This is a genomic window from Sphingorhabdus sp. (genome assembly GCF_044338195.1).
Lineage (GTDB): Bacteria > Pseudomonadota > Alphaproteobacteria > Sphingomonadales > Sphingomonadaceae > Sphingorhabdus_B.
Genome location: NZ_JBIIMC010000018.1, coordinates 1 through 42,716 on the forward strand (window position 1 = coordinate 1; position 42,716 = coordinate 42,716).

The following is a 42,716-nucleotide window of genomic DNA, read 5'->3' on the forward strand; positions in this document are numbered from 1 at the left end:
CAACGCATCCGAATAAGAAAAGCCTGCAACATGGCCGTGCGGTTTACCCATCGAGGCCCAAAGATTTGGACCAATCCCATTTGCGCCACCTGGCGCAATGGTGTGGCAAGCCGCACATTTTTTGAAAACCGCTTCGCCCTTGGCGATATCTGCAGTGGCCAGCAATGTCGCAATCGGCACAGCCGCAGCGCCACCAGCTTCGCCGCCAGCTTCCGCTGCAACTGCAAAGCCTTCTTTTTCAGGCGCTTCAGCGTGGAAGTACATGCCCGATACGATGCTTAGTCCGAGCGCGACGATGCCGCCTGCCAAAACCCAGCCTGCAATTGTGTTACTACGATCATCCATTGGTTATCAGCCCTGAAATGCGGTTTCAAGCCGGCGTCGGTCTGACGGCCGGATTCTCAAGCCCCTCTAATAGTGTCAGTAAGGCCGTGCAAGTGCCCAATTCCAGACTTGCCGGATAAGTTTGGCTATCCTATCGCGGTGGCCATATGAACAGTTACCCCGCACCCGCACTCGCTCTTGTCAGAACCATGGCTTTAGCGGCGAATGAACAGCCTGCAAAAGCGATTGCCTTTCAAGGCGCGCCCGGCGCAAACTCCCATCTTGCCGCTTTGGAATTTGACGCGGATTGCCTGCCCCTGCCCTGTTTCTCGTTCGAAGACGCCATTGACGCCGTCAAAGACGGGTCTGCGGCCAGGGCGATTATTCCAATTGAGAATTCACTGCACGGCCGCGTGGCGGACATCCATTTTCTTCTGCCGGAATCGGGCCTGAGCATCATCGCAGAACATTTCATGCCGATCCGCCACTGCCTGATGGCGAAATCCGCCGATGCGGAATTGAAAACAGCCATGAGCCACCCGCAAGCACTTGGCCAATGCCGCCATTATCTACGTTCGCACGGCATCATTCCGGTCGCTTATGCAGATACGGCAGCTGCGGCGGCATTCGTTGCGGCCAATGATGACACGTCGGCTGCCGCCATAGCGCCGCCAATCGCCGCTGAGCTGTATGGCTTGGTCCCGATCAACGACGGTGTTCAGGATGATGCGAGCAATACGACGCGATTTGTCGTGTTATCGCGTGAACCCGTTAGCAACACCGGAGTGATGGGCACATTGATGACAACTCTCATCTTTGAGGTGAAGAACATACCTGCAGCTTTATACAAGGCGATGGGCGGTTTTGCGACAAATGGCGTCAATATGACGAAGCTGGAAAGCTATCAAAACGGCGCAAGCTTTGCCGCGACCGAATTTTTTGCGGATATCGAAGGCGCGCCGGGTGACGCAGCGTTTGACCGCGCGCTGGATGAGCTGCGCTTTCATTGCAACTCAGTCCGCCTGCTCGGTACATATGTGCAAACCCGCCATCGCGGATGAACGCGCCTAACTACCCAGCCCGACGTTGCCGTCACTTTTGAGCAACAAGAAGAAGAAGACGACAAAAGCTGAAGGCACAGGGCGGCGGTGCCTTAATGCGCCGCGCCCCAGCTTGGGCCCGTCCCGATTTCGATACCGAGGGGGACAGTGAGTTTAACCAAAGGTTCGGCAGCTCCCGCCATGATCGCGCGGATGACGTCGCTTGCCGCGGCGACATCCGCCTCGGGCAGTTCAAAGACGAGTTCGTCATGCACCTGCAACAACATCTTCACATGGCCTAAGCCAGCGGCTTTCAACGCCGGCCCCATTTGCACCATCGCGCGTTTGATGATGTCAGCGCTTGTCCCCTGAATCGGCGCATTTATTGCAGCGCGTTCACTGCCCTGCCGTTCTGCCTGATTGGGGGACGTGATACGCGGAAACCATGTTTTCCGTCCGAACAATGTCGTCGAGTGTCCGCATTCGCGGACCGCCGCCATGGTTTCCTGAATATAATTCGAAATGCCCGGAAAGCGTTGGAAATATGCGTCGATAAGCGCCTGCGCTTCTTCGGCGGTCGATTCCAAGCGCTTTGAAAGACCCCATCGGGAAATGCCGTACAGAATGGAAAAGTTGATGGTCTTGGCACGGCCACGTGTGTCGCGGTTTACTTCGCCGAACAGTTCCAATGCGGTGCGCGCATGAATGTCTTCGCCCTTTTCAAAGGCATCGCGCAAGGGCTCCACATCCGCAAAATGCGCCGCAAGCCGAAGCTCGATCTGGCTATAGTCAGCCGACAGGATCACATTGCCGGGTTCGGCAACAAACGCATCCCGGATTTGCCGACCGGTTTCGGTACGAATGGGAATATTTTGCAAGTTCGGATCGGTCGATGACAGCCGCCCGGTTTGCGCGCCAACGAGGCTATAGCTTGTGTGCACACGGCCTGTTTTGGGATCAATCTGCTGCTGCAGGCTGTCGGTATAGGTTGATTTCAGCTTCGCAAGTTGCCGCCAATCCAGCACCTTGCGTGCGATGTCGATGCCCTGCCCCGCCAGATCTTCCAGCACGGTCACGTCTGTCGAATATTGCCCCGACTTGCCCTTTTTGCCGCCCTTATATCCCATTTTTCCAAACAGGATTTCGCCAAGCTGCTGCGGGCTGCCGATCGTAAACGGCTGTCCGGCGAGGCCGTGAATTTCCTTTTCGAGCAGTTCCATTTGCGCGGCGAATTCGGATGATAATCGCGCCAGCACCGTCCGGTCGACTTTGATGCCTAAGCATTCCATCTGGGATAGGACGGGCACAAGCGGGCGATCCACCAGTTCATAGACGCTGGTCGCCTTTTCAGGGCTCATCCGTAACTTTAGGTGATGCCACAACCGCAAGGTCACATCGGCATCTTCCGCCGCATAGCAGGTCGCATCAGACAGCGGGACGGCGGCAAAACCAATCTGGCTTTTGCCCGTTCCCGTGACGCTTTTGTAAGAGATGCATTCATGCCCCAAATGCGTTTTGGCGAGTTCATCCATGCCATGCAACTGACGGCCTGCATCCAAGGCAAAGCTCATGACCATCGTGTCATCATAGGGCGTTATGCGCACATCATGCCGCGCCAATACCGACATGTCATATTTCAGATTCTGGCCAATTTTCAGCACGCTTGGATCGCTGAGCAATGGACGCAACCGTTCCAAAGCGACGTTCAGCTCGATCTGAACAGGCTTTTCCGCGAACATATCTGTGCCGCCATGTGCCAGCGGGACATAACATGCCTCCCCCGGCGCGACCGCTAGGCTGAAGCCCACAAGATTGGCACTCGCCGCTTGTAAGCTGTCTGTTTCAGTGTCGAAACCCAATGTTCCAGTTTCACGGGCGCGGGATATCCAATGGTCCAGCCGAGCAACATCGGTCACACATTCATATGTCGACACATCAATTTTGGGCATGGCGGGCGGCAAAGCGGCGGTGCCCGCTGTGGGCGCGGATACAGGGGCGTCACGCTTGCTTGCGGCCTTCGGGTTGCCGGCAATCGCCTTATTGGCAGCAGCGGTATTTGCGACATGCCCGATACGCTTCAAAAGCGAGTTGAACCCATGATGCTCCAAAAATGCGGCGAGCGGCTCTTCGGGGATTGTCCCCAATGTCATGTCTTCAATCGCGATGGGCAATGGGCAATCTTCTTTCAAAGTCACCAGCACTTTCGAAAGACGCGCCTTGTCCGCATGCTCAATCAAATTATCGCGCATTTTGGACGGCTTCATGGAAGGGGCGGCGGCCAAGACGCTTTCGAGGTCACCAAATTCCTGAATAAGCTTCGTCGCTGTCTTTGGACCGACGCCGGGGACGCCCGGCACATTGTCGACGCTATCGCCCATCAGCGCCAGCACATCGCCAACCCGTTCGGGCTCGACACCGAATTTTTCGTATACTTCCTCAGCGCGAATGCGTTCGTTTTTCATCGTGTCGAACATATCGATGGATGGTTCTACCAACTGCATCAGGTCCTTGTCGCTGCTGACGATGGTCACATGCCAACCGGCTGCGGAGGCAGCGCGCGCATAGCTTGCGATCATGTCGTCGGCCTCGACATCATCCTCTTCGACCAGCGGCAAAGAAAACGCCCGTGTCGCATCCCGGATCATGGGGAATTGTGGTCTTAAATCCTCAGGCGGGTCGGGCCTATGCGCCTTATATTGGTCATAGATACGGTTGCGGAATGACTGGCTCGATTTATCGAGGACAACAGCCATATGTGTTGGACCATCCGCTTGGTTTAGGTCGTCCGCCAGTTTCCACAGCATGGTCGTATAGCCATATACCGCGCCAACCGGTTCGCCATGTTTGTTGGTGAGCGGCGGTAGCCGGTGATAGGCCCGGAAAATATAGGCGGAGCCATCGACGAGATAGAGATGCTTTTGGTCTGACATGGCGAAGCGATAGCAGCCCGTTTTGGCCAAGTCTTTTCCTAATTTGCAGCGACGCTATTGGCACCCATATTGCAGGCGATTGCGGTGAAACTATGCGCGCGACTTGCGCCACAAAAGAAGACCGCTGGCGATAATGATCGCGGACCCGGCAAGCGATGTCATGTCTGGCCAATCGCCAAAAACCAATATGCCGAGCGCGAGGGCCATCAACAATTGGACATAAGTCATCGGCGCGATGTCCGCGGCCGAAGCACGGGTTGTTGCCATAAAGATGAGCCAGTGCGCGAAGCTTGCACTGACCGCCACGACGGCACAGCGCGCGACGATGGTCCAGTCCGGCATGCCTATATGCAATGTTGGAAAGCCCGAAAAATGACCCAAAATCGCTGCGGTCAGGATGAATGGCACCGCAAGCGACGCGACCAGAAATTGCATCAAAATCGGTGTCCCTGCCCCAGCGACGGCGCGATTGCCAATCATCAAAAGCGCCATCGACATAGCCGCTGCAAGGGGTAACAAAGCAACCCAACCCAATTCGGCAACATTGGGCCGCATGATGAGAAGAACGCCGCCGAAGGCAATGAATGTGGCCGTCCATTTGGTCACATTCGTCCGTTCGTGTAGAAAAATGGCGCTCAAGACCGCCGTGATCATCGGGCTTGTAAAACCAATTGCCGTAGCCTCAGCCAATGGCATGACGAAGATCGACAAAAAGAAGCAGATGGTGGCCATGGCCACTGCAAATCCGCGCAGGATCTGAACTTTGGGCATGGGCAAAGCAAATCCCTGCCTGCCTTCCTTAAGGTACAACAACGTGCCCAAGCCGACCGCACCGATCGAATAGCGCAGCGCCGCCACGGCCGTACCCGGCCATGCACCGGCAATCGATTTGATGACCGCATCGCCCAAGGACAAAAGAGCAAAGCCGCAAACGGCATATAAAAGACCCGAACGGGCCGACGATGCGTGCACTGGATTTCCCTCGATTACCGCGTTCTCTTAAAAGTGTTTGCGGGGAATGCAAAGCGGCAGAAATTTGTGTCGGGCAACCCAAGAAAAGCAAACTGTTACCGATTTATTTACCATTTGTCGGTAGCCAAAAATCCATAGTCCATAGAATATCGGAGCGGGATAGCGTGAGCGCATTTGGGAAAAAACCGGGCTTGTCTTTAGGGCGCTCATCATTTGGCGTGGCGCGCCCCATGACCGGCGGTGGGCCCTCGATTGCGCAACAGCCAGAAAACCCGCAAACGACGGGCGGTGGCGAACAATTTCCACCCATTGAATCGATAAACTTGCCCAGCGGCAGTAACGGCAGTCCACAGTCCGCCATGCAGGAAGCGATGTCGCGCTTGTCAGACCGCGCAAACAACGCGGCACCCGTCGATGAAGGTCCCCAAGGCTTTGAAGCTTCGGTGCACAAAATAAAAGAACAGGTTCTCCCGCGTCTTTTGGAGCGTGTGGACCCCGAAGCGGCGGCATCGCTGAATAAAGAAGAGCTGACCGAAGAGTTCCGCCCGATCATTCTGGAAGTGCTCGCGGAACTCAAGCTGACGCTTAACCGCCGCGAACAATTTGCTTTGGAAAAAGTGCTCGTCGACGAACTGCTCGGCTTCGGTCCGCTTGAAGAGTTGCTCAGCGATCCGGACATTACCGATATCATGGTCAATGGCCCGTTGCAGACCTATATCGAAAAAAAGGGAAAGCTGCAGATTGCGCCGATCCAGTTTCGTGACGAAGAGCATTTGTTCCAAATCGCGCAGCGCATTGTGAACCAAGTCGGTCGCCGCGTCGACCAAACCACACCTTTGGCCGATGCCCGATTGAAAGACGGTAGCCGCGTGAACGTCATTGTTCCACCGCTGTCGCTGCGCGGCACCGCCATTTCCATTCGTAAATTTTCCGAAAAACCAATCACAATCGACATGTTGAAGGGCTTTGGGTCGATGAGCGAACCCATGGCAACGGCATTGAAGATTGCTGGGGCCAGCCGCATGAATATCGTCATTTCAGGCGGTACGGGTTCCGGCAAAACGACAATGCTGAACGCTTTGTCCAAAATGATTGACCCCGGCGAGCGCGTTTTGACGATTGAAGATGCCGCCGAACTTCGGCTGCAACAGCCGCACTGGCTCCCACTTGAAACGCGCCCTCCGAACTTGGAAGGCGATGGCGCTATCACGATCGGTGACCTTGTGAAGAACGCGCTGCGTATGCGCCCCGACCGCATCATCTTGGGCGAAATTCGTGGCGCGGAGTGTTTCGATCTCCTCGCCGCAATGAACACAGGTCATGATGGATCCATGTGTACGCTCCACGCCAACAACCCGCGCGAGTGCTTGGGTCGTATGGAAAATATGATCATGATGGGCGACATCAAAATACCCAAGGAAGCCATTTCCCGGCAAATTGCGGAATCGGTCGACCTAATCGTTCAGGTGAAGCGTTTGCGTGACGGTTCACGCCGTACCACCCAAATTACGGAAGTCATCGGGATGGAAGGCGACGTCATTGTGACGCAGGACCTGTTCAAATTTGAATATCGCGACGAAGATTCTGACGGCAAAATCCACGGTGAGTGGGTCCCGGGCGGCGTTCGTCCTTATACGCTGGAAAAGGCACGGCAGTTCGGATTTGACCAGCCGTTCCTTGAGGCGTGCCTCGGGTAGTGTCAGGACCTAAAGCCCTTTAATCGCCAGCGCGGCTGCCAATACCGTAATCAGCACGGAAAACACGGTAATTCCGGTCCATGGCATTATACCGACTTGGTCGAGCTTAGTGCGTTTATGGCGTCGTCGGTCCGCAACGCTGCTAATCAGCACCAGCAATGCCGACGCCGCAGACAATCCTGCCCAAAAATGGTCTTGCCAATGCATCAGGTCAAGCTGCTCATTCCAGAAGGCTCTCGGTCATTCTATTCACAAAATCTAGGCTCAGCGATTGCGCGGCGGTTTTGATCCACGGGAATTTGCTGGCGAACTTCCGCAATTTTATCGAGATTCAAATCAACAATAGCGAGCCCGGGCGTGCTTCCCATATCAAGGATAACCTCGCCCCAAGGATCGACCACAAGTGAATGGCCGTACGTCTCACGGCCATCTTCATGTGCCCCGCATTGCGCTGCTGCAATCACGAAACATTCGCTTTCAATCGCCCGTGCCCGCAGCAACGCGTGCCAGTGCGCCGCGCCTGTGGGCACTGTAAATGCCGATGGCAGCGTGATGATATCGACGCCAGCTTTTGCATAGGCGCTGAACAAGTCTGGAAAACGCATATCGTAGCAAACCGCCAGCCCCATTCGTCCCAATGGCGTGCCCACGATTACGGGGGTGTCGCCGCCGACATAGGCCGAAGACTCGCGCCAGCTTTCACCCGTTTTCAAATCCACATCAAACAAATGGATTTTGTCATACCGCGCGATAATTTCGCCATCGGCCGAGATGACGATGCTGCGGTTTGCGAGCCGTGGCCCGGCACCATGCACCACCGGAATAGAGCCCAAGTGAACCCAAATGTTATTGCGAGATGCAACTTCAGCGATGTGTTCGATCGATTCGGTCTTTGCCTCTTCACATATGTGCAAGCGCGCTTCGTCGCGCCTTCGGTTGATCATTATCGACATTTCGGGCGCAAAATACATGACGGCCCCGCCCTGCGCAGCCGTTTCGATCGCCCCGACCATGTCCGAAACGTTCGCCGCTGGTAAAACACCGCTCGTCATCTGGTGCACCGCTATACGCAAGGCATACCGCCGGTTCCGCGTCCAACCGCAGCATGATTTTGTAGAAACATGGCCATGCAAAATGGTTCGCAGTATTGAATGAAAAATGCAACAGTCCGGAAAATAGAGGCACGTTAGAAAACGGCACGGATTCCGGACGTGTCCGCAATCATGATAACGGGAAATGCGACCATGGAACAAAAACTCAACGTCTTGGTAACCGGAGGCGCCGGCTACATCGGCAGCCACGCCGTGCTCGCGTTAATCGACGCTGGTCATCACCCGGTTGTTATCGATAATCTTGTGACTGGCTTTCGTTGGGCCGTGGCTGAAGACGCCGGATTCTACCAGGGTGACATCAGCGATTCAGAACTCGTCGAAAGCATCATTCACGATGAACATATCGACGCGATCATGCACTTTGCGGGGTCGGTGGTTGTGCCCGAATCTGTTGAGAACCCGCTCAAATATTACAACAACAACACTGCAAAAAGCCGCAGTTTGATTGAGACCGCCATTTCATCCGGCGTGAAACACATGATTTTTTCGTCGACCGCGGCGACATATGGCATTCCCGAAACCAGCCCGGTGCGTGAAGATATGGCGACACAGCCCATCAATCCGTACGGAACATCGAAATTGATGACTGAACTGATGCTGCGCGATGTCGCGGCGGCGCATGATTTCAACTATTGCGCGCTGCGTTACTTTAACGTCGCGGGTGCCGATCCGCTTGCGCGCACGGGACAGTCAACCGTTGGCGCAACGCATTTGCTAAAAATTGCGGTTGAGGCTGCCCTCGGAAAACGGGACAGCGTCAGCATTTTTGGCACTGACTATGCGACCGAAGACGGTACGGGCGTGCGCGATTACATCCATGTTAGCGACCTTGCTGCGGCGCATGTCACCGCGCTTGAAGCACTTATCGCCGCCCCCGAACGGAGCCACACGCTCAATTGCGGATACGGCCATGGCTATTCGGTCATGCAGGTTCTCGACGCTGTCGACCGCGTGACCAACAAGAGATTGGACCGCAAAATGGAAGGTCGGCGCGCCGGAGATCCCGACTCGCTGATTTCTGACAATCGGGCAATCAAGGACCGCTTTGGTTGGGAACCGCGCTACGACAATCTGGACCAAATCGTCCAGCACGCGCTCGCATGGGAACGCCGCCTGACAGATATTCAAGGCGGCTAAGCCCTCTCTTGCGCTTTAGTGTCAATCGACCCATATCCAAAATATGGAAAATCACTCTCACGGAAATCCGTCCACTTGGTACGGCACCACCATATTGTCTGTGCGTAAAAACGGCAAAGTCGTCATCGCTGGTGATGGCCAAGTCTCCATGGGCCAAACGGTCATGAAGCCCAATGCCAAGAAGGTCCGCCAGCTGCATGACGGCTCGGTCATAGGTGGCTTTGCCGGCGCGACCGCAGATGCATTTACGCTGTTCGAGCGGCTTGAGCGCAAATTGGAGCAGCATCGCGGCCAATTGATGCGCGCTGCGGTCGAATTGGCCAAAGATTGGCGCACCGATAAATATTTACGCAATTTGGAAGCGATGATGATTGTTGCGGACAAAGACGTGACATTGATCCTCACGGGCAATGGCGATGTGCTTGAACCCAATGATGGCATCGCAGCGATTGGGTCTGGTGCAAATTTCGCCTTGTCAGCGGCACGGGCGCTCGCGGATTATGAGGCAGATGCCGAAAAAATGGCGCGTCATGCCATGAAAATCGCGGCTGAAATTTGTGTTTATACCAACGACCAACTGACCGTTGAGACGTTGGACAGCGCGGCATAACGCGGCAGCGACTTGAACGGCACCAGCAACTTCCCATCTAGGCAGTAATGAAAAACGCTCTGACACCCAAAGCCATTGTGGCTGCTCTCGACGAACATATTATTGGCCAGGCCGACGCAAAACGTGCCGTGGCGGTTGCACTGCGCAATCGCTGGCGTCGCCAACGCCTCGGTGCGGATTTACGCGATGAGGTGACGCCCAAAAACATCCTGATGATTGGCCCCACCGGTTGCGGCAAGACCGAGATATCGCGCCGCCTCGCCAAGCTTGCGGATGCGCCGTTTATCAAGGTCGAAGCGACCAAATTCACGGAAGTTGGCTATGTCGGTCGAGACGTTGAGCAGATCGCCCGCGACTTGGCTGAAGAGGCTGTGCGTCTTGAGAAAGAACGCCGCCGCGAACATGTGCGTGAGGCCGCCGAAGCCGCCGCGATGGAACGCATTCTGAAGCCGTTGGCGGGTGACACCGCAAGCGAAGCCACGCGCGAAGCATTTCGCCAACGTATTCGTGATCGCCACATGGATGATGTCGAAATCGAGATTGAAGTATCGGACAGTCCAACCACGCCCATGGAAATTCCCGGCATGGGCGGCAATGTCGGCATGATCAACCTTGGCGAAATGATGGGCAAAGCCTTTGGCAAAGACAATCTGAAACGCCGCAAAATGAAGGTCCCCGACGCTTGGACCAAGCTTGTCGAGGAAGAATCTGAAAAGCGCCTTGACCAAGACGACGTCAACCGCGCAGCTTTGGCCGATGCGGAAGCCAATGGCATCGTGTTCCTCGATGAGATCGACAAGATTGCCGTGTCAGACGTGCGCGGTGGATCCGTGAGCCGTGAAGGCGTCCAGCGCGATCTGCTGCCGCTGATCGAAGGCACCACGGTTGCTACCAAATATGGTCCCATGAAAACCGACCATGTGCTGTTCATCGCATCAGGCGCGTTCCACATTTCAAAGCCAAGCGACATGCTGCCTGAACTGCAGGGTCGCTTGCCCATCCGTGTCGAACTGCGCGCATTGGAGCATGCCGATTTTGTCCGTATCCTCTCGGAAACCCGCGCCAATTTGCCGCAGCAATACACTGCGTTACTGGCGACTGAAGAAGTCACGCTCGAATTTAGCGACGATGCGATTGATGCCATCGCGCGCATTGCGGTCGACGTAAATTCAACCGTTGAAAATATCGGCGCGCGGCGGTTGCAAACGGTTATGGAAAAGCTGCTGGAAGATATCAGCTTCGATGCCGAAGACCGCAAAGGTGACGTAATCCTGATCGACGCGGACTATGTGCACAAGCAGCTATCGGGCATCGCAAAAGACACCGACCTGTCGAAATATGTGCTTTGACGCTTTCTGCCTAAGCGGATTGTAAGGACAACAGGGGTGTCAGCGCGCGCTTGCAGCGTCTGCATTTTCGGGCTGTGGCGCGACCACAAGCTTCCACGCCTTGTCCTTAACGAAATAGCGTTTCGCCAGTGATTGCAAGATCTCGGGCGTCACGCTGTTATAATCGCTGTAAAGCGTACCCAATGCCGCAAAGCGTTCAGGATGATATGTCGATCCCTTGAGCTGGTTGAGCCAAAATGCGTTACTCGACGCCGCACGCTCAATGGCTTGCTTTGTCGGCTCAACCGCACGCTGAAGTTCATCGGCGCTCACCGGATGGGCTATCAAATCCGCCGCGACCGAATCCGCGAATGCAAAAAAGCGGTCCACGTCGGTTGGTTTGACCTGTGTATAGGCCATCAAATATCCACCGCTGTTGAAATCAACGGGCCAATTGGCCGCCATGTCGGGACTGTAGCTCGCTGCCTGCTCCGCACGGAATTTCTCGAACAACCGATCACGGAAAATGGCTGCCAACGTTTCCAGCTGCCGTCCTTCGCTGATGCCAGCAATTCCACCGCCCGTGGGCCATGCCATCACCGCTGCGGCCTGATCACGCGCACCGCGATGCGTCAGCCTTATGGGGTTCGCGGTCGGTGCGGGAAACCGGACATTGCGCGCGGCTGCCGCTACGGGCATAGGTACGCGCGGCGATAACGCACCGAAGCTTTTTTCCAAGGCAGCGACAGCCGCTGCCTTGTCAAAGTCCCCAAAGAGCAGAACCTCAACGGGTCCCTGCGCCAGCAATGGCTTCCAATATGCTTCGAACTTCGCGGCATCGACTTTCGCAACGTCCGCCGGTGCCGCGGCTTTCCAGCGCGGATCATTGTTGCGCAGCAGATATTCCAAATCACGCTGCAACACGGAGGTCGCCGACATTTCGAAACTCGCATAACCCGACGTCGCGAGCGCCTTTGCCCGTTCAACCGGCGCCGGGTCCCAACCGGGATGCTCGATCTTTGTCGCGATTAAGGTCAGCTGATCCGCAAGGTCATCAGGCCGCGTATTTGCGCCAAACTGAAACGCATCATCATCAATGGAGAAGTTGAGTTCAATGCGCCGCCCATTGACCATCTGGTCAATTTCTGTGCGCTTAAGTTTGCCAATGCCATTTTCCGGCAAAACAATCGGCCCTGCCCACAGCAAGCTGCCATTGTCAGGGGTAACGGCTTGGTAGCCGCGACCAAAGCGGACGAGCACGCGAATCTGACCGCTTTCGGCCTTGTTCGGGTCCAGCAAAGCCCGCACGCCGTTCGACAATTCAAGCCGGGTCATCTGCAACTGTGAGTTTGTCTCTTCGCTCACCAACTTGCCGGATGCGCCCAGCTTCGGCAACGCCGCAAAGCCAAGGGTGTTTTCGGATAAACGCGCCGTCGTATTCGCCGACACGACGGCGTTCAATGCAGCGAGCGCGCGATTGTCTGCGTCCGCAATCGGCGCAGGTGAAGACAGCATCAGTCGTGTTGCGTTCGCCATGAAAAGCTTTTGCGTCGACGCCAGCAGCCGTTGTGGCGTGAACTTGTCCTTCATGCCTTCATAGACCTGAACAACCGTTTTGGGCGCGGCGACCGTTTCCCGAATATCCACGGCATTGACGATATCGTCCGCTTGCTTGGCGGCGGCTTCAAACGGATAGCTGTCGAGCATTGTGCGCAACGCATTTCCGAAAAGCGTTTTCTCACGCTCGATATCCGCAACCGATGGTGGCGTGGCAATGGCATCGGCGATGATTGCGCGGACATCACGCGTTGCCGCTTCCCATTTGTCGCCAACGGGGGTGACGGACACCAAAGTCGTATCCGCTGTGCGCGAAATATCTTCCTGCGCGATTTCGGCGAACAGATAATTGCCGCCACTGCGCGCCTGCACCTCAAGCCTGCGGTTGATGATCTGAAGCGCAAGGGCGTCAATCAACAACTGCTCATTATACGCAATAGTGTCATCCACCTTCCGCCAGGGGCGCAGATACGCGATGCTGACGGTGGTGGGCAATGTTGGTTCAATCAGCACGCGCGTTGGTGTGCCCTGCGGCGTTGGGTCGCCAAAGGCAGGCTCAGGCGCGCGGGCGCCCTTCCCTCTCCAGTCGTTGAAATATTTCTGCACCAAATTGGCGAGCTGCACGGGCTCCATATCGCCGGCCATCACGACGACAGCATTTTCGGGCCGATACCAGCGGTCATGAAAGGCGCTCAAACGCAAGGCGTCTGCCGCCTGCAATGTTTCAGGCGTGCCAATCGTCGACCGGTTTGCCAGTCGCTGCCCCTGAAACGCGTGCTGACGCAGGGCATCGCTATAGACCATTTGCGCGCCGCTATTTTCGCGCAGCTCCGCAAGGACAATGGCACGTTCGGCATTTAAGGCACTGGGCGAGATACGCGGGTTGCGGATCATGCCCGAAATGATTTTGACGGACTCGTCCAGTTTTTCGGGCGTCGCATTGGGCAGGTCGAGCTTGTAGACCGTCTGCGTCGGGGTTGTTTGCGCATTGCTGTCGCTGCCAAAGGTGACTCCGAACCTTTGCCAAATACGCTTTGCCTCACCATCGGGCACAAAGGTTGATCCACGGAAGGACAAATGCTCGATCAGATGGGCAAAGCCTTGCTCGTCATTATTTTCATGCAACGCGCCCGCATCGATCCGCACACGAATGGACACCTGCCCCGCAGGCACATCATTTTTCTTCACCGCATAGCGCAGCCCATTGGGCAGCACACCAAAGGTCCAAGTGTCATCCACCGGTACGTCGCTGCCTTCATACAGCCATGGAACTTTGGCCGCCTTTGCGGCGACCGTTGCGGCGGGCGCAACATTTTGTGCGTAAGCAGAGGTGGACAGCAGCAGGGCTGCGAAAGCGAGCGATTGAGTGAATTTGCGCATTACAATCCTCATAACGGAACGAAGGCTTGACTGCACATGAACGTCCGAAAAAAAGCGGCTACTTCGTTTCAATCACGGTGTCGTCATCCTGAACTTATTTCAGGATAACATGCCACCGTTGTTTGTTATCCCGAAACAAGTTCGGGATGACGAAATATTTTTCCCGGCATGGTGACTAAATTCCACCATCGACGGTATCATAACCTAAACCACGCAAACCAAGTTTCAGCGCCTCGATGCATTCAGCAAGCTTATCCGCGTCGGTTGTGCGGACAACGAAATTCGCCCCGACCTTGCCTTCGCGGAAAAAGGGGTAGCTGCCGATCTGGCAACCTTCATGATGCTTTTCGGTATCACCCAGCAACTTGGCAACCTCGCTTTCGGCCACCCAGCAGCCGATTTGTTGGGACAACAAGGGTGCACCACCCTCCAATGTACCGGTCAGGGCATCCAGCATACCGGCGGTGATATGCGGCACGCCAGCCATGATGAAGATGTTGCCATGGCGAATGCCGGGCGCACCCGACATCTTGTTGGGGATAAGATCAGCACCATCGGGCACACGCGCCATACGCAGACGGCCCGGGTTAATGCCACCACGCGTTTCATAATAGGCATGCAGGACGGCACTTGCCTCTGGATGAATGACAACATCGACGCCGAGCGCGGCTGCGATCGCGTCAACGGTAATGTCATCATGCGTCGGGCCAATGCCGCCGGTGGTGAACAGATAGTCATTGCGCGCGCGCAAGAGGTTCACCGCCTCAATGATGGCATCCATATCATCGGCCACCACACGCACTTCGCGCAAGCGAATGCCTTGAATATTGAGCCAAAGGGCAATCTGCGCGACGTTTTTGTCTTGTGTTCGGCCAGAGAGGATCTCGTCGCCGATGATTACGAGCGCTGCGGTGTATATGCGGGAATCTGTCATGAAGACGCGATAGCATAATTCACCCCCTCGCAAAGTGCGGATTATTGCCTTATGTCGCTTCCATGGAACAATATGTAAGCGTTACGCCCGAAGAGGCGATGCAAGCCCGCGACGGGGTCATCAAATTGCACGGGGCAGAAGGCTTTGAAGGCATGCGCAAGGCGGGCCGCTTGGCCGCCGAAATCCTCGATGCCTTAGTGCCGCATGTCGTGCCGGGCGTCAGCACTGAGGAACTCGACGATATCGTACGCGAGATGACCATACGCGGCGGCGCGGTGCCGGCAACCTTGGGCTATCGCGGGTACACGCACAGCTGCTGCATTTCGATCAACCATGTCATCTGCCACGGCATTCCATCGGACAAGAAATTGAAGGATGGCGACATCGTCAACATCGACGTCACGCCGCAATTAAATGGCTGGCACGGCGACACCAGCCGCATGTTCCTCGTCGGCGACGTGCCGGTAAAGGCAAAACGCTTGGTCGATGTGACCTATGAATGCCTGATGCTCGGCATCGAAGCCGCCAAGCCCGGCAACCGTGTCGGCGACATTGGCCACGCGATCCAGACCCACGCCGAAAAGCACCGCTATGGCGTCGTCCGCGATTTCTGCGGCCATGGCCTTGGCCAATTGTTCCACGATGCCCCCGAAATCGTCCATGTCGGCCGCCCCGGCACTGGGCCAGAGCTGCGTCCCGGCATGATCTTCACGATTGAGCCAATGATCAACATTGGCAAAGCCGCAGGCAAAGTCCTCGACGATGGCTGGACGGCCGTCACGCGTGACCGTTCATTGAGCGCACAGTTCGAACATAGCATCGGCATCACCGAAGACGGCTGCGAGATATTTACGAGCAGTCCGAAGGGGTGGCACCAGCCGCCTTATTGAGGTCTCTACCACGTCATGCTGAACGCGTTTCAGCATCTTACTTTTTGCGCGTGGTCAGGCTTACAACCGCAACCCAATCGTCTCGTCCAATCCGGCCATGATGTTCAGGTTCTGCACCGCTGCGCCGCTTGCGCCTTTGCCGAGATTGTCGAGCAATGCCAGCAAGCGGACTTGCGCGCCGTCGGGTGAGCCGAGAACGTAGAGATCAAGCCTGTCGGATGGTTCTTGGTTAGCGCGGATCAGCAGTTCCGCTGGCGGCGCGTCTTCGTGCACTTTCACGACGGGCGATTTGGTATAATGCTGCGACAAGGCCGCGCGCATTTCGTCGGGATCATCGCTGCCGGGCATGACCGAGATGGGCAGCGGTATTTCGACCACCATGCCACGGAACGCGCGCACCACGGCAGGCGAGAATATCGGCGCGAGGCCGAGCCCTGCATGTTGCTGCATTTCGGCGACATGCTTGTGATTCAGATCAAGACCATAAGTGCGAAAGCCGATGTCCGCGCCGTCGCCGCCTTCAAACCGTTCAATCAATGCTTTCCCGCCGCCCGAATAGCCCGACACCGCGTTGACGCTGTAGGGCCAGTCTGCGGGGATTAATCCGGCCGCAACCAGGGGTGCGATCAGCCCCAAAAAGCCGGTGGGGTAGCAACCGGGGTTGCTGACAAGGCGGGCATTGGCAATGCGTTCATGCTGACCGGTACGATATTCAGGAAAGCCATAGGCCCAGTTCGGGTTCACACGATGCGCGGTCGATGCATCGATGATGCGCGTATGGCCTGACGTCGTCATTGCCACCGCCTCTTTTGCTGCATCGTCGGGCAAGCACAGGATGACGAAGTCCGCGTCGTTCAATGCCTCGCGTTTTGCAGCGGGGTCTTTGCGTTTGTCATCATCGAGCGTGATGAGCGTGAATTCCGCGCGGCCAGCGAGCCGGTCCGCGATTTCAAGACCAGTGGTGCCCGATGCACCGTCGATGAAGATACTCTTTGTCATTTTAACTCACCCGCTCAAATAGACCGAAGCCCTGAGCAGCGGGCGCGCAGCGACCGCGCCCGTCGAAGGGTGCTTATCGGCGGCAGCGCAAACCTTGAAGCGCCCTTCGACAGACGCAATTGCTTCGCAACTGCTGCTCAGGGCTACGGTACGGGCCAAGACCAACGTCATGGTCAAAACATCACCCGCTTGCGCGCAACAATCGCTTCATCATACTCGGTAAAGCGAGCCGCCGCATCTGCCAGCGGTTCAATGCTCACTGCCATCGCGGTGCCATTGGCGTGGATGATGTTTTCGGCATCGGCCATGATACCAACATGACCGGGGAAGAATACCAGATCACCACGCTGCAACGCGTCGCCGTCGGCCAGCTCTTCGCCAAAGTCTGCCTGCTGCATATCGGCATCGCGTGGCGGCATGTGCCCTTTTAGTCCGAACACCAACTGCACAAGGCCCGAACAATCAATGGCGTTTCCACTGCGCCCACCCCAGCTGTAGGGCGTGCCAATCAACTGTTCTGCCAAATCCGCGGGTGATGCCGCAACGCGTCCGATTTCAGACAAATGGGCCAGCGGCACAAAACCGTTTTCGCACGCCAGATAGTTGCCGCATTCGCTTGGGCTGCCACAAAGCAATTGCGCACCCATGGGGTAGCGCGCCAGCACAGGCGCCTTTGTCGATGGTGCGGAAACCAGCAATGTCGCAGGTGCGCTGACGATATGCGTGGCGTCAAAATCATCGCCAAGCTCGGCAAAGCGGACATAACCCAGATAATTGTCGTGCAGGCAATAACCCCATGCCCATTCGCCCGCGACATCAAGCACGGCGAACGCCTCACCGTGCATTAACGCGCTAACGGGCATGGATGTAGCGTGCGCCTCGGCATGAATTTCGGTAACCGGCGCAATGCCCGTGCGCAGCATCGGCACCGCGTAATGCGGCGCGAACAGCTTTCCAGCCAGACTGATGTCGGCAAGGTCCCCGCGAATGGGCGTTGTGCGCTTGTCTCCGACAAGGCTGTGCCCACTCAATGTATATATGGGCCGCTTCCCCGCCCCCATCTGTCCGTCTGCCAACTAATTACGCCCCCGAAAATGTAACATGTTCGGCACCCTAACGTGCCGGATATTTGTCCGCCAGATAGCCGAAGACAGCGCGCAATCCAAGGGCTTCGCCGCCCTTTGGCCTGCCAGGCTTATTCGTGGGTCGCCATGCAAAGGTATCCAGATGCACCCAAGGCACATCATCAGGAACGAATTTCTGCATAAAGAGCGCCGCCGTTACTGCGCCTGCAAAAGCGCCGCCGCTGTTTGTCATGTCCGCGATATCGCTATCCAACAATTCCATATAAGGTGCCCATAATGGCATCCGCCACAGCGGGTCAGCCTGCGCCTTTGATGCTGCAATCAACGCGTCTGCTGTGTCATCATCATTGCTGAACATCGCTGGCAAATCAGGCCCCAAGGCAACGCGCGCCGCGCCGGTCAGCGTCGCAAAATCGATGATAAGTTCCGGCGCATCCTCAACCGCTTTGGTCAACGCGTCGGCAAGCACAAGGCGTCCTTCCGCATCGGTGTTGTCGATTTCAACCGTAATGCCCTTGCGGCTTTTAACGATGTCGCCGGGCCGCATAGCATTGCCCGATATGCTGTTTTCGGCAGCAGCGACGAGCATATGCAAGCGCACGGGTAAATGCGCAGCCATGATAAGCTCGGCCAGCGCAAGCGCATGGGCAGCGCCGCCCATATCCTTTTTCATCAGCCGCATGCCGCTCGCCGGTTTCATATCAAGACCACCGCTGTCGAACGTTATGCCTTTGCCCACAATCGCGATGCGTGGGTGGCGCGGGTCGCCCCATTCCACCTCAATCAGCCGCGGTGCATGTTCGCGCGCCGCTGCCTTGCCGACAGCATGGATGAGCGGATAGCCTGATTCCAACGCTTCGCCTGCTGTCACTGCCACGTCGGCCTTATGCGCCTTGGCGATGCGCTTAGCCTCAGCCTCAAGCGCATCGGGACCAAGGTCACCCGCCGGACGGTTGACGAGATCCCGAACCAGCGCCGTGGCGCGCGCCTGAAGCACGATATTATGGATTTTACCAGGTTCACGCACGAGCAACACGCGTGCGCCGGTTACTTTCGGTTCGCTCAGATATTCATGGTATCGATACTGACCAAGCACCCATCCAAGCATCGCTTCGCCAGCGTCGGCATCCAACAAGCGATAGCTTCCCTCGGGCAAAATGTCAGATAGCTTGGCCAGGTTCCAAAGCCCAAGCGCGGCGGCATCCGCCACACCGGCGACGACAGCCCATTCCCCCGGCTTGTCGCCAGGAAGTATCGCGGTATCGTTTACGCTACCTTCAAACTTCTGTGCTTTTACGGCCGTGCGGACAGGGTCGGGTTGCGCAGCAAGCCATGCAGCAAAGTCATTTTTATCGACTATGTGGATTGGAGTGGCCGGTTGGCCGTTGTCAGGTTGGATTAGATCGTCATAACGCATGAAGGATGCGATAGCGGCAATAGGCCAAGAACGGGAGATAATTCAGAAATGTCACGTATTTTTCTTTTGTTCTGGATGTCGATCGCAGCATTTGGCTTATCCGCATGCAACCGATCAACCGACGCACGTCCGCCGCTGCCCGAGGAAATTGCCGCAGTAGTGAAGCCTTTTTATGCGGCTGTGCGGCGCGGAGACCAAAAGGCGGCGGAGAAATATGTCGCACCGGGCTTCATTGACGACAGCCGCGTGCAGTTTACCGAAATGTCGCGAATTTTGAAGGATGCGCCACGACTTGCTCCGGCCATTCAACAACGTCAAGGGTCCGGGGCTTATCTGACGTTCGCTGGCCAGCATGGGAAAATGTGGGTTACGTCCGAAGTACGCGTGGTCCGGTACCGTAACAAGCCGATGATCGAATATTGGGATGTCACGACCACCGACAAAGCGCCCGAATTGGTTACGCACACGCAGGATATGAAACGCTACACAATCTACGCGCTTATGACGGTTGCCTTTGCTGCACTGGCCGGGCTTGCTTCACTTATTTGGGTGGTTCGCAACCGCACGCATATCATCGCGCCAGAGTCCGCCATCGAAACCCGCCGCGTTGCCGCGACGGTTCGCCATACGGAGCCCTGAGGCGGGCCCCACCATCTGGACAATTATTCGGCGGCTATGAGTGTTTCCGCATTCTCGCTATGCGATGCTGCGAAATGCGGTGCCGAAAAGACCATGACGCCGTCATCAACTGGATCTTGGGTCAGGATTTTCTTTTCAGCCGCATAATTTTGCAGCACCCGCCAAGGATGGCGGTCCCCATTCTTGGGCAGCGTGTCAAAACTGCGGGCGAAATAGCCTGAGCTAAAGTCCGTCACAAACGGCAACTTGGGCATATCCGGATCATCGAGATGCGGGGTTGCCACAAGCGCGTTTTTGTCATCCATTTTCCAAAGCAAACGACACACATAATCCGCAACGATATCGGTCTTCAGCGTCCAAGACGCGTTGATATACCCAAACACGCTGGCAAAGTTCGGAATGTCGTTGAACATCACGCCCTTGTAATTGAAATGCTCACCAAAATTGACCGCTTCGCCGTCCACGCTGATCGCTGTCTTGCCCATCGTGACAAGGTTCAGACCGGTCGCAGTGATTACGATATCGGATTCAATATGCTTGCCGGACTTCAGCTGAATGCCCGTTTTGGTGAAATGGTCGATATGGTCGGTCACGACCTCGGCCTTACCCTCGGTTATGGCGGTGAACATGTCGCTGTCTGGAATAAGACACAGGCGCTGCTCCCATGGGCCGTATTTGGGCACGAAATGGGTATCTACATCCACGGAGGCTGGCAGTGCTTCGCGGGCCATGTTGACCAGCTTTTCGCCCAGCTTCGCTGGGTTGCGGCGGGCATACCAATAAGTGAACCGCTGCATGTTAATGTTGCGCCAGCGCGTCAGTGCATAAGCGATTTTTTCCGGCAAGATTTTGCGAACAAATTTGGAGAATGGGTCGATGGCAGGACGCGACACCATATAGGTCGGCGAACGCTGAAGCATCGTCACCTGCGCGCCTTGCTGCGCCATCACGGGCACAATCGTCACCGCGGTCGCACCCGAACCGATAACCGTTACCTTCTTGCCGCTATAGTCGAGCCCTTCGGGCCAATGCTGCGGATGAACAATCTGGCCGTCAAAGTCCGCTTCGCCGGGAAAATCAGGCTTATAGCCCTGATCATAGTCATAATAACCTGCGCACATGAACAGGAAGCGCGCAGCAAAGTGCCGTTCCTCGCCACCGTCCACAGCCTTGGCCGTTACATGCCAGCGCGCATCGGGGCTGGACCAATTTGCCGAGACAACCTTGTGCCCAAAATGGATATGCGGCGCGATGCCATATTCATCAGCCGTTTCGTGCACATATTCATGGATCGATGGGCCATCAGCGATCGTTTTTTCATGCAGCCATGGTTTGAAGCGGTAGCCCAAGGTGTGCATGTCCGAGTCCGACCGGATACCGGGGTAACGGAAAAGATCCCAAGTGCCGCCCATGTCAGCGCGTTGTTCGACAATGGCATAGCTTTTATTGGGGCACTGCATGGTCAGATGCGCCGCCGCACCAATGCCGGATAAACCAGCGCCCACAATCAATACATCTACAACCGTTTCAGCCTGGGCCATGTCACTCTCCGCTCTATCCGAAAAATCTTACTGACATCGTTGCAAATTGCAACCGGCTTTCGCGCGCGCGTAAATGGCGCTAGGGCGTGGCGATATCAAAACGGGGATTGAATGATGGCAGACGGAACCGACGACGAATATGTCTACGACGAGGCATTTGGCGAATGGATTAGCGCGGCGGAGGCCAATGCCAAATCCGAACAGGACGGCGCAGTTGAGGTCCGCGATGCGGTCGGCAATATTCTGGCGGACGGCGATCAGGTCACGTTGATCAAGGACCTGACGGTAAAGGGCGCTGGCCAAACATTGAAGCGCGGAACGCTTATCAAATCCATCCGCTTGACGGGCGATGCGCAGGAGATCGACTGCCGGTTTGACGGGATCAAGGGACTCGTGCTGCGCGCGGAGTTTGTCCGGAAACGCTGATGGTTCGGATCGGCGGTCCGCGATGTGGATGTCCGGCACATTTTGGAATTAACAGCCAAGCTTATTGAAATAATGCCTGCCAATGCCCAACTGCGTTTTGCGGGCCGGGCCCCTCTGGTCGTCACCTGACGGCGATGTCGGACCGCTTTAAACCAATAAAGAGGAGACCCGATATGAACCCAGCCGTTGGAATGCCATGCCCTGTTTGCAAGGTCGCGCTTGTCATGAGTGACCGTCAGGGCGTCGAAATCGACTATTGCCCACAATGCCGCGGCGTTTGGCTTGATCGTGGCGAATTGGACAAGATCATCGAACGCAGCGTTGCTGCCGAGATGCCTGCACCGCAAGCTGCCCCACAACCCGTTCCACCGCAAGCGCCAGCCGGATTTGCACCGCCAGGCTATGGCCACCAGCAACCGGGCTTTGGCCATGGCTATCCGTATCAAAAGCGGAGGAAGTCATTTCTGGAAGAGCTGTTCGATTAACCTGCAATCGCAGCGCACAAAAAAAGGGCCGCCATTTGGCAGCCCTTTTTTTTAAACCTAAGCGCTGATTAATCAGCAGCTGAAAGATTTACAGCCGAAGCTTTACCGTTGCGGCCAATTTCGACTTCGAAATTTACGCGCTGCTCTTTGTCGAGCGAGTGCATGCCAGCAGCTTGAACAGCCGAGATGTGCACGAAGCTGTCATCGCCACCACCATCGGGTGCAATAAAGCCATAGCCTTTATCGGCATTGAAGAATTTTACGGTGCCAGTAGGCATAATATGTTCCTTTCACGAAACAGGTGACCACCGGGCAACAGCGCCAAGTGGGTAGCCAAGTCGTGTTGGGAAAAACGTTGCACGCTCCGCTTATTTCATCAGATACGCGCCTCAAATTCCGTCGCGGTCGACGATAGCGTGTTTGGCTTATACGCCTAATTTACGGCATTAGCAAATAACAAGGTCGAATCCTGATTTTCCCCTGCTTCACAGCCATTTTCGCAAGGTTCAGCCCCCGCCTCCGCGCCGCCCGCTTTAACCCAAAAGCCGTTTGCGGTTGGCGGTCACATGCTTGGCATAATGATCGATACTGCCGCTGACCATGCTTTCGGGGGTAAGCCCGTGCTTTCCGGTCATCAGGTCCGCGCCAAGCGCCAAGTTCGCCGCGACCTTCTCGCTCACCATCCGCTCCGCCTCGCGCACCGCATTTGGCCCGCCAAGCGCCAGACTGCCCAAGCGCGCGGCAATCACCATGTTGGATTCCGCCGCAAGCGCGAAGGCATCCATGGAAATGTCAAACCAGCTGGGATTTTTCGGCTTTGTCATGATGGTTCAACTTTTGCGGGCGATGAACGCGCAGCATAACGCGGATCGGGGGTTATGCCAGCCATTCCTTAACCGGCAATCCGCGAAAGGCGCGTGCGGTTGCGGGTGATCCATTCGGCCTTGTCATCATCCTGAAAATCGACCTGCTTTACCGTTTCGATGCTGTCGCCATCGCGCGTGGTCGTCAGGCGCAGTATTGCGGGGCGGTCATCATCCTTCCCCAACGCGTCTTCAACCATCGTCCAATGCGTCACATCAGCCGGAGCCCCGTCAAACCGCACCGCATAGGTAAATATCTCAACGCTGCGTCCCTTGCGAAATGTACCGGTGGCCACCGTCCCCGCCGCCGGATCCAAAAGCTCGACTGAGGTAATCCGCACATTCCCGACCTTTGGACCATCGTCAAAATCAGACTTGCGGATCATGGTCACGCCGTCGCCCTGATCCTCAATCTGCGTCTTGACCGGAATGCCGAACCATTTGTTCGCGCCATAATCCAGATATTCCAGCTTCCCCGACCATGTCCCCGTCATCGCGGCGCGCGCGGCGGCGATATCCACGGACGCAGGCTGGGCAAAGGCGGGGGCTGCTGCAGCAGCGGCGAGGATAAGAAGCGAGGCAATGACGCGCATGATATGTAAATCCTTATTTGGTTGATGGCCATAATGACGAACATCTATGCCCTTGGCATGCACAGCCATAGGGCAATATTGCACGCCAAAAGCGACAAAAGCGACCGCATATCGCATTATTTATGTCTCCCTTGTCGCTTTAACCGCGCGCGCCTGCGCCGAAAGCGCCGCAGACAGCCGCGTCTTAGGCAATAACGCCGCGTTCAGAACTTTGCGGTCGGGCGCATTCACGACCTCAACCGTGCCGCCGCGCATCACGCGCACCGTGGTGACGCCGTTAATCGCCTGATCCAGCGCGGTGTGAAATTGCAGGTCCGCGCCGCATGCAATCGCAATATCCCATGCCTCGGCAAAGCCAGCCGCCCCTGCCCGTTCGCGCAAGCGATAGGCCGATGCCCGCCCCATGCCCACCGCCCGCGCCGCCGGGCCAACCGCACCCATGACCGACAAGGCAGTGATAAAGCGCCGCTGCCGCTCCGCGCTCCACCCATCGGCCCGGCGGCGCTGCATCGGCACGGGGGTAAAGGCCAACAGATCATCAAAATCCGCATCGGAACCAGCGTCGGGGTTTGGGGCGGGGTTTTGGGGGGCGTTTGGATTGGGAGAAGATGCACGTGTCATGTCCGCGACTGAAACATAAAGCGGGCATTGTAGGAAAGTTGTTTTTTTGGAGAGCAAAACGGGGACATGCCATTGCGTGTCCCCGGCGAGGCGCGGTCAGTGTTTGGGGCCAAAGCTAGGGCTAGTCGAACGCAGGAGCGTAGCGAAGCCGGCCTTGGGGTTCTGGCCCAAACAAGCTTTGGGCGCGAAAATAAGGCGCATCACTTGGAATCAATGGCTCTAGTCCCGGAATATTGCGGAAGCCGAAACGCTCATAGTAAACAGGATTGCCCACCACTGCGACACCGGCAACCCCGCGCGTTATCAACGCGCTAATCCCTGCTTGAATCAATGCCGATCCGACACCTTTGAGTTGATAATCTGGCAAGACAGATACTGGCGCCATTTGAAGCCAGCCGTAATCCAATCCATCAATTGTTGTTGGGCTAAAACCAACATGACCAATAATCTGATTGGTGCCCGTGACCGCGACCAAAGAGAGGTACAAATCGCCCGCCGAGCGGAGCCTATCTACCAACTCTGCCTCCGTGCCATCACTAAACCACATCGGCTTGAACGCTACATCAACCAGTTCACGGATGTCGGCCACATCGCGGGCTTCTTCCTGTCGAATAGATATGTTTAATGAGCCACTCATCCTAACTGTCGCTTTTTTCGTACAAAGGCGAATGCCCGCTCAATGGGGATGATATTGTCCACCGAGACCTCCATTACGTTTTGGCCGCCGTCTTTTTCAGCAGCTCGATTGGATATCTAATTGAATAGCCGTTAGTTTTCTAGACGCCTTCTGCTTTCACAATCTGCTGCCGTTCGAACGCGACGGGTGACAGCATCCCGTTCCCAGCGTGCTTGCGCAACGGATTATAGAACACAACCCCAAAAGCGCGGTTAATATTTGGGGTTTGTCTTAGGTGTCGCGGTAATTTGTGAGGGTCTGAATATACGAACGGCTCGTATACGAGCCGCTCGTACTTGGACCACTCAATGATGAACGCTACCTTCTCACTAGGTTTCGGTGACAGTGCGCCCAACTCCTATTCAGTGCACTGTCACCGTAAATCTTTGTTTTTCAGAGATTGGAAAAGTCGAACGATGGGAACAGAAATGAAGCATCCGAACGTCATTATTCTTTCGATTATTGCTATCGGAATAGCCATTTTGGCATTTGTTCAAATATCGGGCTTTCTAAATGCGGCTGCTCCAACAGCTAAAGTCGAGACCAGCTACGAAGAGATAGTTGTAATTCTACTTACTACGGTGACAGTCCTTTTTACCGTAGCCGCACTTGTCATTGGTATTTTGGCATTCATGGGGCCTCGTGCAATACGCCGAGAAGCCACGAAATATGCCGAAAAAGCTGTGCTGAAGAGCATAGAAGAAGCGATGAAGCCGGGTGGTAAGGCCACCACGTTGCTTGAAAATGGGTTCCCTCCAAACGAGGGCCCAGTGAAAGATTGGATGGAGTTGCGGGTGGAGCGGCAGGTCATTTCGGTTCTGCCGTTAATCCTTGATCGTGTCGCAGTGAAATCAAGTGTAGGCCCCGTTGATCCGAAAGCGTCAGAGGATGAGGGGCAAGTAGATTGATGCCTGTTGATATTCCCCATGATGATCCTGCCGAGCGGTTGCTTTTAAGAGCATCTCCTGGCCATCTCGAAAAATTTTGGGATTTGATGGAGCAAATACCCGTGCCTGTTGGCAGCATCGCCGAAAGGCTTGGATTAGACGTCTACAGCGTCACCCTTGATCCTAACATATCTGGCTCGATTAGACGCGTTGCTCCAACAAAATTTGAGATACAAGTGAATGACACTGATGCGGCAGTCCGCCAGCGCTTTACCGTTTGCCATGAAATAGCCCACTATCTGCTGCACACATCATTTATCGATGCAGAAGGCATTGAGGATAACATCCTTTATCGTTCACAACTTTCCAATGCGCAGGAAGCAGAGGCCAATCGCTTTGCAGCCGCTCTGCTCTTGCCATGGAAAACTGTCAAAGACTGGCATTTTGAGCAATTTGGTGAGCCAGTAAACAAGACGAATTTGAAGGCCATAGCGGAGAAATTTCGCGCTTCAGACCTCGCGGTCGGCTATAGGTTTGGAATCTGATGACCCAGTTTTATGACCGCTACTACCCCACAATCTCCTTACGTCGCGGTGAGATGAGAGCCTTCAAGAAATTGCCCGATGGCGAAAAGCAAAAAATGCTACCTATCGTGCTGCTCGCGCCTTGGCTGAACTCAGTACGTTTTGAAAACTCAATCAATATAGTAAAGGGCAGTGTCGGTGATATCCCCATCATTGTAGACGTGGACAGGTACTACCAGAGCTCTTCAACGCTGGAATCTCGACAATATTTTTGGTCTCTACTCGACAAAAATGACGGTCCAAAAAATTGGATGAGCCTCGTGGAGGCTCACGAGAACTACATTCCTTGCTTACAGTTTTTGGGGACGAGTGAAGACCTTGTTCACGAGCAAATCGCATGGGCGCGGACACTGCGCCGAGGATTTTGTATACGTTATGAAATAAGCAATTTGCCTAAGGAATACGATCCAGCTCCGCTTCTTGAGAACATAAGGAATGATGATTGCCTGCTCGTTATCGATTTTGGATATAGTGATTATTCAGAAAACGTTAGTACCTACATTAAAGAATTCATGAGCAGGATTTTTGAGGTTTCGCCTGGGTTCAAAATCGTGGTTAGCGGATCAAATTTTCCTAATGACTTTTCCGACTTTGACAATTTTAGTCAAAGCCAACCAAACTCTGCCAGACAATATTTCAATGATGTCAAAGCACAATTTGGCAACTATGCTGTGTTTTTTGGCGATTGGGCGAGCACAAAACCTAGAAAATATGACGGGCACGGCTCCGCTCCCCGACCTAGAATAGACTACCCGGTGACCACTCATTGGATAATGGCGAGGTCCGCAAGGGATGGATGGAATTTTGAAGATGCAGCTTTAAGAATTACACGCCTTCCCGAATGGGCAGATCATCCCAAAATCTGGGGTACGGGCATGATTGAAAAGACCGCACTAGGGTTACCGGGAGGCATCAAAACTAATCCTGAAGTTATTGCAGCGCGGATCAACATACATCTATTTGTGCAAGCCAACGCAAATTTGCCCAATCCTCCCTCTCAACCGAGAGGTAAATGGAAAGACCCCATTTAGACGCTTCGGTTTTGATACCCCTCAATCATGCTCCCGATCACCCCCTCCCCCCAAAGATTTTACATTTCCCAAAACCTCTGCATAAACCTACAGCGGAAAAAAGCGGGGCGTAAATTGTGGGTGAATGATAGAGGTCGATGCAGTCATTACGTGGGTCGACGGGGCGGACCCCGCGCATAAGGCGAGGCGGGATTTCTATCTGGCGCAGGCCAAGGCGGAGGCGGATGCTTTCGCGCGTGCGCCGCTCCATGATAATGGCACCAACCCCCATCGCTGGGTCTGCAGTGACGAGCTAAATTATTGCGTGCGCTCCATCGCCAACAATGCGCCTTGGGTGCGGCGGATATGGATCGTCACCGACAATCAAATTCCGCAGATCACGCAATTGCCGCCCGAATGTGCGGCGAAGATCAGCATCGTTGACCATCGCGACATCTTTGACGGGGTGGACGATGCGTTGCCGACGTTCAATTCGCTGTCGATTGAAACGATGTTGTGGCGCATCCCCGGGCTTGCCGAACATTTCCTATATTTCAACGATGATGTCTTCCTAACCGCGCCAGTTACGCCGTCGGATTTCTTTGCCGGCGATGGCCCCGTGCTGCGCGGCAAATGGACCGACCACAGCGATCTGGCGGCCTGTGGCGCGAGCCGTGATGAGGCCAGCCTGCTGAACCATTTTAACCAGATCAACGCCGCGCAAATGATTGGCTATACCGCCGACCATGTGTTCGAAAGCGCGCATGTCGTGCACCCGATGCAGCGTTCGGTGATGGCGGACTTGTGTGCAACTTACGCGGCCGAATTTGCGCACAACGCCAGCTATCGCTTTCGCGACACCGCGCAATTCCTGCCGCAAAGCCTGCATAACCATGCCTGCCTTGCCGATAATAGCGCGGCGATATTGGACACGCGCGATTATCTGCACATTGCCGTCGGCGCGCATGGCCAATATTCCGCCGATGATGTCAGCGGCTTTCTGCGCGGGGCGGAGCGCGACGCAATCAAGTTTCTATGCGTCAATGACTTGCCAGAGGTGGAGCGCAGCTTCCCCGATGCACGTGTGTGGATCGAGGAAGCGATTGGCGGTTAGCCGCGCGGATTAAAGCTCAATCATGCTCCCGATCACCCGCACCCATGTACAACTCGCGGCCGGTTTCGTCATAGACCTTGCTCATTTGCGCCATGCCGGCCTCTGCCTCTTCGGTCGCGATGAACGCTTCCGCAGGCTGGTTCTGCAACCGCGCAAATTCGCGCACTTCTTGGCTGATTTTCATTGAGCAGAATTTTGGTCCGCACATCGAACAGAAATGCGCTGACTTTGCGCCTTCGGCGGGCAGCGTTTGGTCGTGATATTGCTCCGCCGTGTCGGGATCGAGGCTGAGGTTGAATTGGTCGCGCCAGCGGAATTCGAAGCGCGCCTTGCTGAGCGCATCGTCGCGGACTTGTGCGGCGGGGTGGCCCTTTGCAAGGTCAGCGGCATGCGCCGCCAGCTTGTAGGTGACAACGCCGACCTTCACATCGTCACGGTCTGGCAGGCCCAAATGCTCCTTTGGCGTGACGTAGCAGAGCATCGCGGTGCCGTACCAACCGATCATCGCCGCGCCAATGCCGCTGGTGATATGGTCATAGCCCGGCGCGATGTCGGTGGTGAGCGGTCCAAGCGTGTAGAATGGCGCTTCGCCGCACACCTCCAACTGCTTGGTCATATTCTCTTTGATCTTGTGCATCGGCACATGGCCGGGGCCTTCGATCATCACCTGCACGTCCGATTTCCACGCGCGGTGGGTCAGCTCGCCCAGCGTATAGAGCTCGGCAAATTGCGCTTCGTCATTGGCGTCGGCAATCGATCCGGGGCGCAGGCCATCGCCAAGGCTATAGGCGATGTCATAGGCCTTCATAATCTCGGTAATGTCGTCGAAATGTTCGTAGAGGAAGCTTTCCTTGTGATGCGCGAGGCACCATTTCGCCATGATGGAACCGCCGCGTGACACGATGCCGGTCATGCGCTTTGCCGCGAGTGGAACGTACGGCAAGCGCACGCCCGCGTGGATGGTGAAGTAATCGACGCCCTGTTCGGCTTGTTCGATGAGTGTATCGCGGAAGATGTCCCATGTCAGGTCTTCGGCAACGCCGCCGACCTTTTCCAGCGCCTGATAAATCGGCACGGTGCCGATGGGGACGGGCGAGTTGCGGATGATCCATTCGCGGGTATCGTGGATGTTGCGGCCGGTCGACAGGTCCATGACGGTGTCCGCGCCCCAGCGGATGGACCAGACCATCTTGTCGACTTCGGTCGCGACATCAGACGCAACCGCGCTGTTGCCGATATTGGCGTTGATCTTGACCAGGAAATTGCGGCCAATCGCCATCGGTTCGGATTCGGGGTGGTTGATGTTGTTGGGAATGATCGCGCGGCCGCGGGCGATTTCTTCGCGGACAAATTCGGGCGTCACATAATCGGGGATTTCCGCGCCAAAGCTTTCGCCGTCACGGATATATTCGGCAAGGCGCGCGCGGCCGAGATTCTCACGCTCGGCGACATATTCCATTTCCGGCGTGATGATGCCGCGGCGGGCATAATGCATCTGGCTGACGTTCATGCCCGGCTTTGCGCGCAGCACATGTTTGCGGACATTGGGGAATGGCGCAACGCCGCCGCTGCGGTCGGGGCCAAGCTGTCCATTGTCTTCAGGGCGGACTTCGCGTTGCAGCACCTCTTCCACATCGCCGCGCTCACGGATCCAGCTGCTGCGGATTTCGGGCAGGCCCATGCTGATGTCGATGCGCGCGTTGCTGTCGGTATATGGTCCGCTGGAGTCATAGACGCGCACGGGCGGATCGCCCGACGATGGCTCAAGATAGATTTCGCGCATGGCCACTTTGCGATCGCCGACGTAGATTTTCTTCGATCCACGGATCGGGCCAGTGGTGACGCCAATTTCGGTGCGTGCGGGGATGTCTGCCATGTCTCTCACTCCATTTGGGGGAGGAGACGCCATGAAAAGCGGACCCTCCCTACACCGGTATCAGCCGGATCAGGTTCAGCGGGTCGGATGGCGTTACCCATCCCTCTCAGTCACACGACTCCCCGGGGATGAAGATGCAATAGGCGCGTGAAGCGTATCAGTCCAGCAGGATGAACATCGCGACGGCAATGATGTTAGGCAGCAGCAATCCCATCCGACTGCAGCGCCCTCCAGAATATGGGCGAACTTGCAAGGTGCAGGAATTTTTCCGCCAGCCCCGGTTCAAGCGTTTTGCCGCTGGCTTGCATGACGGCGGCAATTGCGGCCTGTGGCCCATCTTTCGCCGCGACGTCGTCGGCCAATGTTGCGACCGCAAGGATGTGGATCGCCAGCTGATCGGTTTCATTGCGCGGTGCGGCGGGTTCAAGGCCGCTTTGCAATATCCGCATCCACATACGGTGGTGCAGGGCATCAAGCCGGGCGGCTTCAACGTCGATCAGCTGCGCCAGCTTTGATCCGATCCAGCTCAAGCGCGCCTCACGCGTAAGGGCACGTGGCGCGTCGGCGGACTTTGCCGACGCGGGGTGAGAGGAATTGGATGTAAACTGGTCGTGCGACGAAATCATATTGGGCGCCCTATTTGCGGAGAATCGGGACTATGACCCACACATGATTTCCAACTCGTTAAGGCGGGTCAGAAAGTTCCGCCGCCGCGCACGACCGCGCCGTTACAACATATATTTCATCTTCACCCGCTGGCTGACGGCGGCGGCATCAACCGCAAACGCCGCAGCCTTAAACTTGGGCGGGCCCGCAACAATCGCGGGGTTGCGGGAAAAGCCGAAGCCTTCTTTGGGCAGGAAAATGGCCATATCCATTTTGTTGTTGGCATTTTCATCATGGACCAACGCGACCGCATATGTGCCCTTTGTTACGCCCGTAAACGATACATTGGCGGCATCGCGCGCCGATATACTGGTTTTGAAGCTTTTGGGATCCTTGCCGCAATCGGGGAAAAAGCGCGGATTGGCGGTAACGCAGACAAGGACATTGCCCTTTGTGCTGCGCAAGCCGTAAATGTTGATTTCGAGCGTGGAGGTTGCAGACGTAGCCTCAGCCGCGCTGCTTAAGGTTGCGATCCCAATGGCCGAGACCAAGGTCAGTGCCACACATTTTATCCCAAAACCTGAAATATAGCCCATAATTCCCCCGATATGCGTCGTGATGCTTTTGATGATGTGTCGCTGTTATCAGCCACTGCCCTAATTTGCCGTTGACGATGGATTTTGGGAAACATTCCCACCCCATATGGTTGGTCACGCCCATGATTGTCATCACCGATAGCACGACGCCCAAAGACGCAACATGAATGGGAATGACGAAGACCAAAAACGGAATGACGAACGCCCCCGACAATGCCTCCCACGGATGGAAAGACATGGCAGCCCATGCCGTCGGCGGGCGGCTTTCATGATGGACCGCGTGCGCGGCCTTGAACCAAAACGGGCGATGCATCAGCCGGTGTGTCCAATAAAACCATGTGTCGTGCGCAAGCAGATATAGAAATACCGACAGCGGCAGATACCAAAAAGGGTAAGCGCCGGCATCGCGGTAAATCAACGTCCAGCCGAGATTATCCCATCCCCACGCGACGACACCCGCAGGAATGCCGTAAATCGCGGCGCTGGCGAGGCTCCAACCGATTTCGCGGCGGATTTGTTGGTCAAGGCCAAGATAAAGGCCCGGCTCGCGCAATTTCGTCGCCCATGCAAAAGCACCGCTCACCACCAGATAGCGCACGCCGACAATCGCCGTCATCGCCAGCGTTGATAATAATAAGATCAGCCATGAGCCCATCTGGCGGCCTTAGCCCTTATGCTATCGGTTTAGCAAATTGCGTGTTTCGAAATCATCGGGACCGGAAATGCTGATCAGGTCGCCATCGTGCATGACCTTGATTGGTCCGTTATACCGGCTGGCGGCATCCCCAATCAGCGCGAATTCCAAAGGCTTGGGCACCGACGGGACGATATGGGTAAAGGCCAACATGCCAGCGCCAGACGCTTTTGCGACATCAGCGGCTTGTTCGGGGCTGATATGGTAATTCTGGATATCATCGAAGATTTTGGCCCGATTTATCATGCCAGCCTTTTGCGCACTGGTGGCGAGGATATCGACCATGCGCGGCGACAGCAGTTCGCTGACATATACATCCGAACCCTTGGCGGCTTTGGCGAGCGCCGGGGTAAACGCGGTGTCACCCGATATGGTAACGCTGCGGCCCTTATAATCGACGCGATAGCCAAAGGCGGGTTTGATCGGATCATGGTCCACAGAAAAGGCGGTAATGCGCACGTCGTTGGCATCATAAACCACGCCGGGCTGGATCGCCTTGCCCGTCATGCCAAAACCCGATTGCGGCACGACGGCTGCGCCATGGTGGGCAATGCGGTAGGTTGAATCAATCCGGTACGCCGCATTCAGCCCATCGGTGATTTCCGTGACGCCTTCGGGGCCAGACACAGGCAGCGGCGTTTTCGCGCTTGTTCCTGCCCAACGTTGCAATGTGAAGGGGCCAAGGCCTTCAAAATGGTCGCTGTGCAAATGCGTGAGCCACACGCCTTCAATCTTATCGAGCGGCATGCCCATGAGAGACAGGGTTTTGCCGGAGCCTTCACCCATGTCGAACACGAACAACCGGCCACCGGCGATCACAACGGTGCACGCGGCCGCGCGGTCACGGTTGGGTAAGGGCGAGCCCGTGCCGCAAAACCCGACATGCAGGGCATTTTCGGGCAATTCCGCCATGACGTTGCGCGACATTGCGCCGTCCGCGGCCCGCGCAATCAGCGCCATCGCCAGTGCGTCACGTTTTACATATGCTGCACCGCCCGCAACGACCAGTCCGCCAAGGACGGCCAAAAGCCATTTTTTCCGCATGATACATCTCCCCCGTTTGACGACGTACGTACGCGTTTTTGATAGCGTTAGCATATAGGAAAATTATGACGACGTCGGTGCGCCGCCGTATCACCACACATAAAGCTGTGCATTACCTTGGCAGAAGCCTTCCCCTTGTAAAATGGCTGCGCTAGGGCCGCATGGTGACACGCGAAAATATCAAATGCGATTTGGCCATTGTCGGCGGCGGGCTTGCCGGCGGGCTCATCGCGCTTGCCCTGGCAAAAATGCGGCCCGAATTGAAAATCGTCCTGATTGAACAAGGCGACAGCTTTGGCGGCAACCATATTTGGAGCTTTTTTGCGAGCGACATATTGCCTGAACATCGATGGCTGACTGCGCCATTGGTGACTTATGGCTGGTCGGGTTATGACGTCAAATTTCCCGGGCACAGCCGCACGCTCGACAATATTTATTACACGATTGAATCCGAACGGCTTGACTGGGTGCTGCGCAAAAACCTGCCTGCATCATCATTGATGCTTGGCCGTGAAGTAAAGGCAGTATCCCCTCGGCTTGTGGTTCTCGATGGCGCGCAGCGTATTAACGCCGGCGGCGTGATCGACGCGCGGGGCGCGGGTGACCTGAACCATCTCGATTGCGGTTGGCAGAAATTTACCGGCCAGCTGATGCAATTGTCAGAGCCGCACAATCTTACAAAACCCATCGTCATGGACGCGACCGTCGACCAGCATGATGGCTATCGCTTCGTCTATGTCCTGCCCTTTGGGATGGACAAGCTGTTTGTCGAAGACACGTATTACAGCGACAAGCCCGATTTGGACCCGCGTGTCCTGCGTCAACGGATTGCGGCTTATGCCGATGAACAAGGCTGGAAAGTCGAGCGCGTCTTGCGGGAAGAAAATGGCGTCTTGCCCGTCGTAATGGGCGGCGATCTGGAAAGCTATTGGGCCAGTGGCAGTGGCCGCACGGCAAAGGCCGGCGCGCGCGGTGCATTTTTTCAGTCGGTGACCAGCTATTCCCTGCCCGATGCTGTGCGCAATGCGATCTTCATTGCAGAGCAGCCCGATCTTGACGGCGACAAGCTCAATCTTGTTCTGCGCCAGCGTGCGCAGGACCATTGGGACAAGGGCAGATTTTTCCGGATACTCAACCGGATGCTGTTCCGCGGTGCCGAAGGCCGCGACCGATATAAAATATTAGAACGTTTCTACAGGCTAAAACCCGGATTGATTGAACGCTTTTATGCTGGGAATAGCACCAATAGTGACAAGGCGCGCATCCTGATTGGCAAGCCGCCCATTCCCATAGGGAAAGCCATCACCGCGATCCGGAGCAAGAAGAAATGAGCAGGACTCTAGCACTTTTCGTCATCCCGAACTTGTTTCGGGATAACAAAATGGGGTCGCCTGTTATCCTGAAACACGTTCAGGATGACGCACTTTTGGGACACAATATATGACGAAGACAGCAGCGATTATTGGTGCCGGATTTGGCGGACTTGCGCTTGCAATGCGGCTTCAATCTGCAGGCATCTCCACGACGATTATCGAAGCGCGCGATAAGCCCGGTGGCCGCGGCTATTATTGGGAAAAAGACGGCTTTACCTTCGACGGTGGCCCAACGGTCATCACCGACCCGCCATGTCTCGAAGAATTATGGTCGCTGTCCGGCCATAAAATGTCGGACGACGTTGAATTGATGCCCGTTTTCCCGTTCTACCGGTTGAACTGGCCCGATGGCACGAATTTCGATTATTCGAACGACGCACCCGGGCTGAAAGCGGAAATCGAAAAGCTGAACCCCGACGATGTCGAGGGGTATCGCAAATTCCTCGAATATTCGAAGGGTGTGTTCAAAGAGGGCTATCAAAAGCTCGGTTCCGTCGCATTCCTTGACTTCGCATCAATGATAAAGGCCGCGCCAGCGCTGATGAAGTATCAGGCATGGCGCTCGGTTTATTCGATCGTTTCGTCGTATGTGAAAGATGAAAAGCTGCGCGAAGCTTTGTCATTCCACACATTGCTCGTCGGCGGAAACCCGATGAGCACCAGCGCGATCTACGCGCTCATCCACACCATCGAAAAAGAGGGCGGTGTCTGGTTTGCCAAGGGCGGTACCAACCGGCTTGTCGCCGCAATGGTGACGCATTTTGAGCGGCTCGGCGGGACGATCCGTTTGGGCGATCCGGTGGAAGAAATCGAAACACGCGGTGACAAGGTCATTGGCGTGCGCACGAAATCGGGCTGGCGTATGGACTGCGACATGGCGGCGTCCAATGGCGACCTGATGCACACGTACAAGGATTTGTTGACCAGCAACAAACGCGGCGAACGCGCAACCAAATCGCTGCGGCGCAAAAGCTGGTCGCCGTCACTTTTCGTGCTTCACCTTGGCATCAAGGGCACATGGCCAGGCATTCCGCACCATATGATCCTGTTTGGCCCGCGCTACAAAGGCCTGCTGGACGACATTTATAAAAACGGTGTCCTTCCGCAGGATTTCTCGCTGTATCTGCACCATCCAACCGTCACTGACCCAAGCCTAGCGCCCGAAGGATGCTCGACATTTTATGTCCTCGCGCCTGTCGCGCATATGGGCAAAGCGCCGCTCGATTGGGATGGCGATGTTGGTGAAGCGTTGAAGGAACGGATTTTGGATGAGCTTGAGCGCCGTCTGATCCCTGATATCCGCAGCCGGATCATGACCCAGTTCCATTACACACCGGCCGATTTTGGCCGCGACCTTTCGGCGCATTTGGGCAGCGCGTTCAGCCTTGAACCCGTTTTGTGGCAGTCGGCCTATATGCGTGCGCACAACCGCGATGATGCGATACACAATCTGTATTTCGTTGGCGCAGGCACGCACCCCGGCGCTGGCATCCCCGGCGTTGTCGGCAGTGCAAAGGCAACGGCCGCATTAATGCTGGAGGACGCACATAAGTGAAACGGCTCGCGGTCTATTGCGGTTCGGCTACGCCCGATAACCCCATTTATATCGATGCGGCGCGCAGCGTCGGTAAGATGCTGGCGGAACGCGGCATTGGCGTCGTCTATGGCGGCGGCCGATTGGGCCTGATGGGCGCCGTTGCCGACAGCGCGCTTGCGGCTGGCGGCGAAGTGATTGGCATCATCCCCGAAGCACTGGTCGGCGCTGAAGTCGCGCACAAGGGCTGCACCGAACTGCACGTCGTTTCGGGTATGCACGAACGCAAGGCGCGCTTTACCGACCTGTCCGATGGTTTCATCACCATTCCCGGCGGTGTCGGGACGATGGACGAATTGTGGGAAGCGATCAGCTGGTCGCAGCTTGGCTATCATCAAAAACCCGTCGGCGTTTTGAACATTGCGGGTTTTTATGATCAGCTTATCGCGTTCAACCAGAATATGATCGATGTCGGCTTTATCCGGCCGCAACATGCGGGCATCATGATCGTCGATGACACGCTGGACGGCTTGCTGGACAAAATGGCTGTCTATGTGCCGCACAAGACTATCTTCCAGATGAAAGCTGACGATTTGTGAACCAAGCCGCCATCAGCCCTTGCACAGATTTTTGCCGTGGCTGATTTTGATCGCCCTGCCCTTGTTCAATTTGCGCAGGACAGCATATCGCGGGGATCAAAGTCCTTCCGTTTCGCCAGCCGGTTGTTTGACCGGACCACGCGGGAGCGGGTTTGGCTGCTCTATGCATGGTGCCGCAAATGCGATGATATGGCCGATGGTCAGGACCATGGCGGCGCGATGGCAGCGGTCACCGATCCGCAGGAAAGCCTTGCCGCCATTCGCACGCTGACCGCAAAAGCGCTGGCGGGCATGCCCACGGGTGAGCCTGCGTTTGACTGCCTCGGCGTTGTCGCGCGGGAGTGCGGCATAACGGCGCGCATGGCGGAGGATGTCATTGAGGGCTTCGCACTGGATGCCGCAGACTGGCACCCCCGCCGCGAAAGCGACCTGTACCAATATTGCTACCATGTTGCGGGCGCCGTGGGCGTGATGATGGCCGTGGTGATGGGCGTTCCGGCGGATGATGACGCTACGCTCGACCGCGCCTGCGACCTTGGCCTCGCCTTTCAACTCGCCAATATCGCGCGGGATATTGCCGAAGATGACGCCGCCGGACGCTGCTATTTGCCCGACGACTGGCTAGCGACGCTCGATATCGGGCCGGGCGAGCATATGAAGCCGCATAACCGCAAGAAACTGGCGCTGATGGGCCGTTGGCTCGCGGATGAGGCGGAGCAATATGAAGCGTCGGCACGCGTCGGGGCAGCGCGTCTGCCGCTGCGTGCACGCTGGGCGGTGCTATCCGCCGCAGGTATTTATGGCGAGATCGCCCACAAAGTCCGCGCCGCCGATAGCCACGCATGGGACCAACGTATTTTCACCAGCCGCCCCGAAAAGTTTCGCTGGGTGCGCAAGGCGTTTGTCGATGCTGTTGCGAACAACCCGCGTGATATGGACCGTGCGGCATTGTGGACGCGGGCGCGGGTTTAGCAGCGCGGGCTTTGTGGCGCTCAATTAGCCGAACGCACCTACCCCCAATTCGTCATCCTGAACTTGTTTCAGGATAACGGGCGACGTTGCATGTTATGCTGAAACAAGTTCAGCATGACGACCTTTTGGGGGCGGACCCCAAACCAACTTCAAACGGACGGATTTAACAACCGCGCCGCACGCCCCGACAAGCGCTCGACCACGGCGTCATGTATCCCCGGCGCGCAGCAGATCAGGCCGAAATCCAATGGCTTGCGCTTATTATATAATATCGGTCCGCCAAGCGCATCGGTCACGACGGCGCCTGCTTCCTGCGCGACGAGGTGCGCAGCGGCGATGTCCCATTCATGGCCCCAGCGCAGCGTCGCGACCAAGTCAGCGCGGTCACAGGCAACCATCGTCATCCGCATCGCGATGCTGTTGGGCTTGGTCACCGTGACAAGGTCCGCATCGAGCCGTGGCAATTCATCGGCGGGCACGCGTGATCCATTAAAATCCAATCGTGTGCTGCCCGACAGTGGCGCATTGTTGCACGTCACGCCTTCACCGCGCGCCGCAACCCAGATTTTGTCTTCGGCTGGCGCAGCCATCACCGCAAATATCGGAATACCATCGGCCACCAAGGCAACCGACACGCACCATCCGCTGCGTCCACGCACATAATCGCGCGTGCCATCAATGGGATCGACCAGCCACAACAGCCGCGCATCTAGCCGCTTTGGGTCATCGAGCGTCTCTTCGGACAGCCATGCCGCCTCCGGCAAAATCGCCTGCAAACGCGTCGTCAGCAACGCGTCGACGGCCATGTCGATGTCGCTCACGAAATTGTCGCGGCTCTTTTCCCATACCTTCGCATCGGGCACTGCGCCATCGCGCCAGCTGGCGAACGCCAACGCCGCAGCTTCCTGCGTGGCTGCGATTACGGCGTCTCTATCCAGTTGGCGTTCAGGCACCTGCGATCATCATGCCGTCGATCCGCAAGGTGGGCACGTTGATGCTGCGGATCCATTCCAGATCGTTCGCGGCGGTCATTGCTGCAAACATATCCTTCAAATTGCCGGCAATGGTAAATTCGCTCACGGGTCCGGCAATTTCGCCGTTGATGATCAGGAAACCGGCGGCACCGCGGCTGTAATCGCCCGTCACCGGATTAACGCCCTGTCCGGCCAGTTCGTGCACATAGACGCCATGTTTGATGTCGGCGATCAGTTCGGCAACGCTGACACTGCCGCCTTCCAAATGTACGTTGGATGGGCTGACGCCCGGCGCGCCGCTGACGCCGCGACTCGCATGGCCGGTGGGTTCTAATCCCAATTGCCGCGCCGATGCGCTTTCCATCAACCAGCCGGTCAAAACGCCATTTTCGATAATCGCACGGCGCGCGGTGGGCAGGCCTTCGCCATCAAAGGCGCGCGACCCAAGCCCGCGCTGCACATGCGGATTGTCGATGATGGATATGCCGCTGTCGAACAATTGCGCGCCGAGCGATTCCAGCAGGAAGCTTGTTTTGCGGGCAATGGCCGACCCGCTGATCCCGCCCAGCAAATGCCCGACAAAGGAACTGCCCACGCGCGGGTCAAAGACCACGGGCATCTGTCCGCTTTTGATGGTGCCGGGGTTCAACCGTTTCACTGCGCGTTCACCGGCGCGTGTGCCAACGCTGGCGGGGCTGGCGAGATCGGCAAGATGCCGGGCCGAACGCCAGTCATAATCGCGTTCCTTGGCGTCGCCATCACCCGATAGCACGCTGGCCGATATGCCATAGCCTGATCCCGCCTTTACGCCTGCAAAGCCATGGCTGGTGGCGAGCGCAAAGATCGAACGCGAGGCGCTTGCGCCCGCGCCTTCGCTGTTGGTCACACCGGGAACGGCGCGTGCGGCGTCTTCGCATTCAAGCGCCGCTGCGCGAAGCTGTGCCGGATCGGGGTCTTGGCCATCATCGCCGTCGAAGTCCGGAATTGCTCCGGTGAGCAGCCGGTCGTGCGGTGCGAGGCCCGCATATTGGTCTTCGGGTGCTTCCTTCGCCATATCGATCGCGCGCGCCACCAGACCGGCCAAAATATCGGGGTTCATATTGGACGATGAAATTGTTGCCGATCGCTGGCCGACAAAAACCCGCAAGCCAATATCTTCGCCTTCGGATCGGGCGACATCCTCTAACTGGCCCAGCCGCACCTGAACGTCCGTTGATGCGTCACACACATAAACGGCATCAGCGGCATCGGCACCGGCTTTAATGGCTTGGGAAACGAGATTATGCGCGCGATCAAGCGCTTCTTGAGGTTTAAGCATGATTCCCGCTTAGGCGCGGGCCGTTACAGCGTCAATCAAGCGGCGGTCAAAATACCGTAAACAATACCGCTAAAAATGCCGGAATGGCCACGGCAGCAGCCCAAAGCTTCAGCCGGTCCGCGACATAATGCGTCTTCAGACCGTCGCCATTGTATGCAGCGGCATCCAGTGCCTGCCAGCGGCGCTCCATATTGCGGCATGGCGGAATGACCACAGCCACAAAGAGGACCAAGACAAAATAAGGAAAAATCGACGTGCCACGCGATTCAATGGTGGGCGTCACCAAGAATATCAGTGCCAATGTGTAGACCACCAGCGCAAAGGCGACATGGTCGGACATACGTTTTGAATAGCTTTTATAGCTGCGCAATTGCGCCTGTTTGGCTTTTGCCATTTTTCTGCTCTCCTCTTCCCATCACAAGACTGTCATCTTTGGGAATAGGTTTCAAGCATATTTAATATGGGTCAGGGCAGCCCCAAAATCTTGTGGTTTTGCAGGGATAAGCGCCATTTTGGGCGGTCCATGACGAAGCGCGTGGCTTCCTCTACGCTGGCGGCATTTAGCTCGGCATGGCCTTTATCCATGGGCTGGATGAGGAAATGGGCAAATTGCCATCCCTCCATGCGGTCCAAATCACTCGCCAATTGCGGCCAGACGAGTTTCAGTTCATCGCCTTGATGTTGGATCACGTCGGACCCCGCCTTGGGGCTGATGCAGACCCAATCGATGCCGGGGTGAACCGCGATAGTGCCGTTGCTTTCAATGGCGATCTGAAACCCGTGCGCATGCAATGCGTCGACAATCGCATCATCGACCTGCAACATGGGTTCGCCGCCCGTGATCACGACATAGCGCGATTGCGTGCCATCGCCCCACAAAGCCGCGACCTTTGCAGAAAGGTCAGCCGCGTCATAACGGCCGCCATTTTCGCCGTTCATGCCGACAAAATCCGTATCGCAAAATTGGCAGATGGCCGAACTGCGGTCTTCTTCGCGACCCGTCCACAAATTGCATCCGGCAAAGCGCAGGAACACCGCACGGCGGCCCGCATGAACGCCCTCGCCCTGAAGCGTCAGGAAAATCTCTTTAACCGCGTAGCTCATGCGTAGATGGTGGGATCGGGCAATCCCGCATCGGCAAAGCCCTTGGCGCGCAAGCGGCAGCTGTCACAGCGGCCACAGGCTTTGTTATCGGGCGTCGGATCGTAGCAGGACCAGCTCATGCCCGCATCAAGGCCAAGCCGCGCCGCTTGCGTGGCGATATCGGCCTTGCTCATGTGCAGCAACGGCGTGTGGACGCTGAAATGATCGCCCTCAACGCCCGCCTTGGTGGCCAAATTGGCCATGCCTTCAAAGGCGCGGATGAATTCCGGGCGGCAATCGGGATAGCCCGAATAATCGAGCGCATTCACGCCAATCCACAAATCCCGTGCGCCGCGTGCTTCGGCAAGACCAAGGCATAAGGACAGGAATATCGTGTTGCGCGCAGGCACATAGGTCACCGGGATGGCGTTTTCTTCAACGCCCTCTTTGGGAACAGCAATGTCCGCGGTTAGCGCGGAGCCGCCAAAGCGCGTCAGATCAAGCGGCAGGACGATATGTTCAATCGCCCCCAAATGCGCGGCGATGGTCGCTGCACTGTCGAGTTCAATCCTGTGCCGCTGATTATAGTCAATGGTCAGCGCGATCAGGTCATAGCCCGCCTCGCGCGCCAAGCCGGCAACAACCATTGAATCGAGGCCACCGGACAACAGAACGATGGCAGATTTGGATTTTGCGGTCATGGCGAGAGGTCTCTGTATTCAGAGAGAAGAAAAGTGGTGCACCCGGAGCGATTCGAACGCCCGGCCCTCAGATTCGTAGTCTGATGCTCTATCCAGCTGAGCTACGGGTGCACTGGAAGGCGGCTATTAGGGTGGTGCCTTCCGTTGTGCAATAGCTAATTGAACCTCAAAGCTGCTTGCAGGTCGATTTTCTGCGGATGGCATCAATCGTTGGAAAGTCTGCCGCGTCCGTCATCAGAATGCGAATGAGAGCTAATCCTTTATCATAACGCAACGCCACGGGTTCATAGCCCTTTGGGACAGCCATACCCTTTCGAATCAAGGCAAGGCGCGCCGATTTACCGCCGGTATCACGATCACTGCGGACGGCCGCGACATCGGTGCGGGCGTCGAATATACTGATCGACCAATAATGGTCAGGCACGGGTTCAATGTCGAGCAACACGGGGCCATTGGCCAAATCAAAAACGCATGTTGAATAGGATAAATCCGGAC

Annotated in this window: 44 protein-coding genes, 1 tRNA gene and 1 riboswitch; of the genes, 17 read left to right on the forward strand and 28 right to left on the reverse strand. The window is 56.3% G+C overall.

The window, feature by feature from the left end; genetic code table 11:
* Positions 1-345: c-type cytochrome (locus tag ACIQZK_RS06655; RefSeq protein ID WP_397575439.1), on the reverse strand; the 345-nt coding region annotated here is incomplete at its 3' end.
* Between the two features lie 146 nt (positions 346-491).
* On the opposite strand from ACIQZK_RS06655, the gene ACIQZK_RS06660 reads away from it, so the two are divergent.
* Complete coding sequence (locus ACIQZK_RS06660; protein ID WP_397575440.1) at positions 492-1,385, forward strand: prephenate dehydratase; 894 nt, start codon at positions 492-494, stop codon at positions 1,383-1,385.
* Positions 1,386-1,477: 92 nt separating this feature from the next.
* On the opposite strand, the gene polA is transcribed toward ACIQZK_RS06660, so the two are convergent.
* Positions 1,478-4,294 (reverse strand): DNA polymerase I, encoded by a 2,817-nt coding sequence (polA, locus tag ACIQZK_RS06665; protein ID WP_397575473.1) that lies wholly within the window; start codon positions 4,292-4,294, stop codon positions 1,478-1,480.
* A 90-nt stretch (positions 4,295-4,384) separates the two neighbouring features.
* Positions 4,385-5,266 carry a DMT family transporter gene (locus ACIQZK_RS06670; protein WP_397575441.1) on the reverse strand — a complete coding sequence of 294 codons (882 nt, stop codon included), beginning with the start codon at positions 5,264-5,266 and terminating at the stop codon, positions 4,385-4,387.
* 164 nt (positions 5,267-5,430) lie between these two features.
* Here ACIQZK_RS06670 and ACIQZK_RS06675 point away from each other — a divergent pair, with 164 nt between their 5' ends.
* The gene (locus ACIQZK_RS06675; protein ID WP_397575442.1) at positions 5,431-6,963 is read left to right on the forward strand and encodes a CpaF family protein; all 1,533 of its coding nucleotides are present in this window, start codon (positions 5,431-5,433) and stop codon (positions 6,961-6,963) included.
* 9 nt (positions 6,964-6,972) lie between these two features.
* On the opposite strand, the gene ACIQZK_RS06680 is transcribed toward ACIQZK_RS06675, so the two are convergent.
* Positions 6,973-7,170 (reverse strand): hypothetical protein, encoded by a 198-nt coding sequence (locus ACIQZK_RS06680; protein WP_397575443.1) that lies wholly within the window; start codon positions 7,168-7,170, stop codon positions 6,973-6,975.
* 38 nt (positions 7,171-7,208) lie between these two features.
* Positions 7,209-8,036: a carbon-nitrogen hydrolase family protein gene (locus tag ACIQZK_RS06685; protein ID WP_397575444.1), complete on the reverse strand. Its 828-nt coding sequence runs from the start codon at positions 8,034-8,036 to the stop codon at positions 7,209-7,211.
* A gap of 171 nt (positions 8,037-8,207) precedes the next feature.
* On the opposite strand from ACIQZK_RS06685, the gene galE reads away from it, so the two are divergent.
* The 3 genes from galE to hslU are packed head-to-tail and all read left to right on the forward strand — an operon-like array spanning position 8,208 to position 11,171.
* Positions 8,208-9,212, forward strand: a complete 1,005-nt coding sequence (gene galE, locus ACIQZK_RS06690) for a UDP-glucose 4-epimerase GalE (RefSeq protein ID WP_397575445.1) — start codon at positions 8,208-8,210, stop codon at positions 9,210-9,212.
* 43 nt (positions 9,213-9,255) lie between these two features.
* The gene (hslV, locus tag ACIQZK_RS06695; protein ID WP_397575446.1) at positions 9,256-9,822 is read left to right on the forward strand and encodes an ATP-dependent protease subunit HslV; all 567 of its coding nucleotides are present in this window, start codon (positions 9,256-9,258) and stop codon (positions 9,820-9,822) included.
* Positions 9,823-9,869: 47 nt separating this feature from the next.
* Entirely contained in the window at positions 9,870-11,171 is a 1,302-nt protein-coding gene (gene hslU / locus ACIQZK_RS06700) for an ATP-dependent protease ATPase subunit HslU (RefSeq protein ID WP_397575447.1), read from the forward strand.
* A 39-nt stretch (positions 11,172-11,210) separates the two neighbouring features.
* On the opposite strand, the gene ACIQZK_RS06705 is transcribed toward hslU, so the two are convergent.
* Together ACIQZK_RS06705 and ACIQZK_RS06710 are read right to left on the reverse strand one after the other, a co-directional pair.
* Positions 11,211-14,087, reverse strand: coding sequence for a M16 family metallopeptidase (locus tag ACIQZK_RS06705; protein WP_397575448.1), 2,877 nt, complete (start codon positions 14,085-14,087; stop codon positions 11,211-11,213).
* A gap of 175 nt (positions 14,088-14,262) precedes the next feature.
* Entirely contained in the window at positions 14,263-15,021 is a 759-nt protein-coding gene (locus ACIQZK_RS06710; RefSeq protein ID WP_395635407.1) for a competence/damage-inducible protein A, read from the reverse strand.
* Positions 15,022-15,083: 62 nt separating this feature from the next.
* On the opposite strand from ACIQZK_RS06710, the gene map reads away from it, so the two are divergent.
* A complete protein-coding gene (map, locus tag ACIQZK_RS06715) occupies positions 15,084-15,911 on the forward strand; it encodes a type I methionyl aminopeptidase (protein WP_324478120.1) in 828 nt (275 codons plus the stop codon).
* Positions 15,912-15,971: 60 nt separating this feature from the next.
* On the opposite strand, the gene argC is transcribed toward map, so the two are convergent.
* The 3 genes from argC to ACIQZK_RS06730 all read right to left on the reverse strand — a co-directional run bounded on the left by argC (position 15,972) and on the right by ACIQZK_RS06730 (position 19,412).
* Positions 15,972-16,910, reverse strand: coding sequence for an N-acetyl-gamma-glutamyl-phosphate reductase (gene argC, locus ACIQZK_RS06720; protein ID WP_397575449.1), 939 nt, complete (start codon positions 16,908-16,910; stop codon positions 15,972-15,974).
* A 173-nt stretch (positions 16,911-17,083) separates the two neighbouring features.
* Positions 17,084-17,941: an NlpC/P60 family protein gene (locus tag ACIQZK_RS06725; RefSeq protein ID WP_397575450.1), complete on the reverse strand. Its 858-nt coding sequence runs from the start codon at positions 17,939-17,941 to the stop codon at positions 17,084-17,086.
* An 82-nt stretch (positions 17,942-18,023) separates the two neighbouring features.
* The gene (locus ACIQZK_RS06730; RefSeq protein ID WP_397575451.1) at positions 18,024-19,412 is read right to left on the reverse strand and encodes a leucyl aminopeptidase family protein; all 1,389 of its coding nucleotides are present in this window, start codon (positions 19,410-19,412) and stop codon (positions 18,024-18,026) included.
* A gap of 48 nt (positions 19,413-19,460) precedes the next feature.
* Between ACIQZK_RS06730 and ACIQZK_RS06735 the strand changes: the two genes are divergently transcribed.
* Positions 19,461-20,051 (forward strand): hypothetical protein, encoded by a 591-nt coding sequence (locus ACIQZK_RS06735; RefSeq protein ID WP_397575452.1) that lies wholly within the window; start codon positions 19,461-19,463, stop codon positions 20,049-20,051.
* A 23-nt stretch (positions 20,052-20,074) separates the two neighbouring features.
* Here the strand turns inward: ACIQZK_RS06735 and ACIQZK_RS06740 are convergent, their stop codons facing one another.
* A complete protein-coding gene (locus ACIQZK_RS06740; protein WP_397575453.1) occupies positions 20,075-21,592 on the reverse strand; it encodes a flavin-containing monooxygenase in 1,518 nt (505 codons plus the stop codon).
* Positions 21,593-21,706: 114 nt separating this feature from the next.
* Here ACIQZK_RS06740 and ACIQZK_RS06745 point away from each other — a divergent pair, with 114 nt between their 5' ends.
* Complete coding sequence (locus ACIQZK_RS06745; protein ID WP_397575474.1) at positions 21,707-22,018, forward strand: alkylphosphonate utilization protein; 312 nt, start codon at positions 21,707-21,709, stop codon at positions 22,016-22,018.
* 224 nt (positions 22,019-22,242) lie between these two features.
* A complete protein-coding gene (locus tag ACIQZK_RS06750; RefSeq protein WP_395628100.1) occupies positions 22,243-22,503 on the forward strand; it encodes a zf-TFIIB domain-containing protein in 261 nt (86 codons plus the stop codon).
* Positions 22,504-22,571: 68 nt separating this feature from the next.
* Here ACIQZK_RS06750 and ACIQZK_RS06755 read toward each other — a convergent pair whose 3' ends face one another.
* The 5 genes from ACIQZK_RS06755 to ACIQZK_RS06775 all read right to left on the reverse strand — a co-directional run bounded on the left by ACIQZK_RS06755 (position 22,572) and on the right by ACIQZK_RS06775 (position 25,217).
* Entirely contained in the window at positions 22,572-22,781 is a 210-nt protein-coding gene (locus ACIQZK_RS06755; protein WP_183939847.1) for a cold-shock protein, read from the reverse strand.
* Positions 22,782-23,036: 255 nt separating this feature from the next.
* Positions 23,037-23,327 carry a hypothetical protein gene (locus tag ACIQZK_RS06760; RefSeq protein ID WP_397575454.1) on the reverse strand — a complete coding sequence of 97 codons (291 nt, stop codon included), beginning with the start codon at positions 23,325-23,327 and terminating at the stop codon, positions 23,037-23,039.
* Positions 23,328-23,395: 68 nt separating this feature from the next.
* Positions 23,396-24,076 carry a hypothetical protein gene (locus ACIQZK_RS06765; RefSeq protein ID WP_397575455.1) on the reverse strand — a complete coding sequence of 227 codons (681 nt, stop codon included), beginning with the start codon at positions 24,074-24,076 and terminating at the stop codon, positions 23,396-23,398.
* Between the two features lie 3 nt (positions 24,077-24,079).
* On the reverse strand, positions 24,080-24,580 hold the full coding sequence (locus ACIQZK_RS06770) for a hypothetical protein (protein ID WP_397575456.1): 501 nt from the start codon (positions 24,578-24,580) through the stop codon (positions 24,080-24,082).
* 121 nt (positions 24,581-24,701) lie between these two features.
* Positions 24,702-25,217, reverse strand: coding sequence for a GNAT family N-acetyltransferase (locus ACIQZK_RS06775; RefSeq protein WP_395635397.1), 516 nt, complete (start codon positions 25,215-25,217; stop codon positions 24,702-24,704).
* Between the two features lie 347 nt (positions 25,218-25,564).
* On the opposite strand from ACIQZK_RS06775, the gene ACIQZK_RS06780 reads away from it, so the two are divergent.
* The 4 genes from ACIQZK_RS06780 to ACIQZK_RS06795 all read left to right on the forward strand — a co-directional run bounded on the left by ACIQZK_RS06780 (position 25,565) and on the right by ACIQZK_RS06795 (position 28,851).
* Positions 25,565-26,164, forward strand: coding sequence for a hypothetical protein (locus ACIQZK_RS06780; protein WP_397575457.1), 600 nt, complete (start codon positions 25,565-25,567; stop codon positions 26,162-26,164).
* On the forward strand, positions 26,164-26,688 hold the full coding sequence (locus ACIQZK_RS06785; protein ID WP_397575475.1) for an ImmA/IrrE family metallo-endopeptidase: 525 nt from the start codon (positions 26,164-26,166) through the stop codon (positions 26,686-26,688). Before ACIQZK_RS06780 ends, ACIQZK_RS06785 begins: the two co-directional genes overlap by 1 nt.
* Positions 26,688-27,758 (forward strand): hypothetical protein, encoded by a 1,071-nt coding sequence (locus tag ACIQZK_RS06790; protein ID WP_397575458.1) that lies wholly within the window; start codon positions 26,688-26,690, stop codon positions 27,756-27,758. The genes ACIQZK_RS06785 and ACIQZK_RS06790 overlap by 1 nt, the downstream gene beginning before the upstream one ends.
* 124 nt (positions 27,759-27,882) lie before the next feature.
* On the forward strand, positions 27,883-28,851 hold the full coding sequence (locus ACIQZK_RS06795; protein WP_397575459.1) for a Stealth CR1 domain-containing protein: 969 nt from the start codon (positions 27,883-27,885) through the stop codon (positions 28,849-28,851).
* A gap of 16 nt (positions 28,852-28,867) precedes the next feature.
* On the opposite strand, the gene thiC is transcribed toward ACIQZK_RS06795, so the two are convergent.
* The 5 genes from thiC to ACIQZK_RS06820 all read right to left on the reverse strand — a co-directional run bounded on the left by thiC (position 28,868) and on the right by ACIQZK_RS06820 (position 33,667).
* Complete coding sequence (gene thiC / locus ACIQZK_RS06800; protein WP_397575460.1) at positions 28,868-30,727, reverse strand: phosphomethylpyrimidine synthase ThiC; 1,860 nt, start codon at positions 30,725-30,727, stop codon at positions 28,868-28,870.
* Positions 30,728-30,756: 29 nt separating this feature from the next.
* Positions 30,757-30,862, reverse strand: a riboswitch (TPP riboswitch).
* Positions 30,863-30,921: 59 nt separating this feature from the next.
* Positions 30,922-31,353: a hypothetical protein gene (locus ACIQZK_RS06805; RefSeq protein WP_397575461.1), complete on the reverse strand. Its 432-nt coding sequence runs from the start codon at positions 31,351-31,353 to the stop codon at positions 30,922-30,924.
* Between the two features lie 102 nt (positions 31,354-31,455).
* Complete coding sequence (locus ACIQZK_RS06810) at positions 31,456-31,896, reverse strand: DUF2141 domain-containing protein (protein WP_397575462.1); 441 nt, start codon at positions 31,894-31,896, stop codon at positions 31,456-31,458.
* On the reverse strand, positions 31,841-32,584 hold the full coding sequence (locus ACIQZK_RS06815) for a sterol desaturase family protein (protein ID WP_397575463.1): 744 nt from the start codon (positions 32,582-32,584) through the stop codon (positions 31,841-31,843). The genes ACIQZK_RS06810 and ACIQZK_RS06815 overlap by 56 nt, the downstream gene beginning before the upstream one ends.
* Positions 32,585-32,605: 21 nt before the next feature.
* A complete protein-coding gene (locus ACIQZK_RS06820; protein WP_397575464.1) occupies positions 32,606-33,667 on the reverse strand; it encodes an MBL fold metallo-hydrolase in 1,062 nt (353 codons plus the stop codon).
* 161 nt (positions 33,668-33,828) lie between these two features.
* Here ACIQZK_RS06820 and crtY point away from each other — a divergent pair, with 161 nt between their 5' ends.
* The 4 genes from crtY to ACIQZK_RS06840 all read left to right on the forward strand — a co-directional run bounded on the left by crtY (position 33,829) and on the right by ACIQZK_RS06840 (position 38,145).
* Complete coding sequence (crtY, locus tag ACIQZK_RS06825; protein WP_397575465.1) at positions 33,829-34,998, forward strand: lycopene beta-cyclase CrtY; 1,170 nt, start codon at positions 33,829-33,831, stop codon at positions 34,996-34,998.
* 109 nt (positions 34,999-35,107) lie between these two features.
* Complete coding sequence (locus ACIQZK_RS06830) at positions 35,108-36,595, forward strand: phytoene desaturase (RefSeq protein ID WP_306064255.1); 1,488 nt, start codon at positions 35,108-35,110, stop codon at positions 36,593-36,595.
* A complete protein-coding gene (locus ACIQZK_RS06835) occupies positions 36,592-37,173 on the forward strand; it encodes a TIGR00730 family Rossman fold protein (RefSeq protein WP_397575466.1) in 582 nt (193 codons plus the stop codon). Before ACIQZK_RS06830 ends, ACIQZK_RS06835 begins: the two co-directional genes overlap by 4 nt.
* Positions 37,174-37,209: 36 nt before the next feature.
* On the forward strand, positions 37,210-38,145 hold the full coding sequence (locus tag ACIQZK_RS06840; protein WP_397575467.1) for a phytoene/squalene synthase family protein: 936 nt from the start codon (positions 37,210-37,212) through the stop codon (positions 38,143-38,145).
* Positions 38,146-38,294: 149 nt separating this feature from the next.
* Here the strand turns inward: ACIQZK_RS06840 and ACIQZK_RS06845 are convergent, their stop codons facing one another.
* From ACIQZK_RS06845 to ACIQZK_RS06875, 7 genes are all read right to left on the reverse strand, one after another.
* Complete coding sequence (locus ACIQZK_RS06845; protein ID WP_397575468.1) at positions 38,295-39,098, reverse strand: inositol monophosphatase family protein; 804 nt, start codon at positions 39,096-39,098, stop codon at positions 38,295-38,297.
* Entirely contained in the window at positions 39,091-40,437 is a 1,347-nt protein-coding gene (locus ACIQZK_RS06850) for a TldD/PmbA family protein (protein ID WP_397575469.1), read from the reverse strand. Before ACIQZK_RS06850 ends, ACIQZK_RS06845 begins: the two co-directional genes overlap by 8 nt.
* A 46-nt stretch (positions 40,438-40,483) precedes the next feature.
* Entirely contained in the window at positions 40,484-40,831 is a 348-nt protein-coding gene (locus ACIQZK_RS06855) for a hypothetical protein (protein WP_397575470.1), read from the reverse strand.
* A gap of 71 nt (positions 40,832-40,902) precedes the next feature.
* Positions 40,903-41,541, reverse strand: a complete 639-nt coding sequence (queE, locus tag ACIQZK_RS06860; RefSeq protein WP_397575471.1) for a 7-carboxy-7-deazaguanine synthase — start codon at positions 41,539-41,541, stop codon at positions 40,903-40,905.
* A complete protein-coding gene (gene queC, locus ACIQZK_RS06865; RefSeq protein WP_395635726.1) occupies positions 41,538-42,221 on the reverse strand; it encodes a 7-cyano-7-deazaguanine synthase QueC in 684 nt (227 codons plus the stop codon). Before queC ends, queE begins: the two co-directional genes overlap by 4 nt.
* A 34-nt stretch (positions 42,222-42,255) precedes the next feature.
* Positions 42,256-42,332, reverse strand: a tRNA-Arg gene (locus ACIQZK_RS06870).
* A gap of 55 nt (positions 42,333-42,387) precedes the next feature.
* Positions 42,388-42,716, reverse strand: a 329-nt coding sequence (locus ACIQZK_RS06875; protein WP_397575472.1) for a DUF1254 domain-containing protein, incomplete at its 5' end; no start/stop codon positions are given.

What these genes read in the sequence shown, in the direction of transcription:
- ACIQZK_RS06775 (WP_395635397.1), bottom strand. Translation starts at nt 25,217, where the DNA reads ATGAGTGGCTCATTAAACATATCTATTCGACAGGAAGAAGCCCGCGAT.
- argC (WP_397575449.1), bottom strand. Translation starts at nt 16,910, where the DNA reads ATGACAAAGAGTATCTTCATCGACGGTGCATCGGGCACCACTGGTCTT.
- ACIQZK_RS06765 (WP_397575455.1), bottom strand. Translation starts at nt 24,076, where the DNA reads ATGCGATATGCGGTCGCTTTTGTCGCTTTTGGCGTGCAATATTGCCCT.
- ACIQZK_RS06770 (WP_397575456.1), bottom strand. Translation starts at nt 24,580, where the DNA reads ATGACACGTGCATCTTCTCCCAATCCAAACGCCCCCCAAAACCCCGCC.
- ACIQZK_RS06740 (WP_397575453.1), bottom strand. Translation starts at nt 21,592, where the DNA reads ATGGCCCAGGCTGAAACGGTTGTAGATGTATTGATTGTGGGCGCTGGT.
- ACIQZK_RS06805 (WP_397575461.1), bottom strand. Translation starts at nt 31,353, where the DNA reads ATGATTTCGTCGCACGACCAGTTTACATCCAATTCCTCTCACCCCGCG.
- ACIQZK_RS06730 (WP_397575451.1), bottom strand. Translation starts at nt 19,412, where the DNA reads ATGCGTTATGACGATCTAATCCAACCTGACAACGGCCAACCGGCCACT.
- ACIQZK_RS06785 (WP_397575475.1), top strand. Translation starts at nt 26,164, where the DNA reads ATGCCTGTTGATATTCCCCATGATGATCCTGCCGAGCGGTTGCTTTTA.
- ACIQZK_RS06795 (WP_397575459.1), top strand. Translation starts at nt 27,883, where the DNA reads ATGATAGAGGTCGATGCAGTCATTACGTGGGTCGACGGGGCGGACCCC.
- hslV (WP_397575446.1), top strand. Translation starts at nt 9,256, where the DNA reads ATGGAAAATCACTCTCACGGAAATCCGTCCACTTGGTACGGCACCACC.
- ACIQZK_RS06710 (WP_395635407.1), bottom strand. Translation starts at nt 15,021, where the DNA reads ATGACAGATTCCCGCATATACACCGCAGCGCTCGTAATCATCGGCGAC.
- map (WP_324478120.1), top strand. Translation starts at nt 15,084, where the DNA reads ATGGAACAATATGTAAGCGTTACGCCCGAAGAGGCGATGCAAGCCCGC.
- ACIQZK_RS06755 (WP_183939847.1), bottom strand. Translation starts at nt 22,781, where the DNA reads ATGCCTACTGGCACCGTAAAATTCTTCAATGCCGATAAAGGCTATGGC.
- ACIQZK_RS06660 (WP_397575440.1), top strand. Translation starts at nt 492, where the DNA reads ATGAACAGTTACCCCGCACCCGCACTCGCTCTTGTCAGAACCATGGCT.
- queE (WP_397575471.1), bottom strand. Translation starts at nt 41,541, where the DNA reads ATGAGCTACGCGGTTAAAGAGATTTTCCTGACGCTTCAGGGCGAGGGC.
- ACIQZK_RS06680 (WP_397575443.1), bottom strand. Translation starts at nt 7,170, where the DNA reads ATGCATTGGCAAGACCATTTTTGGGCAGGATTGTCTGCGGCGTCGGCA.
- ACIQZK_RS06735 (WP_397575452.1), top strand. Translation starts at nt 19,461, where the DNA reads ATGTCACGTATTTTTCTTTTGTTCTGGATGTCGATCGCAGCATTTGGC.
- galE (WP_397575445.1), top strand. Translation starts at nt 8,208, where the DNA reads ATGGAACAAAAACTCAACGTCTTGGTAACCGGAGGCGCCGGCTACATC.
- crtY (WP_397575465.1), top strand. Translation starts at nt 33,829, where the DNA reads ATGGTGACACGCGAAAATATCAAATGCGATTTGGCCATTGTCGGCGGC.
- ACIQZK_RS06830 (WP_306064255.1), top strand. Translation starts at nt 35,108, where the DNA reads ATGACGAAGACAGCAGCGATTATTGGTGCCGGATTTGGCGGACTTGCG.
- queC (WP_395635726.1), bottom strand. Translation starts at nt 42,221, where the DNA reads ATGACCGCAAAATCCAAATCTGCCATCGTTCTGTTGTCCGGTGGCCTC.
- ACIQZK_RS06705 (WP_397575448.1), bottom strand. Translation starts at nt 14,087, where the DNA reads ATGCGCAAATTCACTCAATCGCTCGCTTTCGCAGCCCTGCTGCTGTCC.
- ACIQZK_RS06820 (WP_397575464.1), bottom strand. Translation starts at nt 33,667, where the DNA reads ATGCGGAAAAAATGGCTTTTGGCCGTCCTTGGCGGACTGGTCGTTGCG.
- ACIQZK_RS06790 (WP_397575458.1), top strand. Translation starts at nt 26,688, where the DNA reads ATGACCCAGTTTTATGACCGCTACTACCCCACAATCTCCTTACGTCGC.
- thiC (WP_397575460.1), bottom strand. Translation starts at nt 30,727, where the DNA reads ATGGCAGACATCCCCGCACGCACCGAAATTGGCGTCACCACTGGCCCG.
- ACIQZK_RS06855 (WP_397575470.1), bottom strand. Translation starts at nt 40,831, where the DNA reads ATGGCAAAAGCCAAACAGGCGCAATTGCGCAGCTATAAAAGCTATTCA.
- ACIQZK_RS06850 (WP_397575469.1), bottom strand. Translation starts at nt 40,437, where the DNA reads ATGCTTAAACCTCAAGAAGCGCTTGATCGCGCGCATAATCTCGTTTCC.
- ACIQZK_RS06780 (WP_397575457.1), top strand. Translation starts at nt 25,565, where the DNA reads ATGATGAACGCTACCTTCTCACTAGGTTTCGGTGACAGTGCGCCCAAC.
- ACIQZK_RS06750 (WP_395628100.1), top strand. Translation starts at nt 22,243, where the DNA reads ATGAGTGACCGTCAGGGCGTCGAAATCGACTATTGCCCACAATGCCGC.
- ACIQZK_RS06745 (WP_397575474.1), top strand. Translation starts at nt 21,707, where the DNA reads ATGGCAGACGGAACCGACGACGAATATGTCTACGACGAGGCATTTGGC.
- polA (WP_397575473.1), bottom strand. Translation starts at nt 4,294, where the DNA reads ATGTCAGACCAAAAGCATCTCTATCTCGTCGATGGCTCCGCCTATATT.
- ACIQZK_RS06815 (WP_397575463.1), bottom strand. Translation starts at nt 32,584, where the DNA reads ATGGGCTCATGGCTGATCTTATTATTATCAACGCTGGCGATGACGGCG.
- hslU (WP_397575447.1), top strand. Translation starts at nt 9,870, where the DNA reads ATGAAAAACGCTCTGACACCCAAAGCCATTGTGGCTGCTCTCGACGAA.
- ACIQZK_RS06760 (WP_397575454.1), bottom strand. Translation starts at nt 23,327, where the DNA reads ATGACAAAGCCGAAAAATCCCAGCTGGTTTGACATTTCCATGGATGCC.